The following is a 56,398-nucleotide window of genomic DNA, read 5'->3' on the forward strand; positions in this document are numbered from 1 at the left end:
CTCCGGTGCCGCCGCCCGCCGCCGTCCCGGCAGCGGTCCCGGCGCCCGCCCCGGCCGCCGCTCCGGCCGCATCGGGCTCCGCCGCCAGCGCGTCGGTCCCGCAGCCGAACCAGGACGCCGCCGCATCCGGCTACGTCACCCCGCTCGTGCGCAAGCTCGCGAACGAGCAGGGTGTCGACCTGTCGACCGTGACCGGTTCGGGTGTGGGGGGACGCATCCGCAAGGAGGACGTCCTCGCCGCCGCCGAGCAGGCCAAGTCCGCAGCCGGGTCGTCCTCGACCGCGGCAGCTGCCCCGGCCGGACCGTTCGTCGCCGAGACCTCGCCGCTCCGCGGCACCCGCGAGAAGATGTCGCGCCTCCGCAAGGTCGTCGCCGAGCGTGCCGTGCAGTCGATGACCTCGACCGCGCAGCTCACCAGCGTCGTCGAGGTGGACGTCACCAAGGTCGCGCAGTTCCGCGACGCGAACAAGGCGCAGTTCCTCGAGAAGACCGGCTCGAAGCTCAGCTTCATGCCGTTCTTCGCGCTGGCCGCCTCGGAGGCGCTCAAGGCGCACCCGAAGATCAACTCGACGGTCGAGGGCGACGAGATCGTCTACCCCGAGCACGAGAACGTGTCGATCGCGGTCGACACCGAGCGCGGTCTGCTCACCCCGGTCATCAAGGACGCGTCGTCGCTCGACCTGGCGCAGTTCGCGAAGGCCATCGCGGACCTCGCCGAGCGCACCCGGAACAACCAGCTCAAGCCCGACGAGCTGGCCGGCGGAACGTTCACGCTGACGAACACCGGGTCGCGCGGCGCGCTGTTCGACACCCCCGTCGTGTTCCTGCCGCAGTCGGCGATCCTCGGTACGGGCATCGTCACGAAGCGTCCGGCGGTCGTCAAGGTCGACGGGCAGGAGGCGATCGCGATCCGCTCGTTCGTCTACCTCGCGCTGTCGTACGACCACCGGATCATCGACGGTGCCGACGCATCGCGCTACCTCGTCGCGGTGAAGAACCGCCTCGAGGAGGGCAACTTCGGCCCGAACCTCGGGTACTGATCCCGGCGCTCGAGCCCTGCCACCGGAACGGCCCCGGTCCCCTCGTGGGACCGGGGCCGTTCCCGTGCGACCCGGGGGTGCCGGTCATGCGGGTGCGGGGGTCGGCCGTCACGGGGTCGCCGAGGGCTCCACGGCGTCACGGCTCGGGGGTGCGTCGCGGCGTCAGGCGGCCGACGCGAGCACGAGGACGCCGACCACGACGACGAGTCCCACGAGCACCATCCGGAGCGGCACCCGGCGAGAGGCCCCGATCGGCACACCCTGTTCGACCACCTCGCGGAGCACGACCAGGGCACGGTCGAGTCCCCCCGACGGGCTGGTCCCACCGGTCGGCTCGGCCGAGGGATCGACCGGCGTGCCCAACGACTCCCAGGCCGGCCGGACCCAGCGCACGGGTCTCGGCGGTGCCGCGGCCAGCACGGCGTCGAGCGCCGTGCGGACGGCGTCGGCGTCGCCGGCACGCGCGGCGTCGAGCAGGGGGTCCAGGGCCGCACGAGCCGGTTCCCGAGGGTCCGTGCGATCCCAGACCGTTCGTGCGGCGGTGAGGAGGCCCCGGGCCCCGTCGCGGTCCTCGAACGTCGTCCGCGCGCCCGGTGACGGTGACGGTGACGGGTCGGTCCTCGCGTCGTGCGGGTCCGGACAGCACGGCGCTCCGCCCGGCGGCCGGTCGGCCACCACGACCGCGCCGGCCTCGTCGACGCCGATGCCCTCGGCAGCGACGGCGCCGAGTTCGAGCGCACCCGCACGGCCTCGGTGGGCGAGTTCGAGCAGGGGGACCGAGAGCGTGACGGCGACGCCGCTCGTCGGGACACCGAGGACGTCGAGTGCCGCGTCGAGCGATCGCACGGCCGGTCGGAGCACCTCGGCGGCGAGGTGACCCCGGGGGCACCGGCCGACGCGGGTGATCGGGACGAGGTGCGGTCCGCAGCCGGCGGCGCGGTCTGCCACCCAGCGCGTGAAGGCGGCCGCGTCCTCGGCGCCGCACCACAGCTCGGTCCGCTCCCCCGTCGTCATGGTGACCAGCGTGGCGGAGGGCGGGCGGGCCTCCCGTCCGGTGGCGACCACCTGTGGACAGCGACGTTCGCCCACAGCCTGACCGCGAGCGGTCCTCGTGACACGGCGCAGGCCGTATCCTGTTGGCATGGCACGCAGCACTCCAGAAGGTACGACGGCGAAGGAGCCGGGTCGTCTCAAGCAGATGTACCAGGTCTTCACCATGACCCGCCGGGCAGACCCGAAGTCGGTGTGGTGGTTCCTCCTCGCCTTCCTCGGACCGGTCGTCGCGGGCGTGCTGCTCGCGTTCCTCCTCCCGGGTCAGAACTGGCTCGCGATCACGCTCTGGATCGTCGCCGGCGTGCTGCTCGGAGTCCTGCTGTTCCTGATCGTCCTCGGTCGTCTCGCCGAGCGTGCGGCCTACTCGCAGATCGCCGGCCAGCCCGGTGCCGTCGGTGCCGTGCTGTCGAACTCCCTGCGTCGGCAGTGGCGTTCCAGCGAGATGCCCGTCGCGGTGCACGGTCGCTCCCAGGCCGCCGTCTACCGTGCGGTGGGCGCTCCGGGCGTCGTCCTCATCACCGAGGGTCAGCGTGGCACCCTCAAGCGCCAGCTCGACGAGGAGCGCCGCAAGGTCCAGCGCATCGTGCCGAACGTCCCGGTGCACGTCGTCCACGTCGACGACGAGCAGGACGGTGTGACGCTGCACAAGCTGCCGCGTGCGATGAACAAGTACAAGAAGTCGCTGAACCGCAACGAGGTCCTCGCGGTCGCGAACCGGCTCGAATCCCTGACGCACAGCCCGGCGTCGGCGATCCCGAAGGGCATGGACCCGATGCGGGTGCGTGCCGGGCGTCCACGCTGAGCCAGCGCCGTTCCCGGCGCAGCCTCCCCGACGGCTGACCGAACGGAGGCCCCCGACCGTGCCAGGTCGGGGGCCTCCGTCGTGTGCGGGGTACGGGTGCGGCAGGCCTGGGGCGCACCGGCGTCACCCGTCTCGGGGCCCGGGGCCCGGGCTGCCGCTCGCACAACCGRAGGCACGTCGCGCCACGGWWCGCCGTGGCGCGACGTGCTTTCGSTTGTTCGGGAGCACGTCACACCAGGCCGCGTCGCGCTAGGACGCCCGGCCACGCCCACGCCCGCGCCCGCGCGCCCGCGCGCCCGCCGGTCAGCGTCGGACGAGCACCGTCCCGGCGATCCGGTCGTGGGCGCCGCGGCTGTCGCGGTCGATGATGAGCGCCGGCACGACGATGCACAGCAGCAGGGTCCGGACCACCGGCCGCCACACCCCGACGTAGCCGCCGCGCATCGGCACGACGCGCAGCCCGACGCACAGGTGGCCGAACGACCCCGAGAACGTGCAGATGAACAGGACCTGCAGCACGGCGAAGATCGCCAGCTGGATCCACGTGTGCGCGATGTCGCCGGAGCCGTTCACGGGCGACCAGACGCCGAGCAGGAAGGCCACGAGGTCGGCCAGGACCCCGTCGATCAGGAGCGCGACGACCCGCCGTCTGATGCGCCCGACGCTGCGGGGGCCCTCCTCGGGAAGACCGAGCTCCTTGCCCGGCCAGCCGTCCGGGTGTCCGCCAGCGGCGTGTGCGGATGCGTCGGAGGGCGGGGTGGTGCTGCGGGCCATGCCTCCAGCGTAGGCGACCACCTCGACGTAACACGCGCGAAACAACGCAGTCATGTCCGGGAAACTCTTGGTCAATAGCCTCGTCGGAGGGTGCACCCGCGGCACCTCCGACATCACCTACCCCCCAGGAGATCGACACACATGTTCAGCGATTCCTCCGAGGTGCTCGCCTTCATCAAGGACACGGACGTCAAGTTCCTCGACATCCGGTTCACGGACCTCCCCGGGGTCCAGCAGCACTTCAACATCCCGGCGTCGACGGTCGACGAGGACTTCTTCTCGGTCGGTCAGCTCTTCGACGGTTCGTCGATCCGCGGCTTCGCGTCGATCCACGAGTCGGACATGCAGCTCATCCCCGACGTGACGACGGCCTACATCGACCAGTTCCGTGCCGAGCGCACGCTGATCATGATCTTCGACATCTACAACCCGCGGAACGGCGAGATCTACGGTCGCGACCCGCGCCAGGTCGCCAAGAAGGCGGAGAAGTACCTCGCCTCGACCGGCATCGCGGACACCGCGTTCTTCGCCCCCGAGGCCGAGTTCTACATCTTCGACGACGTCCGCTACTCGGTGACCCAGAACCAGTCGTTCTACGCGGTCGACTCCGAGGAGGGCGCGTGGAACACGGGCCGCGAGGAAGAGGGCGGCAACCTCGCGAACAAGACCCCCTACAAGGGCGGCTACTTCCCCGTCTCCCCCGTCGACAAGACGGCTGACCTCCGCGACGACATCACCCTCAAGCTGATCGAGGCGGGCTTCGTGCTCGAGCGCTCGCACCACGAGGTGGGCACGGGCGGCCAGCAGGAGATCAACTACCGCTTCGACACGATGGTCCACGCCGCGGACGACATCCTGAAGTTCAAGTACATCGTCAAGAACACGGCCGACCAGTGGGGCAAGGTCGCCACGTTCATGCCGAAGCCGCTCTTCGGTGACAACGGTTCGGGCATGCACACCCACCAGTCGCTCTGGAACGACGGCAAGCCGCTGTTCTACGACGAGAACGGCTACGGCGGCCTGTCCGACGTCGCCCGCTGGTACATCGGCGGCCTGCTGAAGCACGCCCCGGCGCTCCTCGCGTTCACGAACCCGTCGATCAACTCGTACCACCGCCTGGTCAAGGGCTTCGAGGCACCGGTCAACCTGGTCTACTCGGCCGGCAACCGCTCGGCAGCGATCCGCATTCCGATCACGGGCACGAACCCGAAGGCGAAGCGCATCGAGTTCCGCGCGCCGGACGCCTCGGGCAACCCGTACCTCGCCTTCGCCGCGCAGCTGATGGCGGGCCTGGACGGCATCCAGAACCGCATCGAGCCGCACGAGCCGGTCGACAAGGACCTCTACGAGCTCCCCCCGGAGGAGGCCAAGGGCATCCCGCAGGTGCCGGGCTCCCTCGACGAGGCACTCGAGGCGCTCGAGGCGGACCACGAGTTCCTCACGAAGGGCAACGTCTTCACCGAGGACCTCATCCAGACGTGGATCGACTACAAGCGTGAGAACGAGATCCTCCCGCTCGCGCAGCGTCCGCACCCGTTCGAGTACGAGCTGTACTTCGGCGTCTGACCTTCGCTGAACGCAGGAGAGCCCCGCACTGTCCCGGTGCGGGGCTCTCCTGCGTTCGCGGCACCGGTCAGGACGGCGTCCCGAGTGGGATCGGGCGTACCTGGGCGGATCAACGGACCTGGTACACCCGGAAGGACCAGCTACGCCCGGGAGCAACAGGTCTGCCCGGCAGGTGGTGCGGTGGTGACCAGCCTGGAGGCGCGGGGCGGCCTGGCGGACGGGCGCCGCGCCTCCAGGCTGGTCGCGACGCACGCTCGTGGTCGCCGCACCGCGTCACCGTGCCGCGCCACCTCGCTGCCGGAGCAGACGGCGGCACGCAGTGCCGCGCCGTGACCCGCCCCCGGGGCCCACGGACGACGCAGCACCCGGGTGCCGGACACGCGCACACGCACGGACGGGGCCCACACCGCCCCGGCGCGGGCCCCGTCCTCGAGGTGACGAGTGCCTACCGCGCCGTCGCCAGCACGTCGGCGGCACCCGCCGCCACGCTCACGGGTGCACCCGTGACCGGCGTGGGACGTCCCAGGGAACGGACGGACCACCCCGCCTCGACCCAGTTCGCGACCGGGAGGCAGTTGCGCGCGTCGATCACCGAACGGCGTCCGACGAGCGCTCCGAGGGCGGCCGGGTCGGCACCGACGACCTCGTCCCACTCGGTGAGCACGAGCACCAGGTCGGCGCCCTCGACCGCGTCGGTCATCGACGTGGCGTACGTCAGCGTCGGGAAGGACCGACGGGCGGTGTCGTTCGCCTCCGGGTCCCACAGCGAGACCTGCGCGCCGCGCAGGTGCAGGGCGGCGGCGACGTTGAGCGCCGGCGAGTCCCGCACGTCGTCGGTGAGCGGCTTGAAGGCCGCCCCGATGACCGCGATGCGACGGTTGAGCACCGAGCCACCCAGGGACTCGATGGACATGTCGATGACGCGTTCCCGCTGCCCCATGTTGATCTCGTCGACCTGCTGCATGAGTCCGACGACCCGCCCGGCGCCGAGCTCCCCCGCACGGTGCATGAGGGCACGGATGTCCTTCGGCAGGCAGCCGCCGCCGAAGCCGAGGCCGGCGTTGAGGAACTTCCGGCCGATTCGCTCGTCGTGCCCGAGGGCGTCGGCGAGGGTGGTGACGTCGGCACCGGTGATGGCGCACATCTCCGAGATCGCGTTGATGAAGGAGATCTTCGTCGCGAGGAACGCGTTCGCGCTGACCTTGACGAGCTCGGCGGTCGCGAGGTCCGTCGAGACCACCGGGGTGCCCTCGGCGATCGGGGCGGCGTAGACCTCGCGGATGACGGCGTCCGCAGCGGCCGAGGCACCGCCCCACACCAGGCGGTCCGGGTGCAGCGTGTCCGCGACGGCCTTGCCCTCGCGCAGGAACTCGGGGTTCCAGATGAGCTCGGCGTCGATCCCGCTCGGGGTGAACTCCCGGACGATGCCGCGCAGCCGCTCGGCGGTGCCGACCGGCACGGTCGACTTCCCGACGATGAGGCCCGGGTGGGTGAGGTGCTCGGCGACCCCGCGGGTTGCGCTCTCGACGTACGCGAGGTTCGCCGCGTGCGACCCGGCCTTCTGCGGGGTCCCGACGCAGATGAAGTGCACGTCGGCCGCGGCGACCGCGTCGGCCATCGAGTCGGTGAAGCGGAGCTTGCCGGTCGCGACGTGCTTCGTGATGAGCTCCGGCAGCCCGGGCTCGTAGAACGGGACCTCGCCGGCGGAGAGCGCCGCGAGCTTCGCCGGGTCGACGTCGACGCCGATGGTGTCGAAGCCCATCTCGGCCATGGCGGCCGCGTGGGTCGCACCGAGGTAGCCGGTGCCGATGACGCTGATCACCGGCGCGGGGCGGGTGTCGGGGGACGTGGATGCCTTCTTCGGAGCGGTCACTTCGAGACCTCCTGCAGGTCGTAGTCGATGTCGGTGCGGGCGATGCCCTTCGCGAAGGTCGCGAGGCTGTCGGCGCGGGAGTCGATGCGCCAGTCGTTCGTGGTGCGCGTGCCGTCGACGATGGTGGTCGCCACCTGGCTGAAGTACGCGAAGCCGATGACGTCACGGTTCGCCGGGTCGGCCAGGGCGTCGAACAGCGAGTCGAGCCACTGCGACTTCTGGCTGTCGGAGACCGTGCCCCCGGTCTCGGTCGCGCCGATCTCGTTGAGGACGATGTTCTTGCCCGGGGCGACCTTGCGGATCTGGGCGAGGGTCGCGCCGAACGTGTTCTGGAAGGTCGGCTGCTCGGTCGGCGTGCGGTAGTAGCCGGACATGCCCACCCAGTCGACGTACTGCGCGCCCGGGTAGTACTGCTGCATGTACGCGAGCGTCTGGTAGTCCGGGTTGCCGAGCTTGTCGATGCGCGACGGCGACCAGTTCCAGATGACGTAGTCGTTCGCGCCGTTCGCCTGGAAGACGTTCCACACGTGCTGCCACATGGCCGTGTAGGAACCCTTCGCGTTCTGCTGCTTGGCGCCCTCGGACCAGTTGTACCAGGAGCCGTTCATCTCGTGGTCGAGGCGGATGACGAGGGGCATGCCGTTCGCCTTCAGCGCCTGCGCGTACCGCGTCAGGTAGTCGTCGAACCTGCCGGAGACGATGTCCTGGTTCGTGTAGCCGGCGACGTAGGCCTCGTCGTTCCCGGTCTTCGCGGGCACGGTCTCCCACGTCATCATCGGCAGTCGTCCGTTCGCCCAGGACCGCTGGACGGCGGTCTGGTTGAAGTCCTGGTCGAAGCCCTGGAAGAAGCCGACCATGTTCGTGGCCTTGCCGACCTCCTGCGAGACGCTGTCGTACTCAGCCCAGTTGAACGGTGCCTGCGCCGTGTAGAGCCCGAACCAGCGGGACTGCTGCCCGAGGATCTCGGCCTTCGACGGCGTGCTGATCGGTTCGGTCGCTGGGTCCTTCGAGGGGCCGGCGTTCGGCGAGCCAGCGCTGCCGCCGTGCGCCCCGGAACCACCCTTCGCCGCACCGCCGGCACCGGCGGCCTTGGCCGCGCCGGCCGCGCTCGCGGCCCCGGCCGCGGCGCTCTTCGCGGCGCCGAGGTCGGACTGCAGCGACGCGATCTGCGCCTTGAGCTTCGTGATCTCCTCGGCCCGCGAGCCGGCCTGGGCCCCGGAGGCGTCGAGCTTGCCCTCGAGCGCCCAGATCTGCTTCTGCGCGGCGGTGAGCTTCGTCTGGAGCTCGGCGGCGGACACCTTCTTCGACGCGGACGCCGGTGGGCGGACCCCGAGGGCCTCACCGACCGCCGTCGACACCGGACCGCCGGGCGACACCCAGACCATCCAGGTGATGAGTCCGAGGACGAGGACGATCGCGGTGGTCCCGATCGCGGTGCGACGGGCGTGCTTGCTGGACTGTGCCCACCAGGTACCGGTGGAGCGGATGAGGTCAGACAATGAGGAACGCCTCCAGAGCGAAGATCGCGATCCCGATGCAGTACGGGATCGCCGCGTACGGGTTGAGCCGGCGACCGCGGCGCGGCGCGGGGCGCCCGGCCGGGGCCGCGGCGGTGGCCGTCGAGCGGCGGGTCGCGAGGACCGTCGTGGTCGAGGTGGTGGTCGCGTCCGCGCCGAACAGCTCGTCGAAGGCGCGGTCGGCGGCGGCCTGTTCGGCCGGCAGCGCGCGGTCCGCGGCACCGGTCGCGGGGCCGTCGCCGGTCCCTGCGGCGTCGACCGGGCTCACCGGCGCGAGACCGGTCGTCGGCTGCACCGGCTCCTGCTCCATCGGTCCACCGGCGTACGCCCCGGCCCGGGTCCCCCACCCCGACGCGTGCGCCAGGCGGAAGAAGCCGATGAGCCGGATCGGCATGAGGAAGAAGGTCGACACGATGATGAAGAGCGGGAGCCGGAAGAAGTCGCTCGGCTTCTCGGACAGGTGTCGGATCTGCCGGATCGCCATGCTCAGCACGCTCGAAACGACCATGAGTGCGGCGACGTAGACGAAGCCGGTCGAGAAGCCGTACTGCTGCAGGATGCCCTGGTACAGGTTCTCGCCCTGCCCGGTGAGCGCCCGGTAGATCCACCCGGCGATGACGCCGAACAGCATGAACGGCAGCAGGATGTCGGTGACGAAGAAGACCGCGAGCAGCGGGGCGTGCCCGAGCATCCACGGCAGCATCCGCAGCGTGTTGTACTGCGACCCGCGTGCCCAGCGCAGCTGCTGCTTGAACAGCTTCTTCACCTGGAGCGGTGCGTCCGTGTAGACGAGCGACGTGTACTGGTAGACGGTCCGGTACCCCTCCTTGAGCGTCAGGTTCGTGAGCGTCCGGTCGTCGGACACCTCGAGGAAGACGCCCATGAACTCCTCGTGCATGAACTTGTCCATCACGCGGGTGAGGATGCTGCGGCGGAACGCGATGGTCCGCCCGGGCAGGCAGCCGATCTGGCCGAGCACGCTCTGCGCGGGCATCGAGTACAGCGCCCGGGAGTTCTCGAGCCAGTCCGCCCAGCGGGTGATCCAGGACCGGGTCGGCTCGAGGATCCGCTGGCGGGTGGTGACGCCGCCGACGGACTCGTCCGCGAACGGCTTCAGCAGCTCCTCGAGCGTGCCGGGCGTCCAGACGGTGTCGGAGTCGACGAGCACGGTGATGTCACCGTTCGAGAGCTCGGTGCCGACCTTGACGGCGTTGCGCTTGCCGGGGATCGGGGTGTGGGTCCAGCGGACGAGCGGGGCGAACTCGTCGCAGACCTCCTCGAGTGCCTCGTTGCGGGCGCCGTTGATGACGACGATGATCTCGCCCGGTCGCTGCTCGACCATGCGGCCGATGACGTCCCGGAAGAGGTCGAGCGGCTCGTCCACCACGGGGACGACGACACTCGTCGTCCCGGTGTACGTGCCGGTGAAGGGGCGGTACCGGGCGGACAGCACGACCTTGAGGATCCAGAGCAACCAGATCACCGCGGAGTACACGGCGAACAGGTAGAACTCGGGATGCCCTTCGACCATCTGCCGGATCTGGAGGATGAAGGTGAACATCGATCCCTGCTTCAACGTTCGAGGTGGGGATTCCGCTCCATCGAGGAACCTGTGGGGGTTCGGGTGTCCTCATTGAGACAGAACCTGAACGTCGGCGCAACGCGTCCCCCGTCCGGGGGCGGTCGGGTCACCTCGCGGGGTACGTCGGTGTCCCCCACGGACTCGAGGAACGCTGTCCGCACTGCTGCTGACAGCACTGATGCGGACCGGTCAGTGTCGCGTCACCGTTCCGTCGGGGCGCATCGACGGCCGGGAGGCGCGACCCGCTTCCGCCAGGAACCCCAGGTCAGCAGGTGGTCCCGACCGATCCGCGGGGTCGCCCGGCCCGGCTCGGTTGCGGGTCGCCGACGAGCGGAGCCGTCCGATGGTGCGCGTCGGCGCGGGGGTGACGGCGGGGTACGCCGGGAACGCGATCGGGGGACAGCGTTCGATGCACAGGAATCGACCCGGAGACCTTCTCAAGTTCGGGTCTCGGAGGTCGTCCCGGGCGTGTCGCGGCCGGGGTCAGCGCCGGGTCAAGCGCCGTAGAACTCCCGCTCGAACACCTGCCGCGCCCGTCGGGTGACGCCGAGGTAGTCGTCCTCGAGGCGCGACGCGGACCCCGGCGGGTACTCCAGCAGCCGCGCGATGCCCTCGAGCTGCACCCGGTCGACGGGCAGCACGTCCGTGGTCCTCCCCGACCAGAGCACGAGCGCACTGCGGGTGCGGGACGCGAAGCGCCAGGCGGCGCCGAGCTTCTCGGCGTCCTCGGCGGCGACGAACCCGGCCGCGGTCGCCGCGTCCAGTGCCTCGAGCGTCGACGTGGTCCGGAGGCCGTGCACCGCGGTCGCGTGCTGGAGCTGGAGCAGCTGCACGAACCACTCGACGTCGCTCAGCGACCCTCGTCCGAGCTTGAGGTGCCGTGCGGGGTCGGCGCCGCGCGGGAGTCGTTCGGACTCCACGCGTGCCTTGATCCGGCGGACCTCGCGGACCTCGCGCTCGTCGATGTGCTCGGGGTAGCGCGTGCGGTCGGCGAGGTGCTCGAAGTCGCGGAGCAGCTGCTGGTCGCCGACCGAGCCCCGGGCGCGCAGGAGCGCCTGGGCCTCCCACGTGAGGGACCAGCGGGCGTAGTACGCGCCGTACGAGTCGAGCGTGCGGACGACCGGGCCGTTCTTCCCCTCGGGGCGCAGGTCGATGTCGAGCTCGAACGGGTGGATCGCGTCCTCGGTGAGCCGGGACAGCTCGCGCACGATGCGCTGCGCGGCCCGGGACGCCTGCTCGGACGGCAGGTCCTCGGCCGCGCGGTACACGTACAGGACGTCGGCGTCCGACCCGAAGCCGAGCTCGCGTCCGCCGAACCGGCCCATCGCCACCACACCGAACTCCAGCCCCTCCGGGGCGTCCCGTCGGGCGAGGGCGAGGACGCCCGCGAGCGTCGCCTCGGTGACGTCGGTGAGCGCGGGGCCGAGCTGGTCGACGTCGAGGTGGCCGAGCACCGCCGCCATCCCGAGCCGCAGGGTCTCCCGACGCCGGGCCGACCGGACGAGCGCGGCCGCACCCTCGACGTCGTCGCCGTGCCGGGCCGTCGTCGCGCTGTGCTCGGCGAGCAACGACTCCGCCGGACGCGGACGCAGCAGGGCCTCGGGCTCGTCGAGCCACGCCACGGCCTCGGGGAACCGTTCGAGCAGGCCGGCGAGGAAGGCCGACTCGGACAGCACCGTCGTCAGCGAGTGCGCGGCACCGGACGAGTCGCGGAGCATGCGGAGGAACCAGCTCGACTCGCCGAGGGTGTCGCTCAGGCGACGGAAGGCCAGGAGCGCACGGTCCGGTGCCGGCCCCTCCGCCATCCACCGCAGGAGCACCGGGAGCAGGTTCCGCTGGATCGCCGCGCGCCGGCTCGTGCCCTGCGTGAGCGCACGGATGTGGCCGAGGGCACCGGACGGGTCCGCGAAGCCGATCGCGCCGAGGCGGTCGGCCGCCTGGTCGTTCGTCAGGACGATGTCGCCGTCGGTCGCCGCGACCGCGGAGAGCAGCGGACGGTAGAACAGGCGCTCGTGGAGTCCGCGGACCTCGAGCTTCACGCCGCGCCACCGCTGTTCGAGCGCGGAGGCGGAGGTCGCGAGGCCGGTCGACCGGGCGAGCACCCGGAGCTCGTCCTCGTCAGAGGGCATGAGGTGCGTGCGCTGCAGCCGTCGGAGCTGGATGCGGTGCTCGAGCAGCCGCAGCAGGGCGTAGTCCGGCCCGAAGCGCGCGGCCTCGGGGCGTCCGACGTACCCGGCGCTGGCGAGGGCGTCCATCGACTCGAGCGTCGAGCGCACCCGCACCGACTCGTCGTCCCGACCGTGCACGAGCTGCAGGAGCTGCACGGTGAACTCGACGTCACGCAGCCCACCCGGACCGAGCTTCAGCTGCCGGTCGACCTCGGCGTCCGGGATGTGCTCCGTGACCCGCTCGCGCATCCGCTGCACCGACTCGACGAAGCCCGGCCGCTGCGCCGAGCTCCAGACGAACGGGGCGACCGCCGCCGCGTACCGCGCCCCGAGGTCGGCGGACCCCGCGATCGGACGGGCCTTGAGGAGCGCCTGGAACTCCCACCCCTTCGCCCAGCGCTCGTAGTACGCGACGTGGGAATCGAGGGTCCGGACGAGCGCCCCGTCCTTGCCCTCCGGTCGGAGGTTCGCGTCGACCTCCCACAGCGCGGGTTCGGCGGCGAGGTCGGTGATCGCGTGGGTCGCCGCGATCGCCAGGCGCGTCGCGATGAGCACGGCCCGGTCGGTCCCGACCCCGGTGTCGGCGTCGTCGTCGCGGGTCGGCTCGGTCACGAAGATGACGTCGACGTCGCTGACGTAGTTGAGCTCGCGCGCGCCGGCCTTGCCCATGCCGATGACCGCGAGCGGGGTGGCCGCGACGTCGGCGGCCGGGAACGGGACCTCGCGCCGGGCGACGTCGACCGCCGCCTCGAGCGCGGCGCCCGCGAGGTCGGCGAGTCCGGCCGCCACCGACGGGAACACCTCGGTCGGGGCGGGGTGGAGCACGTCGTACAGGGCGATCTGCGCGAGGTGCCGGCGGTACCGGACCCGCAGGCGCAGGCGGGCGTCCTCACCCGTCGCTCCGTCGACGGCTTCGAGGAGCGACGCCGTGTAGGCGTCCTGGTCCCAGGGCGCGGTCACCGGGTCGAGCAGCAGCGCGATCTCGGCCGGGCGCCGGTGCAGGAACTCCCCCAGCCCGACCGACGCCCCGAGCAGGCGTACGAGCCGCTCGGTCGCCTGCCGGTCCGCCAGGACCGGCCGGAGCTCGTCCGGGGCGCGCTCGAGCAGGCGCTCCACGAGGCGGAGCGCACCGTCGGGATCGGCCGTGGCCTCCCACAGGGCCGGGGCGTCGCTGACCGGCACCCGCAGGTCCGGGCCGAACTGCGCCTCCAGGCCGGCGATCCGTTCCAGGCTCTCCGACAGCTCCGCGAAGCCCAACCGGGCCATCTCGGAACGGGACGTCCTCGTCCGACCGGTCACGTGGTGCTCCGGGCGGGCTGCTAGAGCGCGCCGAGGTTCGTGTCGAGCTCGAACGGCGTGACCTGGTCGCGGTAGGCCTTCCACTCCTGCCGCTTGTTGAGCAGCACGTAGTTGAAGACCTGCTCGCCGAGGGTCTCGGCGACGAGCTCGGAGTCCTCCATGAGGCCGAGCGCGTGGTCGAGGCTCGCCGGGAGCTGCTTGTAGCCCAGTGCACGGCGCTCGGCGTCGGACAGGCTCCAGACGTTGTCCTCGGCCTCGGGCGGGAGCTCGTAGCCCTCGTCGATGCCCTTCAGACCGGCCGCGAGGAGCAACGAGTACGCCAGGTACGGGTTCGCCGCGGAGTCGATTCCACGGTACTCGACCCGGGCGGACTGGCCCTTGTTCGGCTTGTACAGCGGGACCCGGAGCAGCGCCGAGCGGTTGTTGTGCCCCCAGGTGACGAACGAGGGTGCCTCGTCGCCGCCCCAGAGCCGCTTGTAGGAGTTGACGAACTGGTTCGTCACGGCGGTGATCTCGGGTGCGTGGCGGAGCACGCCCGCGATGAAGTGCCGCGCGGTCTGCGAGAGCTGGTACTCGCCGCCGGCCTCGTAGAACGCGTTCTGGTCGCCCTCGAAGAGCGACACGTGCGTGTGCATGCCCGAGCCCGGCTGCCCGGAGATCGGCTTCGGCATGAACGTCGCGTAGACGCCCTGCTCGATCGCGACCTCCTTGACCACCGTGCGGAAGGTCATGATGTTGTCCGCCATCGTCAGCGCGTCGGCGTAGCGGAGGTCGATCTCGTTCTGCCCGGGACCGGCCTCGTGGTGGCTGAACTCGACCGAGATGCCGAGGTCCTCGAGCATCCGGACCGAGCGGCGTCGGAAGTCGTGGGCGCTGCCGCCCGGGACGTTGTCGAAGTAGCCGGCCTGGTCGACGGGCTGCGGGCCGCCGTCCTTCCAGTCGCGGCTCTTCAGCAGGTAGAACTCGATCTCGGGGTGCGTGTAGAACGTGAAGCCCCGGTCGCTCGCCTTGGCGAGGGTGCGCTTGAGCACGTTGCGCGGGTCGGCCACGGCGGGCTGGCCGTCGGGCGTCGTGATGTCGCAGAACATCCGCGCGGTGGGGTCGACCTCACCGCGCCACGGCAGGATCTGGAAGGTCGAGGGGTCCGGGTGCGCGAGCACGTCGGCCTCGTAGCTGCGGGTCAGGCCCTCGATGGCGGAGCCGTCGAAGCCGATGCCCTCGGCGAAGGCACCCTCGACCTCGGCCGGCGCGATCGCCACCGACTTCAGGGTGCCGATGACGTCCGTGAACCAGAGGCGGATGAACTTGATGCCCCGCTCCTCGATGGTGCGGAGCACGAAGTCCGTCTGCTTGTCCATTCGAGGCCCTTTCCGTGGTGCTGCAGGACCCCCAGCCTATTGGTCTTCGTCGTCCCAACGCTCGTTGTTGGCCTTGATGCGGTCCAGGGCGTGTTGCGCTTCCTCGCGCGTCTCGAACGGGCCGATGCGGTCGCGCTGCGGGGACTGCGGGCCCTGCTCGACCGTCTTGGTCTTGTCGTTGAACCACCACTGGGACTCGATGCGTTCGTCGCTCATGCCGCCACCGTACCCACGCGGACGCGGGCGCGGCCGGGCGCGGTCGGGCTCGGCGGGCGGGTCGTTGTCGCCGAACTGTCGCTTTCGTGAAAGCGACAGATCTGCGCGGAACATCGACGGCGATCTGTCGCTCTCGCGTGGTGGAGGGGTCGACGGAGACGTGATCTGTCGCTTTCGCGACACGGGCGTGGGTGCGTGGGAGGGTCGGGCGGAGCGGGTGGGTCTGCGTCGCAGATCTGTCGCTTCCGTGAAAGCGACAGATCTGCGCGGAACATCGGCCGCGATCTGTCGCTCTCGCGTGGTGGACGGGGCGACGGAGACGTGATCTGTCGCTCTCGCAACAGGGCCCGGGGCCGTGGCGGCGGGGCGCCGGCGTGCGGTCCCTGTCGTCCGCGCTCCGCGCAAGGGCGACCGACCGCGCAACGCGGCCGCGCGACGGCGCAGCGCGACGCCCGGTTAGAGTGGTCCGCATGCCCCGGGACGCACACGGACACCTGACCGCCGGCCGGATCTCCCCGCAGCGACCCGTCCCCCGGGACATCGAGCGCCCCGAGTACGTCGGGAAGGCCGAGCCGCACGAGCACGGCCTCGGCGACACCTACACGCCCGACGAGGTCGAGCGGATCCGCGCGGCGGGGCGCATCGCCTCGCAGGCCATCGACGCCGTCGGTGCCGCGATCCGGCCCGGGGTCACGACCGACGAGCTCGACCGGATCGGGCACGAGTACGTCGTGTCGCACGGCGCCTACCCCTCGACGCTCGGCTACCGCGGCTACCCGAAGTCGCTCTGCTCCAGCCTGAACGAGGTGATCTGCCACGGCATCCCGGACGACACCGTGCTGCAGGAAGGCGACCTCGTCAACATCGACGTGACCGCGTACAAGGACGGCATGCACGGCGACACGAACCGCACGTTCGTCGTCGGCGAGGCCGCCCCCGAGGTCACCGACCTGGTCACCCGCACGGAAGAGGCACTGCGTCGCGGGATCAAGGCCGTCGCGCCCGGACGCCAGGTCAACGTCATCGGACGGGCCATCGAGGCCTACGCGAAGCGCTTCGGCTACGGGGTCGTCCGCGACTACACCGGCCACGGCGTCGGGCGCGCGTTCCACTCCGGGCTGATCATCCCGCACTACGACGCACCCCAGTACGACACCGTCATCGAGCCCGGCATGGTGTTCACGATCGAGCCGATGCTCACCCTCGGCGGCATCGAGGCCGACATCTGGTCCGACGACTGGACCGTCTCGACGCGCGACAAGTCCTGGACCGCACAGTTCGAACACACCCTCGTCGTCACCGAGCGCGGCGCGGAACTCCTCACCGTCTCCTGAAAGGGCCCCAGTTCCCATGACCTCACTCGCAGTCGGCGTCGACATCGGCGGTACGGGCATCAAGGGCGCGATCGTCGACGTGACCACCGGCGAGCTCCAGACCGACCGGATCAAGAAGGCCACCCCCGAGGGCGGGAAGCCGCACGACATCGTCGCCGTGGCGAAGTCGATCCTCGACGAGCTCGCCCCCGGCGCGGACGTGCCGGTCGGGGTCTGCTTCCCCGCGATCGTCCGTGACGGCAAGACCATGTCAGCCGCGAACGTGTCGAAGAAGTGGATCGGCTTCGAGGCCGAGGCGCTGTTCGAGAAGGAACTCGGGCGCTCCATCCACTTCGTCAACGACGCCGACGCCGCCGGGTTCGCCGAGCAGCAGTTCGGCGCCGCGAAGGGCAAGGATGGCCTCGTCGTCGTGACGACCCTCGGCACCGGGATCGGCACCGCGCTCATCAACGACGGTGTCCTCATCGTCAACTCGGAGCTCGGACACCTGGAGATCGACGGCCACGACGCCGAGTCGCGGGCCTCGTTCGCGGCGAAGGAGCGGGACGAGCTCAGCTGGAAGCACTGGGCGAAGCGCCTGCAGACGTACTACTCGACGCTCGAGGCGCTCCTCTCCCCCGAGCTCTTCGTCGTCGGCGGCGGCGTGTCGAAGCACCACGAGGAGTTCCTGCCGCTGCTCGACCTGCAGGCCGGGATCATCCCCGCGACGCTCCGCAACAACGCCGGCATCATCGGTGCGGCGACGCTGGCCGCACGGTCGCACGCGCCCCGGTAGACTCAGCGGTGCGAACGGGTCGGTGAGACGGTCGCGTCACTCCCCCGGGAGTGCCGAGGAACGTCCGGGCTCCACAGAGCAGGGCGGTGGGTAACACCCACCCGGAGCAATCCGCGAGACAGTGCCACAGAGAACAGACCGCCGGCGGCGACGTCGGTAAGGGTGAAACGGTGGTGTAAGAGACCACCAGGGGTCCGGGTGACCGGATCCGCTCGGTAAACCTCGCCCGGAGCAAGGTCAGACAGAGGACGTCGAGGCTGCTCGCCGAGTCCTCGGGTAGACCGCTGGAGGCCGACGGCAACGTCGGTCCGAGAGAGATGGCCGTCACCGCCGCGTCAGCGGCGGGACAGAACCCGGCGTACGGCCGGCCCGTTCGCGCACCGACCACGAGACGGACGGGAGGCGCGGTGCCAGCTGGCACCGCGCCTCCCGTCCGTCTGCTGGTCGCGTCCGCTACAGGCCCGACTCGGCCGTCCGCACCAGGATCGCGTCGCTGTCCGGGCAGAGCACCACGTCGTCCGGTGCGGCGCGACGGATGGTCTGCAGGTCCGAGTTGGTGAGCGTCACCCCGGACGCCGTGGAGACGCCGCCCTGCAGGAGCGACGCGCCGAAGCCGTACCGCGCCCGCTGCCGGTCGTACAGCGCCAGGAGGTCGGCGGGCACCTTCGCGGCGACCGCTGCCCGGCTCTGCACCGCGGCGTCGCGGTCGGCCTCGACGCGGGCGATCTCGGCGTCGCGTTCGGCGACGAGCGAGGACCGGGAGGCCTCGACGTCGGCGAGCTGCGCCTCGATGTCCCCGACCCGGGCACGGTGCACGTCGAGCTGCTCCATGACCTCGAGCTCGGCCGTCTCGAGGTCGCCGATGCGCCGCTGGAGCGACTCCATCTCGCTCTGCAGCCCGGCGGCGTCCTTCGCGTTCGAGACGTTCTGCAGCATCGTCGTGTCGCGGGTGATGCGTGCCTGAGCGGTCGCGGTGTCGGACTCCAGGCGTGCGAGGTCCCGCTCGGCGTCCTCGGCACGGCCGGTGGCGGCGACGAGCTCGGCGCGGAGCTTCGCGGCGGTGCTGCCGAGCTCGGTGAGCTTGTCGCCCTTCTGCAGCGACGTGATGCGGTGCGTGAGGCGGGTCACGTCGTTGTCGAGTCGCTGGAGGTCGAGGAGGACGACCTGGTCCTCGGGTGCTGCCTTCACGGTCGGTCTCCTTCGGGGACGGTGGTGGTGTCGGGGTGGGACGCGGCGGTGGCGGGCTGGTCGGCCCGCGTGGCGGGCTGGTCGGCCCGTTCGGCCGACTCGGCGGGCTGGTCGGGCTGCGCGGCGGGCCCGCCGGGCTCGGTCGCCGGCAGGACGGCGAAGTCCCAGGGGTCGGTGCGGAGGTCGCTCACGGTGACGCGGACGCCGGCTGCCCGGCGGAGCTGCTCGGCCGCGACGTCGAGCCAGAGCCACTCGGTGGCCCAGTGCGACGTGTCGACGAGTGCGGGGCCGTCGCCGAGCATCGCCTGCTCCCGGAACTCCGACGCGGGGTGGTGGCGCAGGTCGCTCGTGACGTAGACGTCGGCGGCCCGCACCGCGGGGTTGCCGAGGAGCGAGTCGCCCGCACCCGCGCAGAGCGCCACGGTGCGGACCGGCCGGTCGAAGTCGCCGGACACGCGGACGCCGGTCGCGGTGGGCGGGAGCAGGTCGACGAGGGACCGCGCGAGGGCCCCGAGCGTCGTGGCCGTCGGCAGGGTCCCGACGCGGCCGATGCCGGTCTCGGGGTCCGAGCCGGACTCCAGCGGGCGCTGGTCGGTCAGCCCGAGCCGGTCGGCGAGCACGGCCGAGGTGCCGGTCGTGACGACGTCGGCGTTCGTGTGCGCGGCGAGGAGCCCGGCACCGCCGCGGACGAGGGTCGCGAGGACCGCACCCTTGTAGGTGGACTCGTCGATCGTGGTGACCCCGCGGAGCAGCAGCGGGTGGTGCGTCAGGAGGAGGTCCGCACCGAGCTCGACGGCCTCGCTCGCGGTGGCCGGGACGGCGTCGACGGCGAGGTGCACGTGCTCGACCTGCTGGTCGGGGTGTCCGGCGACGAGCCCGACGGCGTCCCAGGACTCGGCCCCGGCGGCGGGCCACAGGTCCTCGATGACGGCCTGGAGTTCGCGGAGCGTCGGCATCCCGTCAGTCTACCGAGCCGTCCGGTCCCGCCGGGCCGCGGGTCGGACCCGGCCTGGGCGGTTCAGCGTCGGCCGACGAGGCGCAGCAGGCGGGCGACGAGCCGTGCCCACCAGCCCGGCTGGTCCTGGTCGACCGTGACGGGTGCGCTCGAGGTGTCGGCGGACCGTGTCGCGTCGGCACCGTCCGGACCGAGGCCGGAGGCGACCGTCTCGGGCAGGACGACGGGCGTGCTCGCGGTGGCGCCGGTGTGCGCGGTCAGCACGGCCGCGAAGGCGGCACGGTCGATGACCGTGGGGCCGGTGGCCGGCTGCACGAGCGGCGTGGGGCGCGTGTTCGCCGAGACCGGGCTGACGGCCGGGAGGGACAGCACGAGTCGGGCCGGTTCGTCGCGGCCCGGGGCGGTCGCCTCGGCGCCGGGGGCGACCGTGGGGACCACCGGGGACGCCATCGCGGCCCGGCGCGCGGCGGCGCGGCCGACGGTCCGAGCACCGCGGTCCGCGGTGCCGCGGCCGGTGTCCGCGAGCGAACGTGACGCCGTGGCCCGGCGGGCGGCGGCGCGGTCACGGCGGTCCGACTCGGCGGCTGCGTCGGCGAGCAGGTCGGCGAAGACGGCGTGTGCGAACTCGCGGGCGGCGGTGACCTCGGCGTCGTCGTACCCGGCGACCGTGGCCTCCCAGGCGGCGAGGCGGGCGAGGTCCTCGTCACGACGTCGGACCTCGTCCTCGAGCAGGACGATGCGTTCGATGGTGGTGCGTCCGCTGCTCGCGGCGACCTCGACGGCGAGGTCCTCGATGCGCAGGGCGATGCGCTCCGGCGGCTCCGGGAAGGCCGGGGCGCAGGCGGCGACGTGGCGGGCGCGGTCGCGGCGGCGGAAGGCGCTGGGCGCTGCCGCCTCGGATGCTCCGTCCGGTGCGGTGCGCGCGGCGTCCGGGCTGGTGCGCTCGGCGTCGGGTGTGGTGACACTCGGGTCGTGGGAGGTGGTCGCGTCGGCGGCGGCCGCGGTGTCCGCTGCGGTGGTCGGCTCGACCACGGCGGTCTGCGCGCCGTCGACCGCGGCGAGGTCGGCGGCCGCGGGGCGCTGCACCGGTCCGGTGACGGGCGGGACGACGAGGTCGGCCAGGTACGGCGTCCGGGTGGCCGGGGCGTCCCGGAGCCACTCCTCGAGCTCGCGCCCGAACGGGTCGACGAGGGGAGCGCGTGCACCGGACTGCGTTTCCATGTGACGCAGGATAGATATCACGCGCCTCGAGATGCGGCACATCCGCGGTGTGTCGCGGTTCCCGGGGTCCGGCGCGTGGTGTGCCACCCCGGACGTGAGCGGCGTGTCGCACCCCGTCCCACCGTCTCTGGAGCGCGGTCAGCAGCGAGCGGAGAAGGCCTCGAGCAGCCGACGGCCCTCCGGCCAGTCCCCCACGCCGCTGGCCACGTTGACGTGCTGGCGGGGACCCACGCGGAGCACCTCGGCACCGAGGGTCGCCGCGAACCCCAGCGCCCGGTCGACGCCGCAGTACGGGTCGTCGTCGCTCACCACGAGGGCGGTCGGTACCTGCACCGCCCGGTTCGGGGCGCGGAACCCCGCCGCAGCCGGTGGGAACGCCGGGGTCTCGGGGTCGGGCGGTGCGACGAGGAACGCCCCGGCGACCTGTTCCGCGTGGTCGACGAGCCAGTGCGCCGCCGCCAGCACCCCGAGGCTGTGCGCCACGAGGACGGGCCGGCGGGGCGCCGCGGCCACGGCACGCGAGATGGCGTGTGCCCAGTCCTCCGGGTCCGGTTCGGACCACGACCCGGGGGCGATGCGCACGGCGTCGGGACCGCGGTCCCGCTCCCACCGGGACTGCCAGTGCTCGGCGTCGGAGCCCCAGATGCCCGGGATCACGACCCACGGGTGGTCCACAGCGCCGTCGACGGGGAGTTCGGTCACGGTCGGATCGTAGCCGTCGGCTCCGTTCGTGCGTCGTCCCGCGTCACCGGGTGACGCCGGACCGGTCGGCCTCAGTGCCCGAGGGTCTCGCGGGGGTACTCGCCGAAGCGCTTGGCGTACGCCGCCGAGAACCGGCCGAGGTGGGCGAAGCCCCAGCGGACGGCGACCTCGGCCACCGTGGTCTCGCCCGGCGTGCCGCGCTGGAGTTCCTCGCGGACGCGGTCCATGCGGACGCCGCGGAGCATCGCGTTCGGTGCCGTGCCGACCTGCCGCTGGAACGCCTGCTGGAGTCCGCGGACACTGAGGCCGACGTGCTCGGCGACGTCGGTCGTCGTGATCGGCGTGTGCGCGAAGGCGTGCAGGAACTCGATCGCCTCGCGCACACGGCTGCTCGCTCCCTCGGGCACGGGTGCCGTCGGGGCGAGCTGGCGGTGCGGGAACGTGCGGAGCATCGCGAGGGCGGTGTCGCGTGCGGTCTCGGCCATCGCGATCGGCGACACCGGTGCCGACCCGAGCACGGTCTGCGCGGCCCGACGCACCTGGGCGTTCCAGGCGCGGAGGTCCTCGGCCCGCGGGGTCTGCGCGTGGTCGAACACGAGCGGACCCGGGCCGGTCTGTCCGAGCTCGGCCGCGATGCCCTCGAGGTAGCCCCGGTCGAAGTGCACCAGGCTCTCGCGGACGTCCTGGAGCTCGAAGCGGAAGGACCCCTCGGTCGGGAACACGACGGGTGTGCCCGGCGCGTAGCTGACCTCCTCGCCGCCGGCCGTGATCGTGCCACCGCCCTGCGAGGTCCACATCACGACGTACTCGTCGTCGGTGCCGGCCTCTCCGGCGGCACGCGCGTCGAACAGCGTCGAGCGGAACGACATCGTCTGGTCGCCGACCACCCGGAACCGGTACGAGAACGGACGTTCGGTGCGCGACCCGACGAACCCGGAGCCGTCGTACGCCCGTCCGAACGTGTCGAGGGCGTCACCGAGGTCGGTGCCCGCCGTCTCGAAGCGCGTCCGTGGGTCGGCGGGGGTCTGCATGGTCATCAGGGGGAGCGTCCCATCCGGCACGGGCGGTGTCCGGCGTGTCCGTCCAGCGTGCGTGGACCGTCTCCCGCCGTGCGGGAAGTGGATGACCGCCTCCCCCGCTCGGGTGACGAGCGGTACCGGGCAGGGGTCAGTGCCGGCCGCGGTGCGCGGTCCAGCGGTTCCCGTCGCCGACACGCTCGTAGCGGAGGTCCTCGACGACCATCTGCACGAGCGCGAGCCCGCGGCCGCTCTCGGCGAGCCCCTCGGGCAGGTGCGCCTTCGCGGGGTCGACCGGAACCGGCACCCCGTCGTCGGTGAGCAGCACCCGCACGTCGTCCGCCCCGACGTCGAGGCGGAGCGAGCAGGAGACCGGGCGGCCGCCGGCGCCGTGCTCGATCACGTTGGAGGCGAGTTCGACCAGCGCGAGCTCGAGGGCCATCCGGTCCTCGACGGACACGTCGGGCTCGCGGTCCCACACGGACTCGAGGAACGTGTGCACCGCCGTGACGTCGTCCGGCGGGCAGGCGAGGTCGAGCACGTGGCCGCCCATGACGGGGCTCATCCCCAGTTCGTCACCGCGGCGTCCCCGTCCGGGTACGTCCGCAGGATCTTGTCGATGTTCGAGAGCTTGAGCACCATCTGCACCTGCTCGGACGGTGCCGCGATGCGCAGGTCACCGCCGGCCTGCCGCGCGGTCTTCAGGCAGCCGACCAGGGCGCCGAGACCGGACGAGTCCATGAACTCGACACCGGACAGTTCGACGACGAGCCGAGCGCGTCCACCGTCGACCACGGTCGCGACGGTCTCGCGGAACGTCCCCGCGCTCACCATGTTGAGCCGGCCGCTGCACTCCAGCACCGCCGTGTCCGACGAGACCTCGTGTACCTGGATGTCCATGCAGCCGCCCTCCTGATCAGTGTCGGTGCACCCAGCAACCTACCGGGTCGGTGCCGTCAGCCGGTACGGGTCCTCCGCGTGGCGAGGACCTGGACGACGAGCGCGGCCGTGATGAGCACCGCCATCACGCCGCCCATCGCGAGTGCCGTCCCGCCGAGCGCGCCCGCGAGCGGGGTGCCGAGCCCGCCGAGTCCGAACGTCAGCCCGCCCTGGAGCGCCGCCGCGGTCCCGGGGTGCGCCGCCCCGACGTGCTGGGTCCTCGTCATCGCGGCGGGCAGCACGAACCCCCAGGCGCCGGTCACCACGGCGAGACCGCACCACACGGGTACCGGCCCGGCACCGGTCGACGCCGCGACGAGCACGACCGAGCTGCCGACCGCGCCGACGAGCAGGCCGGTGGTGAGCAGCGCGTCCTCGGAGAACCGGCCGACGACGCGGCGGAACACCAGGGTCGTCACCACCATCGCCGTCGCGTTCGTGGCGAACACGAGCGTGTAGCGCTGCTCGCTGAAGCCGAACTGCTGCTGGAACACGAACGAGCTCGTGGCGATGTACGCGAAGAACCCCACGGTGGACAGCACCCCCGTCAGCACGGAGGCGCGGAACCTCCCGATCGCCAGCAGGTCACGGATGCGTCGACCGTTCGCGCGGAACCCCGTCCCGCCCCGGGCCGACCGCGGGAGCGTCTCCCGGAAGCGCAGGACCACCGCCACCGCGAACACGACCCCGAGCGCGGCGAGCACCACGAACATCGCCCGCCAGGTCGACACCGTCAGCACCGCTCCCCCGGCCAGCGGTGCGACGACCGGGCCGAGGGCGTTGATCGCCGCCAGGGTGCCGAACACGCGGGCGGTCCGCGCGCCGGTCGTCGTGTCGGACACCATCGCCCGCCCGGCGACGGCACCCGCGGCCCCTGCCAGGCCCTGGACCACGCGCGCGGCGACCAGCGTCCCGACGTCGGGGGCGACCGCGCACCCGACCGAGGCGATCGCGAACCCGATCGTCCCGACGAGCAGCAGCGGGCGGCGGCCGATGCCGTCGCTGACCGGACCGGCGAGGAGCTGGCCGACGGCGAACGCCACCAGGAACGCGGTCAGCGACAGCTGCACGGCGCCCGGTGTCGTGCCGAGTTCGCGTGCGATCGCCGGCAGCGCCGGGATGTACATGTCGGTCGCGAACGGCGAGACCCCGACGATGAGGGCGAGCGGGACGATCGGGGGCAGGGCGGCCCCGGTGGTGGCCGTCGACCCGGTCCCTGCGCGCTCCGTCGTCACGCGCGCCACGGTACGCGCCATCGAATCGGTTCGACGGGACCAGGGCGGCGGATGCGTGCGCATCGTGCGACACCGCGGCCGTCGGACGAGTCGCACGAGAGCGGCAGGCGGCGCGGGTGGGCGCGCGGGGCGACCCCGGACGGACGGGAGGCACGTGGCGGACCCGCCACGTGCCTCCCGTCCGTCACCGGGTCGCGGGGCGACCCGACCCGGTCACCCGGTGTTCTGCAGGCCGGCGGCGATGCCGTTCACGGTGAGCAGGAGCAGGCGGTGGTCGCCGTCCGTCGGGTCGGTGCTGCCGGACGTCCGGATCGCCCGGAGCGCACGGAGCTGCAGGTGCGACAGGGCGTCGACGTACGGGCTGCGGAGGCGCACGGCGCGGGCGAGGACGGGACGGTCCTCGAGCACGTCGCTGCCGCCCGACACCCGGAGGACCCACTCGCGGGTGCGGAGCATCTCGTCGAGCACCTGCGCCGCGAGGTCGTCGCGGTCGGCGAGCTCGAGGTACCGGCGCGCGATCTGCTCGTCGGTCTTCGCGAGCGACATCTCGACGTTCTTGATCATCGCGCCGAACAGCGGCCACTCGCGGTACGCCGTGCGCAGGAGCTCGACGTCGCCGACCGCCTGCAGCGCGGACCCGAGGCCGTACCAGCCGGCGAGGTTGATGCGCGCCTGCGTCCACGAGAAGACCCACGGGATGGCCCGGAGGTCCTCGAGCGACTCGACGCTCAGGCCGCGACGGGCCGGGCGCGAGCCGAGGGGCAGCAGGCCGATCTCCTCCATCGGCGTGACCCGCGCGAACCAGGGCGCGAAGCCGTCGGCCTTGACGAGGTCGTAGAACGCGGCGCGCGAGACGTCGTCGAGCTGCTGCGCGAGGTCGGCGAACCGGTCTGCTGCGGCCGCGGTGCGGTCCTCGTTCGACGGCGACGACGCGAACAGCGTGGCCGAGGCCATCTGCTCGAGGTGCCGGGCGGCGATGTCCTGGTCGCCGTACTGGGCGAAGATGACCTCGCCCTGCTCGGTGAGCTTCAGGCGACCGTCGATCGACCCCGGCGGCTGCGCGAGGACGGCCTCGTTCGCGGGTCCGCCGCCGCGGCCGAGCGAGCCGCCACGGCCGTGGAACAGGGTCAGCTCGACGTCGTTGTCCCGCGCCCAGTCGGCGATCCGGGCCTGGGCGTCGTACAGCGCCAGGTTGGCCGACACCGGACCGACGTCCTTCGACGAGTCCGAGTACCCGAGCATGACCTCGAGTCGACGCCCGGTCGCGGCCAGGCGGCGCTGGAAGGGTGCGGTGCGCACGGCCTCGTCGAGGATGTCGACGCTGGCGTGCAGGTCGGCGAAGGTCTCGAACAGCGGGATGACGTCGAGCACCGGCGCGGCCTCGGGCGAACCGAGCGCCGCGACGGCCAGCTCGTGCACGTTCGCCAGGTCGGCGGGCGACTGGGTGAAGGAGACGATGTAGCGGTGCGCGGCGCGGACGCCGTACCGCTGCTGGAGCTCGGCGATCGTCCGGAAGACCGCGAGGACCTCCTCCGTGGTCTCGCTCAGCGGGCCACCCGCGCGGATCTCGGCGAGGGCGGTCCGGTGCACCTGCGAGTGCTGGCGGACCTCGAGCTCGGCCAGGTGGAAGCCGAAGGTCTCCACCTGCCAGACGAGGTTCTGCAGGTCGCCGTTCGCGGTCCGTGCCGCACCGGCCGCGACGAGCGAGGCCTGGATGACCCGGAGGTCGGCGAGGAGCGCCTCGGGGCCGTCGTAGACGAGCGGGCCCTGGCCGCGGCGGGTGGCACGGATGCGGGCGGCCACGAACAGCAGCGCGCGGCGGTGGGTCTCGTTCGGGGCGCGGACGCCGATGCGCTCGGCGATGCCCGGGTCGAGGGCCTCCTGCGCGGCGACGAGCGCCTGCAGCCCGGCGTCGGCCGGGGTCTCGGCGGCGTCGAGCGTCAGGGCCGACCCGATCCGGGTCGCGGCACGGGCGAGGCCGAGCAGGATGTGCTCGGAGGCGATCTCGGCCGCCTGCCGTGTGACGTCGGCGGTCACGTGCGGGTTGCCGTCCCGGTCGCCGCCGATCCAGGTGCCGAACCGGACGAACGCCGGGGCGGTCACCGGCACGCGACCGGCGTCGTCGCCGAGCAGCCGGTCGTCGAGCAGGCGGTACACCTGCGGCACGATCTCGAACAGCGTCTGGTCGAACACGCTCATCGCGGTGCGGACCTCGTCGAGCGGGGTCGGCCGGGTCGTGCGGAGCGGCGAGGTGCGGAGGAGGGTCGTGATCTCCTCGAGCAGCCGGCGCTCGTTCTCGGCACGCGCGGTGGCGTTGCGGGCGCGGTCGCGCTCGTCGATGAGGTCCGTGATCCGTCGGACCGCCGTGGTCACCGCGCGACGGCGGGCCTCGGTCGGGTGCGCGGTGAGGACCGGGTGGAACCGGAGGTCGCGGAGCCGCTCGGCAGCGGCGTCGGCGCCGACCTGCTCGACCAGCGATGCGTAGGTCGCGGGGAACGAGTCGCCCGCGACGCCGCCGTCGTCGCCGCGACCGCGGAGGACCCGGACGCGGTGGTGCTCCTCGGCGAGGTTCGTGAGGTGGAAGTACGTCGTGAACGCCTGGGCCACCGCCTCGGCGCGCTCGGCCGACATGCCGGCCACGATCGCCTCGGCCCGCGCGGCACCCTCGGCGTCGGAGCCCTCGTAGGCCCCGATCACCGCGGCCCGCAGGTCCTCGACGTCGTGCAGCAGGTCCTCGCCACCGGTCTCCCGCAGCACCCGCCCGAGCAGGTTGCCGAGGTACCGCACGTCCGCGCGCAGGTCGCTGTCGACCGCTCCGCTGACGTCGTCCCGTGCGCGCCCGTGGCGCGTCGATCCGTCGATCGCCGTCATGGGTTCCTCTCACGTCCGCCGGGCACGCGGCCCGGGTCCCCAGCAGCGTACCGGCGGACGGCGACGCGTGACGACGCGTGACGAGGACCGTCCGGACGGACTCCGAGCGGTGCGACGGCGCCGGTGCTCAGGCCGTCACGGCGGGGGCGCCGTGCCCGATGGACCGCAGCACCGCACGGTCGAGCGACGCGGCCAGGTCGACCTCGGCGAGGACGGCCTCGCGCTCCTCGGCCGACCACGGTGCGGCGTCGAGTTCGGCGCGGTAGGTGTCCTCGAACGCCGCCGGGTCGGCGACCTGGTCGAAGATCGTGAAGAGCACGCCGTTCGTGTCGAAGCCGAACCGCTCCTCGAGCAGCCGGGCGAGCGACGGGCCGCCGCTGAGGTCGCCGAGGTACCGCGTGTAGTGGTGCGCCACGAACCCGCCGGGCGACGTCGCCGCGACCTCGTTCAGGCGTCGGACGTACGCCGTGGTGGCGGGCGTCGGGCAGCACAGCTCCGACCAGTCCGGGCCGACGAGGTACTCGAGGTCGGCGCGGATCGCGGGCAGCCGGGTGAGCTGCGCCGTGACGAACGGCGCCGCGACGGGGTGGTCCGCCATCCGTTCGGCGGCCCGTTCGAGTGCGGCGTAGACGACGGCGTACTGTCCGAGCAGGTCGGCGTAGTCGGCGACCTCGCACTCCCCCGCGAGCAGTCCGTGGGCCCCGGACGTGCCGGCGGCCGCGTCCGATCGGCCCGCCCGCCGCCGCAGCAGCTCGGAGAACGTCGTCACGGTCGCACCCATGAGGTAAGGCTAACCTCAGTGCTCGGAACGTCAAGCAGCCCACTGACAGGAAGTCCCCCGATGACCCCCAGCCCGAAGCGCCAGCAGCACGTCTTCGTCGTCGAGCGGACCGAACGGCTGACGCCGCACATGGTCCGCGTCCACCTCGGCGGGCCGGCCTTCCGGGACTTCGTCGACGGCGCCGACCCGGACCGGCTCGCGGCGACCGACAAGTACGTCAAGCTGCTGCTCGCCCCGCCGTCGTCCGGGCTCACCCCGCCGTACGACCTCGAGGCGCTCCGCACCGCCCTGCCGAAGCACGAGCGGCCCGCGCGCCGCACGTACACCGTGCGCGCGGTCGACCACGCGGCGGGGACGATCGCGATCGACTTCGTCGTGCACGGCGACGACGGCCTCGCCGGGCCCTGGGCGGCCGCCGCCCGTCCCGGGGACCTGCTCGCGCTGAGCGGCCCGGGCGGCGGGTACGCGCCGTCCACCGACCCGGCCGTCACGCACGTGCTGCTCGGCGACGACAGCGCCCTGCCCGCGATCGGCGCCGCCCTGGAGGCGATGCCCGCCACCGCGCAGGGCGTCGCGCTCGTCGAGGTGGCCGGGCCCGAGGACGAGCAGGCGCTCGTGGTGCCCGCCGGGGTCGACCTGCGGTGGCTGCACCGCGACGCCACCGGCGCCGAGCCGGGCACGCTCCTGCTGGCGGCGGCGCGCGCACTGCCCCGCGCCTCCCGACCGGTCCGGGTCTTCGCGCACGGCGAGCGGACCGCGGTCAAGGCGATCCGTCGGCTGCTGCAGGACGACTGGGGACTCGACAAGGCCGACCTGTCGCTGTCGGCGTACTGGGCGCTCGGCCGTGCCGAGGACCGGTTCCAGGAGGAGAAGCGCGAACCCGTCGGCATGGTGTTCCCGGACTGACGCGGGCGCGCGGCGGTCGCCGCGGTCGCGGTGGGCTGCGGCCGCCGCGGTCGCTGTCGTCGCGGCTGCGCGCTCCGGTGCGGCCGGGAGGCGCGGTGCACGTCGGTGGGTGCGGCTAGCGTCCGGCGCGTGGTCACCGCGAAGCGCACCCCTCCCGTCCCCGACGGCCGTGCGGGCGACCGCGCGCGGTGCGCGATCCCCGGGTGCGACGGCGACGCACTGCCCGCCGTCGCGGCCGTGCTGCCGCTGTGCGCGGGGCACGTCGCGCTCGTGGCCGACCTGGCCGCCGAGCACACCGGCGTCGAGGACGTGCTGCCCGGGCCGTGCCCGCTGTGCGGGTCGCGGAGCGGCGTCCGGTTCCCGTCGGGCAGCCTGTGCGCCGTGTGCGAGTGGCCGTGGGGCGACGTGCCGGACGGCGACCTCGCGCCGCCCCGCGTCGACGTCGTCTACTACCTGCGGCAGCGCGACGACTTCGGCGACCGGATCAAGATCGGCACGACGACGAACCCGCGGCAGCGCCTGGCGGCGGTCCCGCACCAGGAGCTCCTGGCGTTCGAACGGGGCGACCGCACGCTCGAACGCCGACGGCACCGCGCGTTCGCGGCCGACCGGTACCCGCGCACCGAGTGGTTCCGGACGACCCCGGCACTGCTCGCGCACGTCGCGGTGGTCGGGGCCGGGGTCACCGACCCGTGGGCGCTGCACGCGCGGTGGACGAGCGAGGCGCTGGCCCTGCGGGGGTGACGCACGACGCCCGCCGACCGGGTGGTCGGCGGGCGTCGGGGCGGTGCCGTGCCCGTGCCGGCACCGGTGCGGTGCCGGCACGCTCGCGCTCGCTCTCGCGCTCGCTCTCGCTCCGGTGCGCGTGCCCGGCCTCAGGCGGCGACGGTCGCCGCTCCCGCCCGGTCCGCCGCGGCGTCGTCACGGAGGAACCGGTCGGCCGTGCGGAGCGACAGCGCCATGATCGTCAGCGCCGGGTTGGCGATGACCGCGCTCGGGAACACCGAGTTGTCGCAGATCCACATGTTCGGCACGTCCCACGACCGGCCTGCCGGGTCGACGACCGAGCTGCCGCCGTCGGCCCCCATGCGCGCGGTGCCGATGGTGTGCGCCGTGCGCTCGAGCACGCGGACGTCGGTGCCGCCCGCCGCCTCGACGATCGCGGTCATGGTGCGGACGGCGTGGGCGCGGATGGCGTCCTCGTTGCTGCCGGGCGAGAACGACACCCGGGCCCGCGGGACACCGTGCTCGTCGAGCTCGTCGGACAGCACGAGCCGGTTGTCGTCGTACGGCAGGCACTCGGCGTTGATCCCGACGCCGGCCGTCCGGGGGTAGTCGCGCATCGCCCGCACCAGCTCGGCGCCGCGCAGCCCGCCGCCGCGCACGAGCGTCGTGGCGAAGGTCAGCGGCTGCACCCCCAGGCTCTGGATGAGGTAGCCGCCCGCGAAGTCGGCGTCGGCTGGGCGGACGAAGTCCTCGGTGATGATCGACGACGGGTACCCGCGGTACGAGCGCATCGACTCGTCGAAGGTCGCCCAGACCTGGGTCGCACCGTGTGCCGTGAAGTTACGGCCCACCTGGCCGCTGCTGTTCGCCAGGCCCGTGTGCAGGAGCAGGCGTGCCGTCTCGACCCCGCCCGCTGCGAGCACGAGGGACCGGCAGCGCTGGCGGCGCTCCTGGCCGTCGCGCGTGTAGAGCACGGCGCTGACGCGTCCGGACCCGTCGAGCTCGATGCCGTGCACGAACGAGCCGGGTCGGATCTCCGCGCCGAACGCCACGGCGGCGGGCAGGTACGTGGTGTCCATCGACACCTTCGCGCCGTTGCGGCAGCCCTGGTGGCAGGACCCGCACGAGACGCAGGCCTGGCGGAGGCCGTGGTGCTCCTGGTGCCGGTCCTCGGTGGTGAGCGCGACCGGGGCGTCGGTGGCGGTGATGCCGAGCGCCGCGGTGCCGCGCATCATCATGTCCGAGGACGCGTTCCGGGCGGGCGGGCCCATCCGGTAGCGGCGTGCGGGGTCCCACGGGTAGTGCGCGGGGCCGGCGACGCCGACCTCGTGCTCCACGCGCTCGATGTACGCGGTCAGCTCGGCGTGGTCGACCGGCCAGTCCTCGCCCTGCCCGGACTCGGTGCGCAGGCGCAGGTCGTGGGTGCTCGGCCGCGGGGTGAACGCGCCCCAGTGCAGGGTCGACCCGCCGACGCCCGTGCCGCTGTTGTTCGGACCGAACGCGGTCGGGGCGGACCCGCCGCTGATCCGCTCGTCCATCCAGTTGATGTCCGCCGGCGCCTCGACCTCGTCGGGCAGGTGGTCCTCGGGTTCGGTGTTGCGGCCGGCCTCGAGGGCGACCGCGGTCAGGCCCTCGCGGGCGAGCCGGGCGAGCAGCGGAGCACCGCCGGCACCCGTGCCCACGACGACCACGTCGACGACCTCGTCGTCCTGGTAGCGGCGCTGTGCGTCGAGTCTCATCGTCGTGCTCCCTCTGGTTCCCATGCTTCGCGTTGCCCGGCTCCGAGCAACTGGAAGCCCTGTTTCCGGACGCCGTCGCCGCCGTTGGCGTAGCCGTCGTAGTCGATCTCGGACATGGTCGCGGGGTGCGCCAACCACTGCTTCACCAGGTCCACGCTGGCGTCCTCGAACCAGGCGCGCAGCGCCCCGGCGTCGAGCGGGCCGTCCGACCGGTGGCGACCGGCGGCGACGGCCTCGAGGACCGCGTCGAGGTCCCCTCCGTCGACCACCGGGGCGAGCACGTCGAGTGCCGCCCGGTACGCCTCGACGTCGGTCGGCAGACCGTCGGGCCGCCAGCCGTCGCCCGCGCCGGCGGCGAGCTGGGCGTCCACGCGCAGGGCCAGGTCGACGTGGTACGGGCCGGGCTGCGGGACGACCGTGCGGGCCACGGCGCGCAGGGTGTCGAGCTGCCGACGGGTGAGCGCGGCGGGCTCGGCGGCGGGGTCGTCCGCGAGGGAGCGCACCGCGAAGACGCCGCGCGTGCGGGCGCTGACCCGGGGCGAGGCGATCACGCGCACCGCGTCGGCGGGGACGGCCGGCGTGTGCGCGACCCGGCGGTTCCAGAAGTCACGCACGACCGCGGCGACCTCGAGCGGACGCTCCCACGGCAGCAGGTGCGCCGCACCGTCGACGACGTGCAGCTCGGCGGCGGGCCAGTGCGGCATCGTCAGGCGTCGCTGGGCGTCGGCGTCGAGGTCGCCGTCCTCGGCCCCGGCGATCACGAGCGTCGGGACGGGGTTCGGCACGGCGTCGGCCGACCAGTCCTCGCGGCTGCCGCGGAGCAGCCAGTCCCGCCAGGCGCGGGGGTCCGTGCGCTCGACGTCGTGCACGGCCATCTCGTGCCGGTCGGGCGGCAGGACCTCGGCGGTGTTCGCGTCGACGAACGCGGCGGCGTGGTCCGGGCGGATGCGACCGTCCTCGGCCCACGAGAGCATCGAAGCGCGACGGTCCTCGGCCATGGGCTCGGGCGACAGCGGCGAGGCCGCGAGCAGCACGACGGCGCGGAGCCCGAACAGGCCGTTCGCACCGGAGACGGTGCGGTCCGCGACCACCGTGGCGACCTTGCCGCCCATCGAGTGGCCGACGAGCACCCACTCGGTGGCGCCGCTCGCCCCGACGGCGCGCTCGACGGCGACGGCCATCTCCTCGACCGTCGTGCCGGCCGACGCCGGGCTGCGACCGAAGCCGGGGAGGTCGATCCCGACCAGGTCGAGGTCGCCGGCGAGCTCGGACCGGAGCAGCACGAACTCCTCCGAACTCGACCCGAGGGCGTGGAGGCAGAACGCGGTCGCAGTCATCGTTCGTTCCTACCGGCGGCTCGGCGTCGGTCTCAGGCTGGCGTACCCCGTTGCCGTACCCCGACCGCGGTCGTCGGCGGCGCGGGCGGCGGGAGCGGTCACCGGGCGTAGGCGTCGACGAACAGCGGTCCGCGCAGGTCGCGCAGCGTGTCGGCGAGCTGGTCGACGGTCCGCCGGGAGATGCCCGACACCTGCAGGTCGTACGGGCCGAGCGCGGGCAGGCGTCCGGTGCGGATGCGGACGACCTCCCAGCCGACACTCCGCACCGCACGGTCCTTCCGCCGGTCGGTCTCCTGCCGCGGACCGACGTGCTCGAGCCCGTGGCGGCCCGTGCTGTCGTACTCGATCGCGACGCGGAGCTCCGGCAGGACGATGTCCGGCCAGGCCTCGACGTGGTCGAAGAACGGTCGGTCGAGGCGGATCGCCGTGTGCGAGAACGTGAACGCGAAGCGCTCCTGCAGGGCCGCGCGGAGGTCCGCCTCGACGGCGGACGCGGTGGCCGGCGCGCACGTGCTCGTGAAGGACTCGCCCGACGGCAGCCGCGGGGTCTTCGGGCAGACGGCCCGCGGGATCGGCTGCCCGGCACGCACCGGCACGCCACCGCCGACCGGTCCGCCACCGCGCACGGGCGCACCGCCACCCCGGACGGGGCCACCACCGCGGACGGGCGCACCGCCACGGACGGGCCGACGACGGGTCGAGGCCACCGCACCGGGCGGGAGGCCGCCGGACGGGACGGCACCGGGCAGCGCCCCGACGGCCGCCGGTCCGCGCGCGGCTGCGGCTCCCCCGCGCGCCGACGGCAGGGTCTGGCGCCCGACGCTCCGGACGGCGCGCTGCGGGACGGGCACCGACGCCGGCCAGTCCTCGGGCAGCACGGGCCACCGCTGCGGCTGTGCCTGGACCTGGCACTCCGGGCACCACACCGAGCGGCGGCGTTCGCGGCCCGGCCGGGAGCGCTGCTCGGCGGGGGTCGCGACGAAGACGTGGCCGACGTCGCACTCCCACGTGAGCAGGACCTCGGCGAGCGGGGGCACCTGGGTCAGGACGACCCCGTGGTTCCACTCCGGGTGGTACTGCCGGACCAGGACCGGGTACGAGGCCCACGCTTCACGGAAGGTCCCGACGGCGTACGGCACGGCTGTGCCGCGCGACCACTGTCGCCGGCGCCACCAGGCGTCCACGGGTTCCACCACGTGGGCCACCGTAGGCACCGCCACCGACAGCGCCGACCGCCGCTGCACGAGCGCGCGACCGGCCGCGCGACCGGTCCCGCCCGCGTCCGGTCGCTCGTGCCCGCGGGTCAGTCCTGCGGCGGCGTCGCGAAGGTGAAGCGCTCCGGCCCGGACTCGGACCCGTCGTCGAGCACCCGGATCCCGGCCTCGCGGCAGGCGGTGACCCCGTCGCGGTGCACCCGCTCGGGTCGCGGACGGCGCGGCACACCGGCCGCCCCGAACACCGCCCAGGCGTTCGCGGCCGCGGCGCTCGTGAAGCGCGTGCTGTACCGCACCCCCGCGAACCCCGCCGCGTCGAACGCGCGCGCCCAGGCCTGCGGCACGCGGTAGTCGCCCATCGTCTGGAGCTCGGCGCCCACCCCGGAGCGCACGGCCGCCGGGTGCGTGACGTCGGCGAACCGTCGCCCGCGGGACGCCCGGGCCGCGACGACGACCATCTCCCGGGCCCGCGACGCGAACACCGTGTTCGTCGAGAGCACGTGGTGCGCCAGGCGCTCCCGGACGGCGACCTCGACCGCGTCCGCCCAGTAGCAGGTGCCCCGCGGCACGGCGAGGTCGAACCGGCCGCCGTCGACACCGTCGGCGTCGGGCTCGGTGCTCGCGAACCACCACGCGCCACGGTCGTGCCGCTTCGCCCGGTAGAACGTCGTGCCCCGCGACTCCTCGGCCGGGAAGTCGGTCAGGTCGAGGTCGGGTCGCGGGCGCCGCTGGGCGACCTCGTTGCGGTCCGGTGTCACGCGTCGGCCGCCCACGCGGTCGCCGCCCGACGGGCCGCCGCGAGCACCTGTTCCTCGCGGCCGTCGCGGAGCGCCTGGGCGGCCGTGGTCCCGCCGAACTCCTCGGCCTCGGTGTTCAGCCAGAGCGCACTCCCCCACGGGTCGATTCGGTCGGGGTCGACGAGCGCGAGGACCTGGCGCAGGTGCGGCAACGGACTGCCGGACACGCCGAACTGGAACGAGGGGAAGACGAGGCTGCCGTCGCCGATCTTCAGGCCGATGAGGTCGCGCTTCGCCGTCGCCTTGCTGAGCGCCTGGCGGGTCACCCCGCGCCACGCCGCGAGGGTCGGCGTGTCGTAGAACGGCCCGATCAGGGCGTCGGCCTCGTGCTTGACCGACGGGAGCGCCGCGACCATCCGGTCGGCGAGCAGCTCGACGTCGACGCCGGAGTCGAGCGCCCCGGCCGCGCGTCCGCTCTCGATGCGGCGTCGGAGCGCGTCGAGCAGTGCGGCACCGTCCGCCCCGACGCCCGGACGCCCGGCCTGCTCGTGTCGTGCCTGTGTGGTCGCAGCCATGGTTCCTCCTGTCAACCCAGTCAACCACGGGGGACCGCGCTTCGACAACCCCGTCAACCTCTCGGGAGCACTCGGCACGCGGACACCACCACGCCGGCGACGGGACGAGTGTGACGCCGTGTTCCGTCGTGTGCCGTCGTGTTGCGCCGGTGCTTGCCGCGCCCGGACCGCCGCTCGTACGGTCCTCGCCATGACCGACACGGCAGACGTGACCACCCGCTCGACGCGGCGTGGCGAGCTGGTGTTCCGCGTCGTCCACCCGGACGACCCCGCCGCCGCACCGCTCCTGGCCGACCTGGAGCGCGAGTACGACGCGCGCTACGGCGACCAGCTCGACGGGGGTGCGGCGGCGGAGCTCGCCCGCTACCCCGCCGAGGACTTCGTGGCCCCGCGCGGGGTGTTCCTCCTGCTCCACGAGGACGACCGACTGGTGGCCGGCGGTGCCTTCATGCCGCACGACGACGAGACCGTCGAGCTGAAGCGGATCTGGACCGCGCCCGGTGCCCGCGGGCAGGGCCTGGCCGGCCGCGTGGTCGCCGAGCTCGAGGCGGAAGCGCGTCGCCGGGGCTCCCGCCGGGTCGTCCTGACCACCGGCCCGCGCCAACCCGAGGCCGTGGCCCTGTACCGGCGCGCCGGCTACACCCCGCTGTACGACGTCAGCAGACCGGCCGAGGAGGTCGGCGTGCACGCGTTCGAGAAGACCCTCGCGCCCCGCCCCGCCGACGGTGACCGCGGCACGCGACCCGGCCACCCTGCCGGGGCGACCCGCGCTGCGGAGGGGGGCCGCGCCTCCCGTCCGGTCGCCCCGACCATCGACGCGGCCGCACGCGCCGCGCTCGACCGCCCCGTCCTGCCGCTGCGCCACCCCGTGCGGTGGATCGCCGCCGCGGTCGTGCTGGTGCTCATGCTGAACGGCGTCGAGACGCTGTTCACGAACCCGGCCTGGGGCTGGCCCGCGGTCGGGAAGTGGCTGTTCAGCCCGGCGATCCTGACCGGGCTGCAGCTCACGCTCGTGGCGACCGGCCTGAGCGCGGTGATCAGCTTCGCCGGCGGGGTCCTGGTCGCGCTCGCGCGGCTGTCGCGGAACCCGGTGCTGTCCGGGCTCGCGTGGGGGTACGTGTGGTTGTTCCGGTCCGTGCCGCTCATCCTCGTGCTCGTCTTCCTGTACAACCTCGGGTCGCTGTACCCGACGATCGGCATCGGCGTCCCGTTCGGCCCGCAGGTCACGGTGCCGACCGCGGACGTCCTCGGCGACCTGGCGATCGGCGTCCTCGCACTGAGCCTGAGCGAGGTCGCCTACGCGTCCGAGATCGTGCGGGCGGGGGTGCTCGCGGTCGACCACGGCCAGCTCGAGGCGGCACGGGCGCTCGGGCTCCCCCCGCGACGGCAGTTCGTCCGGGTCGTCCTGCCGCAGGCACTGCGGTCGATCGTGCCCGCGTTCGTCAACCAGGTGGTGGGGTTGCTCAAGGCCTCGTCGCTGCTGTTCTACGTCTCGCTGCTCGACCTGTTCGGCGTGGTCCAGAACCTGTCGAGCACCTACCCGACGGACATCATCCCGCTGCTCGTGGTCGCGACGCTCTGGTACCTCGCGCTGACCAGCGCGGTGTCGGTCGTGCAGTACCACGTCGAGCGCTGGACGAACCGCGGGTCCGCGCGCTCGCTCCCGCCGACGCCGTGGCAGCGGGTGCGTGGTGCGGTCCGGCGACGGCCGGGAGGCGCGGGTCGCCTGCCGTCGTCGGCGCGCGGTGCCCGGGTGCTCACCGCCGACGCCCGGAGCGCCCGGTGAGCGCGGCGATCGGCGTCCACGGCGCGGTCAAGGCGTTCGGCGACCAGGTCGTGATCGACGGTGTCGACCTGTCGCTGCCCGCCGGGAGCGTCACCGTCGTCCTCGGGCCGTCCGGTTCGGGCAAGTCGACCCTGCTCCGCACGATCAACCACCTCGAACCGCTCGACCGGGGCGTCGTCACGGTCGGCGGCGAGACGATCGGGGTCCGGCTGCGCACCGGGCGGGACGGGCGCGTCCGGTACCAGGAGCTGCCCGAGCGGCACATCCGTCGGCAGCGCTCCCGGATCGGGTTCGTGTTCCAGCACTTCGAGCTGTTCCCGCACCTCACGGCGCTCGAGAACGTCGCCGAGGGGCCGGTCGCCGCCGGGGTCCCGGTCGCAGCGGCGCGCGCTCGCGCCCAGGAGCTGCTCGAGCGCGTCGGGCTCGGCGACCGCGGCGCGTCCCGGCCGCGGCAGTTGTCCGGCGGCCAGCAGCAGCGCGTCGCGATCGCCCGGGCGCTCGCGCTCGACCCGTCGGTCGTGCTCCTCGACGAGCCCACGTCGGCGCTCGACCCGGAGCTCGTCGGCGAGGTGCTCGGCGTCGTCCGGGACCTCGCCGCGTCGGGAACGACCCTCGTGGTCGTCACGCACGAGGTCGCGTTCGCCCGCGAGGTCGCCGACCACGTCGTCTTCCTCGACCACGGGCGCGTCGTCGAGCAGGGGCCGCCCGCCCGGGTCATCGACGCCCCACAGCACGCCCGGACCCGGGACTTCCTGTCCCGCGTCCGGTGAACCCGCACCCACCGAAGGAGTCCGTCTTGCCCACCACCGCCCTCTCCCCCACGTCCGACGCACCGCCCGCCGCACCGCCCACTCGCTGGCGCGCCCGCGCCGGCGCCCTCGTCCTCGCCGCCGGGGTCGTCGTGGCCCTCGCGGGCTGCTCGTCGGGCGCCGCCGCCACCGGCAGCGGTCAGGGGTCCTCGCGCGGTTCCGTGACCATCGGCGCCGCGTCGAACGGTGCAGCCACCGAGACGACGGTCCGGGTCGCCGAGGACACGACGCTGCACGACGAGCTACCGGCCGCCGTCAAGTCCTCGGGGAAGCTCGTGATCGGTGTCGGCGCGCTGCCCGCCGGGTTCCCGCCGCTCGCCTTCACGGGCGACGACCAGCGGACGCTGACCGGTTCGGAACCGGACCTCGGACGACTGGTCGCCGCGAAGCTCGGGCTCGAGGCCGACGTGCGGAACGCCACGTGGGACAACCTGTTCGTCGGCATCGACGGCGGGAAGATCGACGCCGGGTTCTCGAACGTCACCGTGACCGAACAGCGGAAGGAGAAGTACGACTTCGCGTCCTACCGCCAGGACAACCTCGCCCTCCAGGTGCTCGCGACCTCGAAGCTCGCGTTCGACGGCGACCCGTCCGTGCTCGCCGGCAGGACGATCGCGGTGAGCTCCGGGACGAACCAGGAGAAGATCCTGCTCGAGTGGAAGGCCGACCTCGAGCAGCAGGGGAAGACCATCGACGTCAAGTACTACCCGGACGGCAACGCGGTGCAGCTCGCGCTCGGCTCCGGCAAGATCGACGGCTACTTCGGCCCGAACCCGACGATCGCGTACGCGAACACGCAGAGCGCCGGCAGCGCACACCCGACGAAGACCGCGGGGACGTACTCGGGCGCCGGCTCGACGCTGCAGGGGCTCATCGCGGCGACGACGAAGAAGGACAGCGGGCTGGCGGAGCCGATCGCCGACGCGATCGACGCACTCATCGCGGACGGGACCTACGCGAAGTGGCTGCGGGCGTACAACCTGTCGAACGAGGCCGTGCAGACCTCGCAGGTGAACCCGGAGGGGCTGCCGCTCGACAACGGCTGAGCGGGGCTCCGATCGTCGGACACCCCCGTGACCGTCGTGGTCACGGGGGTGTCCTCCGTGTGGCGGTGCGCGGTGCGCGATGCGCGGTGCGCGGTGCGCGTCAGGCGGGCTCGCCGACCGCGGCCCGCCGCGCCCACTCGGCCGCGAGCAGCTCGTACGAGCGGACCCGGGCGTCGTGGTCGTGCGTGATGGTCGTGACGAGCAGCTCGTCCGCCCCGGTGACGCGACGGAGCACCTCGAGCCGGTCGGCGACGTGGCCGGCGTCGCCCACGAACCGCGTCGCGAGACGGTCCCGCACGGCGGCAGCGGCGTCGTCCGGGAACGGCGTCGCACGGGCCGCGTCGGGCGTCGGGTACGGGATCGCACCCGCGCCCGAGCGGATCGAGTGCACCCACGGGCCGTAGCCCTCGGCGAGCTCGTCGGCCTCCTCGGTGGTGCGACCGACGACCACGTCGGCGGACACGATCACGTGCGGCGCCGCGAGCACGCCGGGTCGGAACGCCGCCCGGTACGCCGCGACGGAGGCCAGGACGGTCCCGGGTGACGAGTGGTAGTTCGCGCCGTAGGGCAGGCCCAGGGACCCGGCGACCCGGGCGCTCTCGCCGCCGGTCGACCCGTGGATCCAGAGCTCGACGTCGGCACCGGTCGCCGGGGGTGCCTCGACGACCGCACCGTCGCGGGTCCAGGTGCCGGCGAACAGCTCCCGGACCAGCGCGAGGTCGCCGTCGAACCGCTCGACGTCGCCGGGCACCCGACCGAGCAGCTCGCCCTGCAGCGCGAACTTCGACCCCGGCGCGATCCGGAGGTCGAAGGGCGCCGGGACGAGCAGCCCGTCGACGACCTCGTCGGCCCGCGGTGCGAGCGACGGCGGCTTCGGCGTCCCGGGTGCCGGCGCTCCGGAGCGCCCGAGCCCGAGGTCGAACCGGGGACCGTACAGGCCGGTCAGGGTCCCGAAGGTCTCGGCGATCTGCAGCCCGCGGACGTTCCCGACGAGCGTCGCCGCACTGCCGACGCGGATCCGGGAGGTCACGGCCGCGACGGCCCCGATGACGACGTTCGGCGCGCTGCCGGCGACCCCGGGGTTGAGGTGGTGCTCGGCGAGCCAGTACCGCGCGTACCCGGCGCGTTCGGCGGCCCGGGCGAGGTCGAGGGTGTTGCGCAGGGCCGTCGCCGAGGACGACCCGGACGACACCGGGACGAGGTCGAGGACGGACAGCGGGACGGCGTTCACGCGGAGACCTCCTGGCGGTCGAGGACGTGGCCGGGCAGCCCGAGCGTCGACCGCAGCGTGGCACCGTCGTCGTACGCCTGCCGGTACACGCCGCGTTCCTGCAGCAGCGGGACGACGCGGTCGACGAACTCGTCGAGGCCGTACGGGTTCGTGTGCGGGACGACGACGAAGCCGTCGGACGCGCGCTCCTGCACGTACCGGTCGATCTCCGACGCGATGTGCGACGGCGTCCCGACGAAGCCGCCCCGCGTCGAGACCGCGATGACGAGGTCCCGGGTCGACAGGTGCTCGGCGTCGGCCCGGTCGCGCCACGCCTGCACGGTCGCCCGTGGGTCGCGGACGTGCCGGACCCGACCGCGCGTGATCGTCTCGGCGTCGACGTCGGGCTCGACGTCGGGCAGCGGCCCGTCGACGTCGTGGCCGGACAGGTCGCGGTTCCACACCTGCTCGAGGAAGGCGATCGCCGTGGCCGGGCTGACCTGGGCGCGGCGGATCGCGCGGGACCGCTCCTCGGCGTCCGCCGCGGTGTCGCCGAGGACGAACGTCGCCCCGGGCAGGACGAGCAGCTCGTCCTCCGAGCGGCCGACGCGCGCCAGCCGCTCCGTGAGGTCGGCGCGGAAGGCGCGGGCGTCGTCGAACTCGGTGTGCAGCGAGAAGACCACCTCGGCCTGTCGGGCGGCGAGGTCGCGGCCCTCGTCGGAGTCCCCCGCCTGCACGACGACCGGGTGCCGCTGCGGGCTCCGCGGCACCGGGAAGGTCCCGCGCACGTCGAACTGCGGCCCGTGGTGGTCGACGTCGCGGATGCGGGAGCGGTCGGCGAACACCCCGCCCGCGGCGTCGGCGACGACCGCGTCGGGCGCCCACGAGTCCCACAGCTCGCGCGCCAGGGTGACGAACTCGTCGGCCCGCGTGTACCGGTCGGCGTGGTCGAGGAATCCGCCGCGGCGGAAGTTCGCGCCGTGGAAGGCGTCGGAGCTCGTGACGACGTTCCAGCCGGCGCGCCCGTCGGTCAGGTGGTCGAGCGTGGCGAGCTGCTCCGCGAGCTCCACGGGCTCGTTGAACGTGGTCTGCAGCGTCCCGACCAGGCCGATGTGCGACGTCACGCCGGCGAGCGCCGCGAGGATCGCGAGCGTGTTCGGTCGACCGACCACGTCGAGGTCGTGGATGCGCCCCTTCTGCTCGCGGAGCCGGAGCCCCTCGGCGAGGAACAGGAAGTCGAAGCACCCCCGCTCGGCGTTCCGCGCGAAGTGCTCGAACGACGAGAACGCGATCTGGCTCTCCGCGCGGTCGTCGCTCCACACGGTGGTGTTGTTGACGCCCGGGAAGTGGGCGGCGAGGTGGACCTGACGCTTCGTGCTCATGCCGGGACCTCCTGGTCGGCGGTGGTGCGGGCGTACCGGCTGACCGCGGGCGCGACGCCGAGTCGGGTGCGCAGGTCGGCGGTGGGACGGGAGGCCACGTCGGCGCGCAACCCGGCGGCGACGAGCGCCGGCACGAGTCGGCGGGCGACGGCGGTGCTGTCCTCGGGGATGCGGAGCGGCCGGAGCCGGACGCCGGCGTACCCGAGGGACGCGAGGTCCCCGACCAGGGACACCAGCTCGGGCACGGTGGTGGCGAGCACCGGAGCGTCGGACGCCTCTGCGTACGACGAGCCCGCGGCCGCGTCGAGCGCGGCGAGGGCGTCGGCGGCCTCGGACGCGGACGCCCCGACGAGGACCGCGAGGTCCGCGAGGACCGGACGGCGGACGTCGGACCCGGCCGCCTGCTCGGCGTCACGGACGAGCGCCAGCGCACCCCGCGCCTCCAGGCCGGCTCCGTGCGACGGACCGGGCCCACCCGTCGGACCGGCGCTCCCCGACGGACCGGCCCCACCCGGCGTGACGAGCACGACGTCCGCCGCGTCGGCCGCGAACGCCGCCGCGTCGGCGCGGTGCGCGAGCGCGAACACCGGCGGCCGTCCCTGCGGCGAGCGCGGCACGATCGACGCACCGTGCACCGAGACGTGCTCGCCCACGAACGCGGCCCCGTGGATGCGGTCGCGGTCGATGAAACGACCGGTGGCGACGTCGCGGATGATCGCGTCGTCGTCCCAGCTGTCCCAGAGCCGCGAGACGACCTCGGCGACCTCCCGTGCCTCGGCGAACAGCGTGGCCGCGTCGTCGCCGCCGGGGCGGCGGCCGAAGAGCGCGGCCTCGCGGGCCGTCGGGCTCACCTGGATCCGCCACCCGGCTCGCCCCGCGGAGACGTGGTCCAGGGTCTGGAGGCCCGTGGCCACGTGGAACGGTTCGGTGTGCGTCACCGAGACGGTCGGCACCAGACCGACGGCGCGGGTCGCGGGGGCGACCGCACTGGCGACGAGCAGCGCGTCGAGTCGCCCGACGACCGTGCGGGTCTCGAGGTCCCCGTCCGGGTCGAGGGGTCCGGCGGTGAAGGAGTCCTCGAGGGTGACGGCGTCGGTGCCCGCGCGGTCCTGCTCGACGACGACGTCGCGCCAGTGGCGCAGGCTCGTCAGACGGCGCGCGGCGGGTCCGGCGACGCGCCAGGCGGCCGGGTGCCAGCCGGCGCCCTGCAGTGCGGTCACCAGGACGGGGCGCGTGCTCACGGGTTCGTCCCCTGGTGCGGCTGGCTCGCGCCGTGGTCGTGCGGCTCGGGCTGGCCCTGCGTCTGCGGCTGCGAGGCGTGCTCGGGCGGGGTGGCGTCGGCGCCGAACTTGAAGCCGAGTCGCCCGTGGGCGAAGCCACCGCCGGCGCGGATGGCGGTCGCGACCCAGGCGGCCTCGGCGAGCTCGGCCTCCGTCGCGCCGGCGGCCACCGCGCGCTGGCTGTGCGCGTCGATGCAGTACACGCACTGCGTGGTGATCCCCACCGCGAGCGCGATGAGCTCCCGGTACCGCAGTGGGATCGCGCGCCCCTCGGGCTGGAACACCGCGGCGTCGAACTGCACGAAGGCCTGCAGGATGTCCGGGGTCTGCTGCTTGTAGACCCGGGTGAAGGTCTTGTCCCGCTCGCGGTCGAGGTAGTCGGTCATGCGGTGACGCTACGACGCGCCCCGGCCCGCGTCGGCGGGTGTTGCGGCACGTGACCGTGCGTTGCGTCGTGTGACGTGCGGCGCTGTCCCGGGGTCAGGCGAGCGCGTGCCGCACGTAGGCGACGAGGGCGTTCGCGTGGCCGTGCCCGAGGCCGTGCTCCTCCTTGAGCCAGGTCACGACCTCCATGTGCCGGTGGGTGTCGAGCTGGTCGGCCACGAGGTCGAGCCACTCCTGGACCGGACGGCCGGAGGTCTTCTCGATGCTCGGGAAGTACGACGCCGGCCCCTTCGGCTTCGTGCCGTCCGCCGGCGGCTGCGGTGCGGTCACGCGGTGCGCTGTCATGGCGTCACCGTAGCGAGCACACCGGTGCGGGGCCAGGGGCGCGGTCCGGGGTCGGCGCTCGGACGAGCGCCGCTACCGGGTGGTTCCGTGCGCTGGGGCTCGTCTCACCACTCGATCCGGGCGAACAGCGCCCGGAGCTTCGCCGCCCGCTCCGGGTGCACCTGACCGACCCAGCCGATCCGTCCGAGCAGGTGCGCCCGGAAGTCCGCGTGCCCCGCACGGTCCTGCGACGCCGGACCGTGCACGACGCAGTTGTGCAGCACGGCCTTGAGACGGTCGACCTCGCGGCGGCCGGGTGCGGTGCGCTCGTTCACGACCACACCGGTGACCGACTGCCGCACCCCGGCGGGCCGGACCCGGGTCTTCCGGGGGTTCAGCGTGTGGCCCTGGTCGGCGACGATCCGCTCGACACCGCGGAGGAACGCGTCGGCGCGGGCAGCGAGACGGTCGTCACCGCTGAAGGTCAGGTCGTCGGCGTACCGCGTGTACGTCGCCCCCGCTGCGGCCGCCCACCCGGCCAGTCGGGCGTCGAGGTGTCGGAGGGCCAGGTTGGCGAGCGCCGGCGACGTCGGGGCTCCCTGGGGCAGGTGCGCCTCGACGAGGGCGTCCCGGAGCGCCCGACGCTCGTCGACGCTCCCGCCCGGCGGCATCGCCGTGAGGACGTGGACCGGGACCCGGTGCGTGCAGAGCCCGGTGAGGACGTGCGCCAGCGGCTCGGCGTACCCCGCGGCGCGGAACACGCCGTACACGGTCGGCGCACGGACCGTGACGAAGAACGACGTGAGGTCGGCGGTCAGGACGACCCGGCGTCCGACGTGCCCGGCGGCACCGGTGACGACGCTGCGCCCGGGCACGAAGCCGTGCGCTGCGTCGTGGACCGGCAGCGCCGCGAGCAGGTCGTCGAGGACGGTCCGCTGGGTGCGCCGGAGCATCGCCATCGGCTTCTCGAGGAGCCTCGGGGTCCGCCCGGGCCGCGCGACCCACTCGTGCCGGACGTGGTGGAGCGGGCTCGACGCACCCGGACGGCGGTTCCACCCGCGGGTGTCGGCGAGCCAGAGCAACCGCCCCACCGTCAGGTCGAGCGCTCGGGCGAGCTCGGGCAGCGTGTCGACGAGCAGCGGGCTGTCCGTCACCGGGCGCGCCCGCACGGCGGTGGCCTGCCGGGCCAGGACCCGGACGGGCCGTCGTGGTCCGCGGCTGTCGTGGAGGCGGACGAGGCGCGGGGCGGTCGCGAGCACCGCGGCGAGCTGCCGGGGCGCGTCGACGGGCGGCCGTGGGTACGCGTCGAGCGCCGTCCCGACCGCGACACCGACGTACGTCCGCTCCACCCCGAGCACGTCGTACCCGGCGGCGGTCAGCGCGTCGCGGCTCCAGTCGTCGGCGGCGAGGAAGGCGTCGGCGAGCGCCTGCGCCACGACCGGGAGCGGTGCGTGCGTGGGGTTCCCGGGGGACCTGTCGGTGCCTCCGTGAGGGCTGGTGCGCGGAGCGCGCCGCGCCTCTCGGGGCGTGTGGTCCTGCTGGTCCTGCGTGCCCCGGGGTGACCCCGGAGAGGTCGACGCGTCACGCGCGCCGTCCGCCTCCCCCGGGAACTCCACGAGCACACCATACGACCGACCCCTGCCGTGGTGGCGGGACGGGTCTGCCAGGCTGTGCCGGTGCCGTCGTTCTTCCTGACCCACGCCGAGGTCGTCGTCGACCCCGCGGTCCCGATCGAGTCCTGGGGACTGTCGGACTCCGGCCGCGCCCGGGCGTCCGGCGCGCACCGCGTCGCGTGGGCACCCGGGGTGCGCCGGATCGTCTCGAGCACCGAGCGCAAGGCCGTCGAGACCGCGGCCGTCCTCGGCGCGGCGGTCGGTGTGGTGCCGGAGCAGGACGCGCGGCTCGGCGAGATCGACCGGAGCGCGACCGGCTACCTGCCTCCCGAGGCGTTCGAACCGGTGGTCGACGCGTTCTTCGCGCGGCCCGAGGAGTCGGTGCGAGGGTGGGAGCGGGCGGTCGACGCGCAGCGCCGGATCGTCGGGGCGGTCCGCGACCTCACCGCCGCCGCCGGTCGGGGCACGGACGTCACCGTGGTGGCCCACGGCGCTGTCGGGGCGCTGCTCCTCGCCGACCTGCGGGGCGAGCCCGTCTCGCGGCGCCTGGACCAGCCGGGCATGGGCAGCGTGTTCACGTTCGACCCGCGCACCTGGCGGGCGCTGAGCGGCTGGACCCGCCTCGACCCCTGACCCGAGCCGGAGGTGCCGGCCTCGGGGAGGATGGCGTCATGGTCAGCGCTGTGCAGCTCATCCGGTCCTCGTCCCTCAGCTCGGTCGCCGAGTACGCCTACGCCGCGACCGCACCGGCCGATGCGCGGCTCGTCTTCCTGGCGGGGGCCTGCCCACTCGACGCGGACGGCCGCACGGTCGCCGTCGGCGACCACGCCGGGCAGGCCGCCGCCTGCGTCGCGAACCTGCGCCAGGCGCTCGCGGACGCCGGCGCCGCCCTCGAGGACGTCGTCTCGACCCGGGTGCTCGTGGCCTCGACGCGGCAGGCCGACCTCGTCGCCGCGTGGCAGGTCGTCCGCGACGCCTTCGGGGAGCACGACGTGCCGAGCACGCTGCTCGGCGTCACCGTCCTCGGCTACGACGACCAACTGGTCGAGATCGAGGCGGTGGCCGCGGTGCTCGACGGCCCGCGCGTCGAGCGCGCGGCCTGACGGGACGGCCGGTCGCGACGGCCGGGCACGCGTCGACCTGGTCCGGTGGCCCGCGCCCGTGACGCGACCGTGTGACGGACGGGAGGCGCGGCACCGACCGGTACCGCGCCTCCCTTCCGTCCGGTGGTGCGTCAGCGACGCGAGCGGCCGAGCACGACCGTGCCCACCACCGCGGCGATGCCCGCCCACAGGAGCGGGCGGGTGACGCGGCGGCGCTTCGCGACCCAGCCACCGTCGGTCGCGTTCGCGTGGTCGGCGGGCGCGTAGAGGTTGCCGTCGGTGGGCGCCTGGCGACCGCGGAGCGCGAACACCTCGACAGCGGGACGGGTGATCCGGTGGAAGATCCCGGGGACGATGAACTCGGCGGGGACGAGCGCCGCCTGCAGGCGTCCGACGTAGCGGTTGCGCTTCGGGTGCAGCGCCTGGCGGACGACGGCCTTCGCGGCGCGCTCGACCGACACGGTCGGCGGCAGCGGGTGCGACGCCTTGTCGGTGTAGTTGGCGCCGTTCTGGTAGATCGGGGTGTCGATCGTCGACGGCAGCACCGCGCCGAAGCGGATCCGGGTGCCCTGGTGCTCGTCGGCGAGCACGTCCATCAGGCCGAGGGCTGCGTGCTTGCTCGTCACGTACGCCGACTGGTACGGCGCGGACAGCAGCGACTGGATGGAGCCGACGAGCACGTAGGTGCCCTCGCCGCGCTGCTTCCAGTGCGGCAGGAGCGCCTTCACGGCGTGCACGTGCCCGTGCAGGTTCGTGTCGACGACCCGCTTGAAGGCCTCGACGGGGGTCTGCTCGAACAGGCCGTACACGAACAGGGCGGCGTTGCCGACGAAGACGTCGATGCGGCCGAAGCGCGTGGTCGTCGTGGCGACGAGGTCGCGGACCTGGTGTTCGTCGGCGACGTCGGTCGGGATCGCCACCGCCTCGGCACCGAGGTCGCGGCACTCCTGCGCCGCCGCCTCGAGGCTCTCCCTGCCGCGAGCGGCGAGGACGAGGGTCGCGCCCTGCCGCGCGAACTCGTGCGCGGCGGCCCTCCCGATGCCGCTCGATGCTCCGGTGACGACGACGATCTTCCCGCGGAACCGATGTGCCATGTCCCCATCGGTACCCGGTGCGGCCTGCGGTGCCGTCCAGCGGGTCGTCCACCGGACACCCGACGTCGACGGGCGACGGGCGACGGCCGCGGCGAGCGCACGAGCCGGGCGGGGTCGTCACGACCGCGCCCCGGCAGCGTGCGCGGTCGTCGGGTGTCGCGACGACCGGGCACCGTCAGCGTGCGCGCTTCGGCCACACCGTGGAGCTGACGGCCCACAGGAGTTCGACGCCGAGCACGACCCCGAGGACCGGGAGCCACGCGACGAGGGCTGCCGTGCGCTCCCCGGTACCGAACGCGAGCACGAACGCTCCGATGACGCCGGCCGCGACGACGACGCCGAGGCCGGTCCGGAGCACGTCGGCCCAGCACGCACGGGTGTACGCCCACCCGGTCCTGCGCTCCGGGAGCGGACGCCCCGTCCGCCAGTGGGCGAAGCGCGCGTCGGCCCAGGCGACCATGCGGCGCCCGTGCGCGAGGGAGACGCCGACGTACAGCGCGGCGAGACCGTGCATCCAGTCGGCCGTCCCGCCGCGGGCGAGGTCGAGTGCGGTCACCGTGAGCAGGACGACGTCGAGGACGGGCCCGAGGGCGAGCAGGACCGCACCGGTCCGGCGGAGTCCGACGACGTACCGGAGGACCAGGCCGCCGAGCACCGCCACCCAGAAACCCGCTTCGCAGGCGACGATGACGGCGATCAGCACGGGAACCCCTGGGTACCGGAGGAACGATTGAGTACGACTGTGTTCACAACGGCGATGCTAGTACGACTGTGTACGATCGGCACGTGCCCCGCCTGATCGACCACGACGAACGCGACCGGCAGATCGGCGACGCCGCCTGGCGGGTCCTCACGCGCGACGGGCTCGTGGCGTTCTCGGTCCGGAACGTCGCCGAGGAGGCGGGCATCGCGACCGCCTCGCTGCGCCGCGCCTACCCGACCCAGGACGCCCTGCGCGTGGCCTGCCTGCGGCGCGTGGCCGCACGGGTCCAGGAGCGCATGGACGCGGTGTTCGCAGACCCCTCCCTGCGCGCGCCCGAGGTCGACCCGGTCCCCCTCGTCTCCCGGTGCCTCGAGCAGCTGCTGCCGCTCGACGACGAGCGCCGAACCGAGACCGAGGTGTTCCTCACCCTCGGGTCCGTCGCCCTGACCGATCCCGGGGTGCGTGCGGCGTGGGACGAGGCCGACCGCGCGGTGCGGTCCGCGTGCGCGTCGCTCCTCGCACTGCTGAACCCGTCCGGGACCGGGAGCGGAGCACCGGCCCCGACCGAGCGCCGGGTCGCGCGGCTCCACGCCCTCCTCGACGGGCTCGCCCTGCACCTGGCGCACCGTCCCCGGCAGGACGACGTCGGGTGGGCACGCGAGCTCCTGGCCGAGGAACTCGCTCGCCTGCGGACCGAGGGCGGCCCGACCCGCTGAACCCGTCACGGCTCCTGGCCGCCGCACGGCACGGGGTGGGACGATGGCCCCATGCCGAAGGACGAGCTGACCGTCGCCGAAGCGACGGCGATCGCGGAACACGCCCGGTCCGGGGCGCTCCCGCTCGACGACCCCGAGGTGCGCAAGGTCGTCGAGCAGGCGAACCGCACGCTCGTGCGGGCGCAGATGTGGGGTGACGACGACCGCAGTCCGCGCCTGCGTCGGCGCCGTCGGTTCATCGTCGGCGGGGCGCTCGTGATGGTGCTCGTGTGGGTCGTCGGCCTCCTCGGGCCCCTGCTGCTCCGCCTCGGCGTCTGACCCGGCGACGCCCCTGGGCGATGCCGCGACGCCCCGCGTGCGGACCCGCCACGTCCTTGGTGCGAACGCGCGACGCCCCGCGCACGACCGGGCGACGCCCGTCGTCCAACGTCGCCGATACCAGTCCAACCTGCGCGACACCCCTGGACGCGGACTTGCCGAGTGATGCTCGACCCGATTGACTCGGGCGCGTGACGAGCACCACCGGCAGCCACGCCTCCCCCACGTGGACGGCGTCCGTCCGGGACGACACGGGGCCGATCGTCCTGAGCGCTCTGCGCGCGTCGTGGCACCCGCTCGCGAAGCAGACCGTGGTCGCGGTCCTCATCGTCGCCGCCGCGGTGACGAGCACGGTCGTGCAGGGACTCGACGTCACCGACGCGCGTGCCATGTGGTCCGGCGTCGGCCTCGCGCTCGTCGGGCTGGTCGCCGCGGGGGCGATGGCACGGTGGCCCGCGGTCACCCGTCTCGAACTGCTCGTCCCCGCACTCGACTTCCTGGCGATCGGACTCCTCCGCTACGGCACGGGCGACGCTCGGTCGGTGTTCCTGGCGATCGTCGTGCTCCCGGTGATCTGGATGGCGACGAACCCGGGCCGGCAGCACGTGGTGTACCCCCTGGTCGGGACGGCCGCGACGCTCATGCTGTCCTACGCGATCGCGCCGCGGACCCCGCAGCCGAGCGAACTCGTCCGACTCGTGCTCGCCCTGCTCGTCTACGCCGCCGCGGCAGCGGTCACGAACGAGCTCGCACGCCTGTCCGGGCTGCAGCTCGACACCGCGCAGCGCCGCCGCCGGATCGCCGAGGGCGAGATCGGTCGCGCGGCGCTCGTGCAGCAGTCCCTGCTCCCGACGACCGCCGCCGGGCTGCCCGACGAGTTCCGCGCCGTCGGGGTCTGCATCCCGGCCCGGACCGTCGGCGGCGACTTCTACGACTGGTTCCCCACCGCCGACGGTGCAGCGTTCACCCTCGGCGACGTGATGGGCAAGGGCGTCGGCGCGGGCATGATCGCCGCCGCGGTGCGCTCCCTCATCCGCAGCACCGTCGACGAGTCCGACCCGGCCGTCGCGGTCCGTCGCGCTGCCACGGGGCTGGCGACCGGCGTCTCCGACCTGACGAGCGGGCAGTTCACCACCTGCTTCCACTTCCGCGTCGCCCGGGACGGCCGGGCGCGGTGGGTCGACGCCGGACACGGGCTCGCCGTGCTCCGCCGGGCCGACGGCACCGTCCACCCCCTGCGCGCGGCGCACCTGCCGATCGGCGTCGGCACCGAGTGGACCGCTGACCAGACCGACCTGGAGCCCGGCGACGTCGTCGTGGCGGTGAGCGACGGCGTGCTCGACCTGTTCGGCGGCGACCTCGACGCGGTCGAGCGCTTCGAGGCCTGGGTCGCGGAACGGCAGCACCCGCAGCAGATCGTCGACGGCATCGCCGAGCTCGCCCACGCCGGTGACCACCCGGACGACGTGACCGTCCTGTGCGTCGGCTACCGCCCCTGACACCGCCCGACGCAGGCCGACACAGCCTGACACAGCCCGACGCAGGCCGACACAGCCCGACGCAGGCCGACACAGCCCGACGCAGCCTGACACAGCCCGACGCAGCGTGACGCGAGACGTCGCTCGGCCTCCGCGCGGGGCCGGAAAGCGCAGACGCACCGGACCCGCGACACGCCGGACGGCGCAGCCCCGGCACCACGCATCCCCGGCCGGCCGCGTGGCGCAGCGGCACGCCGACCTCCCTCGTCCGGGTGCCCCCCGAACACGGACTGGCGCACCGGGCTCGGAGGGGACAAGATCCTCCAGCCCCCCACCCACACCCGCCGGAGCACCCGTCCGGTCCAGCACAGGGACCACCTCATGCCCCAGCACCACGACGCGCTCGACCGCCGTCGCTTCCTGACCCTCGGCCTCGCCGGCGGTGCCACCGCGGCCGTGGCCGGCTCCGCGTTCTTCGCGACCGACAGCGCGTCCGCCGCGACCCGTCGGACCACGAGCACGACGCCGACGGCCGGCACCACCACCGCGCTCCTCGCCGCCGACGAGTTCAACGGCCCCGCCGGGACCGCCCCGAACCCCGGCATCTGGCGCTTCGACACCGGCGCCGGCGGCTGGGGCAACGCGGAGCTCGAGACCTACACGGACTCCCGCCGGAACGCCGCCCTCGACGGCAACGGCAACCTCGTCATCACGGCGATCCGGGAGGCCGACGGGTCGTACACCTCCGCCCGGCTGAAGACCGAGAGCACCTTCACCGCCCAGTACGGCCGGGTCGAGGCCCGCATCCGCATCCCGCGCGGGCAGGGCATCTGGCCGGCGTTCTGGATGCTCGGCGCCGACATCGGCCAGGTCGGCTGGCCGGCCTGCGGTGAGATCGACGTGATGGAGAACGTCGGGTACGAGCCGACGGTCGTCCACGCGACCGTGCACGGCCCGGGCTACTCCGGCGCCTCCGGCCTGTCGGCCGCGTACACGAACCCGACCGGCACGGCCTTCGCCGACGACTTCCACGTCTTCGGTGTCGACTGGCGCCCGGGTTCGATCACGTGGCTCGTGGACGGGGTCGCGCAGCGGACGGTCACCCGTGCCGACGTGGGCGCGAACCCGTGGGTGTTCGACAAGCCGTTCTTCGTGCTCCTCAACGTCGCCGTCGGCGGCACGTGGCCGGGGTCGCCCGACGCGACGACCCGGTTCCCGCAGCAGATGCTCGTCGACTGGGTGCGCGTCTCGCAGCTCGCCTAGCAGGACGGTCCGTCCCGCGGTCGCGTGGACCACACGACCGGACCCGCCCACAGGACGGCCGACGGCGGCTGACCGCCGCCGCAGCGGCGGGATCCGCGCGGCCGCCTCCGCGGCGGGACCCGGACGGCCACCTCAGCGGCGCGACCGCGCCAGCAGCCAGAGGTACGTCGCGTGCCCGACCAGGGCCAGGCCGAAGAACACCGCGGCGACGGCGTACACGCGGTCGAGCTTGCCCTGGCCGATCACGAGCATCACGACGCAGAAGACGACGGCCGCGGCGAGCACGCCGACCTGGATCGTCGACCAGACGCGACGGAAACGGGGCATGCCGGAGTCGTCCACGAGTCCATCCTGCCCGATCGCGGCCCGGGCACGGTGCCCGGCCCGGTCGGTCGTGCTCACTTCTCGGGGTCGTGGCCCCAGTTCATGAGCGAGTAGCGCCACTTCGAGTCGTGCGCGTCGCCCTTCGGCTCCTGCTTGCTGTGCCGGGCCACGTACCCGACGACCTTGCGCATGTGCGCGTAGTCGTCGTCGGTGTAGTCACCCTGCTGCTTCTCGAGGATCCGGACGATGTGGCGCCCGCTCTCGTGCCCGGTGGACTCGCCGCCGCTCGACGGCTTCTGCCCGACCTCCTTCGACTCGTCGGAGTCCAGCCACCGCTGCAGCTCCGACGCGGTCATGTTGACGGCGTCGGCGAAGTCGTCGCGGGTCTGCTGCTCGTCGTGCTGGTCGTCGCTCATGGCGGTCACGCTGCCCGTGCAGCCTGGGCGGCCGCGCAGGAGCCCGTGTCCCCCGGAACGGTGCGCACAACGGACGCCACTGCAGGTGCTTCCAGGGGTGGACGGGTTGTGTGTCCCCCGGAACACCCACCGTCGAAGGAGCCACACGAGCATGACCGAGCAGGACGGGCACGCGCCCGACGACCAGGCAGCACCCGTCGACCAGTTCGTGTTCGGCGACCCGCGGACCCGCTACCCGAACGTCTCCCCCGAGCCGCAGACCCAGGACGAGCCGGGCCTGCAGTCGCAGATGACCCCGGTCCCCGACCTGGGCGAGGGCTCCTACCGCGGCACCGGACGGCTGCAGGGGCGACGTGCGGTCATCACCGGGGCTGACTCGGGCATCGGCGCGGCCGTCGCGATCGCCTTCGCCCGCGAGGGTGCCGACGTCGTCCTCGCCTACCTGCCCGAGGAGCAGTCCGACGCCGACCACGTGGTCGAGCAGGTCGAGGCCGCCGGTCGCCGCGCCGTGACGGTGCCGGGTGACCTGCGCGACAAGGCGTACGCGGGCGAGTTGATCGAGCGCGCCGTGGCGGACCTCGGCGGGATCGACACGGTCGTGAGCGTCGCCGGCAAGCAGCGCTGGCAGCCCGACCTGCTCGACATCACCGACGACCAGTTCGAGGCGACGTTCGACGTCAACGTGTTCGGGCTGTTCCGGCTCGTGAAGGCCGCGCTCCCCCACCTCGAGTCCGGGTCGACCATCACGACGACCGCGTCGATGGAGGCGTACCAGCCGGCACCCGACCGGCTCGACTACGCCGCGTCGAAGGGCGCGATCAACAACTTCTCGAAGGGGCTGTCGCAGCTCCTCGTGGAGCGCGGGATCCGGGTGAACGTCGTCGCTCCGGGGCCCACCTGGACCGTCCTGCAGCCGAGCGGCGGTGTCGACCCCGAGTCGCTTCCCGAGTTCGGCAGCAGCGAGTCGCCGATGGGCCGCGCCGCGCAGCCCGCCGAGCTCGCGCCGGCCTACGTGTTCCTCGCCTCGCAGGAGTCGAGCTTCGTCGTCGGCGAGACCCTGAACGTCAACGGCGGCATGGTCACGCCGTGATCGGGAATGCCGGAGCCGCCCCCGGCGTCGAACCATCCACAGACCTGCGAAGGAGCACATCATGAGCCTGGACCTCCACGAGGGGCACGGCGCCGACACCGAGCGACGCTGGAACCCCACCACCAAGACGCTGCGCGTGCTGCACGACGAGCACGAGGCGACCTTCGGTCGCTGGCTCGGCCAGATCAACGGTCAGCACTGATCAACGGTCAGCACTGATCAACGGTCAGCACTGATCGACGGACGGCATTGATCGCGGATCGGTGCTGACCGTCGGTCAGCTCCGGTCGGTGGTCAGCACCGATCGACGGACGGGAGGCGCGGTGCCGGCTGGCACCGCGCCTCCCGTCCGCCCGTGGTCCCGCGGACCGCGACCCGGCCCGCTCAGGCCGGGACGCCGCTGACGTTCACGAGCCAGGTGACCCCGAAGCGGTCGGTGAGCATGCCGAACGTGTCGCCCCACGGCGCCTTCGTCAGCGGCTCGATGACGGTCGCGCCGTCGGCGAGGCCCTCCCAGTAGCCGGTGAGCCGTGCCTCGTCGTCGCCGCTGAGGGACACCGAGATGTTGCTCTCGGTCGGCGTCGGCATGCTCGCGGGCGCGTCCGAGGCCATCAGGGTCAGGTCCTCGGCGACGATCTGGCCGTGCATGACCTTGTCGGCGTCGGCCGGGTCCTGGACCATGCCGCCCTCGGCGAAGGTCATCGTCTTGAGCTCCCCGCCGAAGACGCGGTGGTAGAAGTCGAGGGCCTCGCGGGCCTGGTCGCGGAAGCCGATGTACGGGTTGAGCGTGACGGACACGGCGGGGTCCCTTCGGGTCTGACGGACGTCGTCGTCCGGTGGGGACCATGCTGGCAGGTCGTCGCCGCCGGCGGAAGTCCGGCGGGTGCGCGGCCGGTGCCCGACGGACGCCCGGCGGGTGCCCGGCGGGGCCCTGTGGACGCCCGGCGGGTGCTCGCTCGTGGCCGGATCCACAGCGCCGAGCGGCCGGCCTCACGTGCTCCTCCCAGTCACGGAGCGAAGCGCGCCCTGGCCCCGCAGAAGGACTGGGCCGTCAACCGCCGGACCGTCCCCGTCGTCGAGGCCCTGCGTGGCGTGCAGGCGGACTTCGCCCGCACCTCCGGCGGTCGGCAGGTCTCGCTCGCCGACCTCGTCGTGCTCGCCGGGTGCGTCGGCGTCGAGCAGGCGGCACGGGCCACCGGCACCGAGACGACCGTACCGTTCACGCCGGGTCGGGTCGACACCACGCAGGACCGCACCGACGTCGAGATGTTCGAGTGGCTCCGCCCGGTCGCCGACGGCTTCCGGAACTTCGTCTCCCCGCGGTACGACGACTTCGCGGCGGGCGTCGCGCCCGAGGCGGTCTTCCTCGACCGGGCGAACCTGCTCACGCTGACGGCACCCGAGTGGACCGTCCTGACCGGCGGACTGCGCGTGCTCGGCGCGAACTGGGACGGCTCGGACACGGGCGTGCTCACCGACCGGGTGGGCGTGCTCACGACGGACTTCTTCGTCGACCTGACCGACACGGCGCTGGTGTGGACGAAGGACGACGACGCGGCCACGCCCTTCACCGGCCGGGACCAGGCGTCCGGCGAGGCACGGTGGACGGCCTCGCGCGCCGACCTGGTGTTCGGGTCGAACGCGCAGCTGCGGGCCGTCGCCGACGTCGACGCCGGCAGCGACGGCCAGGAGCGGTTCGTCCGCGCCTTCGTCGCGGTCTGGCACAAGGTGATGATGCTCGACCGCTTCGACGTCCGCGCGGGCACCGCCGCTCCGGTCCGATGGCGGCCTGAGCGGGCGACCGTCGGTCTGACCGTGGTCGACTGACGGACGGGAGGCGCGGTGCCGGTCCGGTGCCACGCCTCCCGTCCGCGACCGCTCGCGGTCGGCTCACCGGTCCAGGTCCTCGTCCGCGCCCGCGCCCGCGGCCGCGGACGCGGAGGCGGAGGCGGCCGCGGCTCAGTCGTCGTAGCGGTAGAACCCCCGACCGGTCTTCACGCCGAGGTGCCCGGCGTCGACGTACTCGTGCAGCAGCCGACGCGGCCCCTCCGGCAGGTGCGGGTCCTCGGCGGCGTAGTGGTCCTCGATGTCGAGCACGACGTCGAGACCGACCTGGTCCATCATCCGGAACGGCCCGGCCGGGGCACCCGAGTTGATCCGGAACATGGCGTCGACGTCCTCGGGTGTCGAGACGCCGTCGGCCACGACCGCCAGCGACTCGCGCTTGATGGCCGCCCAGATCCGGTTGAAGATGAACCCGGTCGACTCCCGGCGCGCGACGAACGGGAAGACGCCGTAGCGGGGCAGGTGCTCCTGCAGGAACGTCATGATCCCCGGGTTGGTCTCACCGTCGCTCATCAGGTCGACGGCGTTCTGCTGGGGCGGCATGGAGAAGTGCACGTTGAGGACCCGCTCGCGGTGCTCGACCTCGTCGACCACGAGCCGCGACGGGTACGACGACGAGTTCGTGGCGAGGATCGTGTCGGCGGCGACGAGCCGGTCGAGCTGTCCGAACAGCGGCGTCTTCAGGTCGAGGCGCTCGGGGATCGCCTCGACGACG

51 protein-coding genes, 1 other RNA gene and 3 pseudogenes (1 of these 55 cut by a window edge) are annotated in these 56,398 nt (G+C 73.5%); 20 read left to right on the forward strand and 35 right to left on the reverse strand.

Features of this window, described 5'->3' with window-relative positions; genetic code table 11:
* On the forward strand, nucleotides 1-1,040 hold a 1,040-nt coding region (sucB, locus tag BEP24_RS00945), incomplete at its 5' end, for a 2-oxoglutarate dehydrogenase, E2 component, dihydrolipoamide succinyltransferase (RefSeq protein ID WP_065959347.1).
* A 162-nt stretch (nucleotides 1,041-1,202) separates the two neighbouring features.
* Here sucB and BEP24_RS00950 read toward each other — a convergent pair.
* A complete protein-coding gene (locus BEP24_RS00950) occupies nucleotides 1,203-2,054 on the reverse strand; it encodes a hypothetical protein (protein WP_141693307.1) in 852 nt (283 codons plus the stop codon).
* A gap of 127 nt (nucleotides 2,055-2,181) precedes the next feature.
* On the opposite strand from BEP24_RS00950, the gene BEP24_RS00955 reads away from it, so the two are divergent.
* Nucleotides 2,182-2,895 carry a DUF4191 family protein gene (locus BEP24_RS00955; RefSeq protein ID WP_065959351.1) on the forward strand — a complete coding sequence of 238 codons (714 nt, stop codon included), beginning with the start codon at nucleotides 2,182-2,184 and terminating at the stop codon, nucleotides 2,893-2,895.
* 303 nt (nucleotides 2,896-3,198) lie between these two features.
* Here the strand turns inward: BEP24_RS00955 and BEP24_RS00960 are convergent, their stop codons facing one another.
* Nucleotides 3,199-3,669 carry an RDD family protein gene (locus BEP24_RS00960; RefSeq protein WP_065959353.1) on the reverse strand — a complete coding sequence of 157 codons (471 nt, stop codon included), beginning with the start codon at nucleotides 3,667-3,669 and terminating at the stop codon, nucleotides 3,199-3,201.
* Between the two features lie 141 nt (nucleotides 3,670-3,810).
* Here BEP24_RS00960 and glnA (BEP24_RS00965) point away from each other — a divergent pair, with 141 nt between their 5' ends.
* Entirely contained in the window at nucleotides 3,811-5,235 is a 1,425-nt protein-coding gene (glnA, locus tag BEP24_RS00965; RefSeq protein WP_065959355.1) for a type I glutamate--ammonia ligase, read from the forward strand.
* Nucleotides 5,236-5,680: 445 nt separating this feature from the next.
* Here glnA (BEP24_RS00965) and BEP24_RS00970 read toward each other — a convergent pair.
* The 6 genes and pseudogenes from BEP24_RS00970 to BEP24_RS00995 form a co-directional block, all read right to left on the reverse strand.
* A pseudogene (locus BEP24_RS00970) lies at nucleotides 5,681-7,108 on the reverse strand (UDP-glucose/GDP-mannose dehydrogenase family protein); the annotation flags it as partial.
* A gap of 329 nt (nucleotides 7,109-7,437) precedes the next feature.
* Nucleotides 7,438-8,493, reverse strand: a pseudogene (locus tag BEP24_RS00975) (glycosyl hydrolase); the annotation flags it as partial.
* Nucleotides 8,494-8,599: 106 nt separating this feature from the next.
* Nucleotides 8,600-10,186: a glycosyltransferase family 2 protein gene (locus BEP24_RS00980; protein WP_065959359.1), complete on the reverse strand. Its 1,587-nt coding sequence runs from the start codon at nucleotides 10,184-10,186 to the stop codon at nucleotides 8,600-8,602.
* A gap of 515 nt (nucleotides 10,187-10,701) precedes the next feature.
* Nucleotides 10,702-13,674 carry a bifunctional [glutamine synthetase] adenylyltransferase/[glutamine synthetase]-adenylyl-L-tyrosine phosphorylase gene (locus BEP24_RS00985; RefSeq protein WP_065959361.1) on the reverse strand — a complete coding sequence of 991 codons (2,973 nt, stop codon included), beginning with the start codon at nucleotides 13,672-13,674 and terminating at the stop codon, nucleotides 10,702-10,704.
* A 20-nt stretch (nucleotides 13,675-13,694) separates the two neighbouring features.
* The gene (glnA, locus tag BEP24_RS00990; protein WP_065959363.1) at nucleotides 13,695-15,032 is read right to left on the reverse strand and encodes a type I glutamate--ammonia ligase; all 1,338 of its coding nucleotides are present in this window, start codon (nucleotides 15,030-15,032) and stop codon (nucleotides 13,695-13,697) included.
* A gap of 36 nt (nucleotides 15,033-15,068) precedes the next feature.
* On the reverse strand, nucleotides 15,069-15,248 hold the full coding sequence (locus BEP24_RS00995) for an SPOR domain-containing protein (RefSeq protein WP_065959365.1): 180 nt from the start codon (nucleotides 15,246-15,248) through the stop codon (nucleotides 15,069-15,071).
* A 470-nt stretch (nucleotides 15,249-15,718) separates the two neighbouring features.
* Here BEP24_RS00995 and map point away from each other — a divergent pair, with 470 nt between their 5' ends.
* The 3 genes from map to rnpB all read left to right on the forward strand — a co-directional run bounded on the left by map (nucleotide 15,719) and on the right by rnpB (nucleotide 17,733).
* Entirely contained in the window at nucleotides 15,719-16,582 is an 864-nt protein-coding gene (map, locus tag BEP24_RS01000; protein ID WP_065959575.1) for a type I methionyl aminopeptidase, read from the forward strand.
* A gap of 16 nt (nucleotides 16,583-16,598) precedes the next feature.
* The gene (gene ppgK / locus BEP24_RS01005) at nucleotides 16,599-17,357 is read left to right on the forward strand and encodes a polyphosphate--glucose phosphotransferase (RefSeq protein ID WP_065959368.1); all 759 of its coding nucleotides are present in this window, start codon (nucleotides 16,599-16,601) and stop codon (nucleotides 17,355-17,357) included.
* 15 nt (nucleotides 17,358-17,372) lie between these two features.
* Nucleotides 17,373-17,733, forward strand: an RNA gene (gene rnpB, locus BEP24_RS01010) — RNase P RNA component class A.
* 77 nt (nucleotides 17,734-17,810) lie between these two features.
* On the opposite strand, the gene BEP24_RS01015 is transcribed toward rnpB, so the two are convergent.
* The 10 genes and pseudogenes from BEP24_RS01015 to BEP24_RS01060 all read right to left on the reverse strand — a co-directional run bounded on the left by BEP24_RS01015 (nucleotide 17,811) and on the right by BEP24_RS01060 (nucleotide 28,265).
* Nucleotides 17,811-18,545 (reverse strand): zinc ribbon domain-containing protein, encoded by a 735-nt coding sequence (locus BEP24_RS01015; protein ID WP_065959369.1) that lies wholly within the window; start codon nucleotides 18,543-18,545, stop codon nucleotides 17,811-17,813.
* 149 nt (nucleotides 18,546-18,694) lie between these two features.
* Nucleotides 18,695-19,501 (reverse strand): annotated as a pseudogene (locus tag BEP24_RS01020) (Nif3-like dinuclear metal center hexameric protein); the annotation flags it as partial.
* A 62-nt stretch (nucleotides 19,502-19,563) separates the two neighbouring features.
* Nucleotides 19,564-20,721 carry a hypothetical protein gene (locus BEP24_RS01025; RefSeq protein ID WP_065959373.1) on the reverse strand — a complete coding sequence of 386 codons (1,158 nt, stop codon included), beginning with the start codon at nucleotides 20,719-20,721 and terminating at the stop codon, nucleotides 19,564-19,566.
* Between the two features lie 138 nt (nucleotides 20,722-20,859).
* A complete protein-coding gene (locus tag BEP24_RS01030) occupies nucleotides 20,860-21,423 on the reverse strand; it encodes an alpha/beta fold hydrolase (protein ID WP_253181522.1) in 564 nt (187 codons plus the stop codon).
* A 71-nt stretch (nucleotides 21,424-21,494) separates the two neighbouring features.
* Nucleotides 21,495-22,460, reverse strand: a complete 966-nt coding sequence (locus BEP24_RS01035) for an AraC family transcriptional regulator (protein WP_065959376.1) — start codon at nucleotides 22,458-22,460, stop codon at nucleotides 21,495-21,497.
* Between the two features lie 130 nt (nucleotides 22,461-22,590).
* Nucleotides 22,591-23,004, reverse strand: a complete 414-nt coding sequence (locus BEP24_RS01040; protein ID WP_253181523.1) for an ATP-binding protein — start codon at nucleotides 23,002-23,004, stop codon at nucleotides 22,591-22,593.
* Entirely contained in the window at nucleotides 23,001-23,339 is a 339-nt protein-coding gene (locus BEP24_RS01045; protein WP_065959378.1) for an STAS domain-containing protein, read from the reverse strand. The genes BEP24_RS01040 and BEP24_RS01045 overlap by 4 nt, the downstream gene beginning before the upstream one ends.
* Before the next feature lie 56 nt (nucleotides 23,340-23,395).
* Nucleotides 23,396-24,613, reverse strand: coding sequence for a multidrug effflux MFS transporter (locus tag BEP24_RS01050; RefSeq protein WP_253181524.1), 1,218 nt, complete (start codon nucleotides 24,611-24,613; stop codon nucleotides 23,396-23,398).
* 213 nt (nucleotides 24,614-24,826) lie between these two features.
* On the reverse strand, nucleotides 24,827-27,484 hold the full coding sequence (locus tag BEP24_RS01055) for a phosphoenolpyruvate carboxylase (RefSeq protein ID WP_065959383.1): 2,658 nt from the start codon (nucleotides 27,482-27,484) through the stop codon (nucleotides 24,827-24,829).
* Between the two features lie 127 nt (nucleotides 27,485-27,611).
* Nucleotides 27,612-28,265 carry a heme oxygenase (biliverdin-producing) gene (locus BEP24_RS01060; RefSeq protein WP_065959385.1) on the reverse strand — a complete coding sequence of 218 codons (654 nt, stop codon included), beginning with the start codon at nucleotides 28,263-28,265 and terminating at the stop codon, nucleotides 27,612-27,614.
* 60 nt (nucleotides 28,266-28,325) lie between these two features.
* On the opposite strand from BEP24_RS01060, the gene BEP24_RS01065 reads away from it, so the two are divergent.
* A complete protein-coding gene (locus BEP24_RS01065) occupies nucleotides 28,326-29,171 on the forward strand; it encodes a siderophore-interacting protein (protein ID WP_065959386.1) in 846 nt (281 codons plus the stop codon).
* A gap of 237 nt (nucleotides 29,172-29,408) precedes the next feature.
* Nucleotides 29,409-29,915, forward strand: coding sequence for a GIY-YIG nuclease family protein (locus BEP24_RS01070; RefSeq protein WP_253181526.1), 507 nt, complete (start codon nucleotides 29,409-29,411; stop codon nucleotides 29,913-29,915).
* 131 nt (nucleotides 29,916-30,046) lie between these two features.
* Here BEP24_RS01070 and BEP24_RS01075 read toward each other — a convergent pair whose 3' ends face one another.
* The 5 genes from BEP24_RS01075 to BEP24_RS01095 form a co-directional block, all read right to left on the reverse strand.
* A complete protein-coding gene (locus BEP24_RS01075; RefSeq protein WP_065959389.1) occupies nucleotides 30,047-31,636 on the reverse strand; it encodes a GMC family oxidoreductase in 1,590 nt (529 codons plus the stop codon).
* Entirely contained in the window at nucleotides 31,633-32,973 is a 1,341-nt protein-coding gene (locus BEP24_RS01080; protein WP_065959391.1) for an alpha/beta fold hydrolase, read from the reverse strand. Before BEP24_RS01080 ends, BEP24_RS01075 begins: the two co-directional genes overlap by 4 nt.
* 98 nt (nucleotides 32,974-33,071) lie before the next feature.
* Nucleotides 33,072-34,169 (reverse strand): hypothetical protein, encoded by a 1,098-nt coding sequence (locus BEP24_RS01085; protein WP_065959392.1) that lies wholly within the window; start codon nucleotides 34,167-34,169, stop codon nucleotides 33,072-33,074.
* Nucleotides 34,170-34,276: 107 nt separating this feature from the next.
* Nucleotides 34,277-34,945, reverse strand: a complete 669-nt coding sequence (locus BEP24_RS01090) for an RES family NAD+ phosphorylase (protein WP_139197433.1) — start codon at nucleotides 34,943-34,945, stop codon at nucleotides 34,277-34,279.
* Complete coding sequence (locus BEP24_RS01095; protein ID WP_083229962.1) at nucleotides 34,942-35,499, reverse strand: hypothetical protein; 558 nt, start codon at nucleotides 35,497-35,499, stop codon at nucleotides 34,942-34,944. Before BEP24_RS01095 ends, BEP24_RS01090 begins: the two co-directional genes overlap by 4 nt.
* Nucleotides 35,500-35,689: 190 nt before the next feature.
* Here BEP24_RS01095 and BEP24_RS17325 point away from each other — a divergent pair, with 190 nt between their 5' ends.
* The 3 genes from BEP24_RS17325 to BEP24_RS01110 are packed head-to-tail and all read left to right on the forward strand — an operon-like array spanning nucleotide 35,690 to nucleotide 39,140.
* Complete coding sequence (locus tag BEP24_RS17325) at nucleotides 35,690-37,285, forward strand: GNAT family N-acetyltransferase (RefSeq protein ID WP_083229963.1); 1,596 nt, start codon at nucleotides 35,690-35,692, stop codon at nucleotides 37,283-37,285.
* Nucleotides 37,282-38,055, forward strand: coding sequence for an amino acid ABC transporter ATP-binding protein (locus BEP24_RS01105; protein WP_065959396.1), 774 nt, complete (start codon nucleotides 37,282-37,284; stop codon nucleotides 38,053-38,055). Before BEP24_RS17325 ends, BEP24_RS01105 begins: the two co-directional genes overlap by 4 nt.
* Before the next feature lie 26 nt (nucleotides 38,056-38,081).
* Nucleotides 38,082-39,140: a transporter substrate-binding domain-containing protein gene (locus tag BEP24_RS01110; RefSeq protein WP_065959586.1), complete on the forward strand. Its 1,059-nt coding sequence runs from the start codon at nucleotides 38,082-38,084 to the stop codon at nucleotides 39,138-39,140.
* A 100-nt stretch (nucleotides 39,141-39,240) separates the two neighbouring features.
* Here the strand turns inward: BEP24_RS01110 and BEP24_RS01115 are convergent, their stop codons facing one another.
* From BEP24_RS01115 to BEP24_RS01140, 6 genes are all read right to left on the reverse strand, one after another.
* Entirely contained in the window at nucleotides 39,241-40,371 is a 1,131-nt protein-coding gene (locus tag BEP24_RS01115; RefSeq protein WP_065959398.1) for an LLM class flavin-dependent oxidoreductase, read from the reverse strand.
* Complete coding sequence (locus BEP24_RS01120; protein WP_065959400.1) at nucleotides 40,368-41,732, reverse strand: NtaA/DmoA family FMN-dependent monooxygenase; 1,365 nt, start codon at nucleotides 41,730-41,732, stop codon at nucleotides 40,368-40,370. Before BEP24_RS01120 ends, BEP24_RS01115 begins: the two co-directional genes overlap by 4 nt.
* Complete coding sequence (locus BEP24_RS01125) at nucleotides 41,729-42,973, reverse strand: LLM class flavin-dependent oxidoreductase (RefSeq protein WP_065959402.1); 1,245 nt, start codon at nucleotides 42,971-42,973, stop codon at nucleotides 41,729-41,731. Before BEP24_RS01125 ends, BEP24_RS01120 begins: the two co-directional genes overlap by 4 nt.
* Nucleotides 42,970-43,398, reverse strand: a complete 429-nt coding sequence (locus BEP24_RS01130) for a carboxymuconolactone decarboxylase family protein (protein WP_083229964.1) — start codon at nucleotides 43,396-43,398, stop codon at nucleotides 42,970-42,972. The genes BEP24_RS01125 and BEP24_RS01130 overlap by 4 nt, the downstream gene beginning before the upstream one ends.
* Before the next feature lie 94 nt (nucleotides 43,399-43,492).
* A complete protein-coding gene (locus BEP24_RS01135; protein ID WP_065959404.1) occupies nucleotides 43,493-43,741 on the reverse strand; it encodes a DUF4287 domain-containing protein in 249 nt (82 codons plus the stop codon).
* A 104-nt stretch (nucleotides 43,742-43,845) separates the two neighbouring features.
* Nucleotides 43,846-45,156, reverse strand: a complete 1,311-nt coding sequence (locus tag BEP24_RS01140) for a reverse transcriptase family protein (RefSeq protein ID WP_065959407.1) — start codon at nucleotides 45,154-45,156, stop codon at nucleotides 43,846-43,848.
* 240 nt (nucleotides 45,157-45,396) lie between these two features.
* Here BEP24_RS01140 and BEP24_RS01145 point away from each other — a divergent pair, with 240 nt between their 5' ends.
* Together BEP24_RS01145 and BEP24_RS01150 are read left to right on the forward strand one after the other, a co-directional pair.
* A complete protein-coding gene (locus tag BEP24_RS01145; RefSeq protein WP_083229978.1) occupies nucleotides 45,397-45,966 on the forward strand; it encodes a histidine phosphatase family protein in 570 nt (189 codons plus the stop codon).
* A 38-nt stretch (nucleotides 45,967-46,004) separates the two neighbouring features.
* Nucleotides 46,005-46,436 carry a Rid family hydrolase gene (locus tag BEP24_RS01150; protein ID WP_065959411.1) on the forward strand — a complete coding sequence of 144 codons (432 nt, stop codon included), beginning with the start codon at nucleotides 46,005-46,007 and terminating at the stop codon, nucleotides 46,434-46,436.
* Nucleotides 46,437-46,567: 131 nt separating this feature from the next.
* Here the strand turns inward: BEP24_RS01150 and BEP24_RS01155 are convergent, their stop codons facing one another.
* Together BEP24_RS01155 and BEP24_RS01160 are read right to left on the reverse strand one after the other, a co-directional pair.
* Nucleotides 46,568-47,530, reverse strand: coding sequence for an SDR family NAD(P)-dependent oxidoreductase (locus BEP24_RS01155; protein ID WP_065959412.1), 963 nt, complete (start codon nucleotides 47,528-47,530; stop codon nucleotides 46,568-46,570).
* Between the two features lie 175 nt (nucleotides 47,531-47,705).
* Nucleotides 47,706-48,233: a hypothetical protein gene (locus tag BEP24_RS01160; RefSeq protein WP_065959415.1), complete on the reverse strand. Its 528-nt coding sequence runs from the start codon at nucleotides 48,231-48,233 to the stop codon at nucleotides 47,706-47,708.
* An 83-nt stretch (nucleotides 48,234-48,316) separates the two neighbouring features.
* Here BEP24_RS01160 and BEP24_RS01165 point away from each other — a divergent pair, with 83 nt between their 5' ends.
* The 4 genes from BEP24_RS01165 to BEP24_RS01180 all read left to right on the forward strand — a co-directional run bounded on the left by BEP24_RS01165 (nucleotide 48,317) and on the right by BEP24_RS01180 (nucleotide 52,008).
* Nucleotides 48,317-48,949 (forward strand): TetR/AcrR family transcriptional regulator, encoded by a 633-nt coding sequence (locus BEP24_RS01165; protein WP_065959417.1) that lies wholly within the window; start codon nucleotides 48,317-48,319, stop codon nucleotides 48,947-48,949.
* Between the two features lie 51 nt (nucleotides 48,950-49,000).
* Nucleotides 49,001-49,267 carry a hypothetical protein gene (locus BEP24_RS01170; RefSeq protein WP_065959418.1) on the forward strand — a complete coding sequence of 89 codons (267 nt, stop codon included), beginning with the start codon at nucleotides 49,001-49,003 and terminating at the stop codon, nucleotides 49,265-49,267.
* A 191-nt stretch (nucleotides 49,268-49,458) separates the two neighbouring features.
* Complete coding sequence (locus BEP24_RS01175) at nucleotides 49,459-50,766, forward strand: SpoIIE family protein phosphatase (protein ID WP_065959420.1); 1,308 nt, start codon at nucleotides 49,459-49,461, stop codon at nucleotides 50,764-50,766.
* A gap of 360 nt (nucleotides 50,767-51,126) precedes the next feature.
* Complete coding sequence (locus tag BEP24_RS01180; RefSeq protein WP_083229965.1) at nucleotides 51,127-52,008, forward strand: glycoside hydrolase family 16 protein; 882 nt, start codon at nucleotides 51,127-51,129, stop codon at nucleotides 52,006-52,008.
* 132 nt (nucleotides 52,009-52,140) lie between these two features.
* On the opposite strand, the gene BEP24_RS01185 is transcribed toward BEP24_RS01180, so the two are convergent.
* Together BEP24_RS01185 and BEP24_RS01190 are read right to left on the reverse strand one after the other, a co-directional pair.
* Complete coding sequence (locus BEP24_RS01185) at nucleotides 52,141-52,410, reverse strand: hypothetical protein (RefSeq protein WP_065959422.1); 270 nt, start codon at nucleotides 52,408-52,410, stop codon at nucleotides 52,141-52,143.
* A complete protein-coding gene (locus tag BEP24_RS01190) occupies nucleotides 52,407-52,748 on the reverse strand; it encodes a DUF3140 domain-containing protein (RefSeq protein WP_065959424.1) in 342 nt (113 codons plus the stop codon). The genes BEP24_RS01185 and BEP24_RS01190 overlap by 4 nt, the downstream gene beginning before the upstream one ends.
* Before the next feature lie 151 nt (nucleotides 52,749-52,899).
* Between BEP24_RS01190 and BEP24_RS01195 the strand changes: the two genes are divergently transcribed.
* Together BEP24_RS01195 and BEP24_RS17330 are read left to right on the forward strand one after the other, a co-directional pair.
* The gene (locus BEP24_RS01195) at nucleotides 52,900-53,838 is read left to right on the forward strand and encodes an SDR family oxidoreductase (protein WP_065959427.1); all 939 of its coding nucleotides are present in this window, start codon (nucleotides 52,900-52,902) and stop codon (nucleotides 53,836-53,838) included.
* Nucleotides 53,839-53,899: 61 nt separating this feature from the next.
* Nucleotides 53,900-54,040, forward strand: coding sequence for a hypothetical protein (locus BEP24_RS17330; protein ID WP_171898688.1), 141 nt, complete (start codon nucleotides 53,900-53,902; stop codon nucleotides 54,038-54,040).
* Nucleotides 54,041-54,222: 182 nt separating this feature from the next.
* Here the strand turns inward: BEP24_RS17330 and BEP24_RS01200 are convergent, their stop codons facing one another.
* Nucleotides 54,223-54,636, reverse strand: a complete 414-nt coding sequence (locus BEP24_RS01200; RefSeq protein ID WP_065959429.1) for a VOC family protein — start codon at nucleotides 54,634-54,636, stop codon at nucleotides 54,223-54,225.
* 150 nt (nucleotides 54,637-54,786) lie between these two features.
* Here BEP24_RS01200 and BEP24_RS01205 point away from each other — a divergent pair, with 150 nt between their 5' ends.
* Nucleotides 54,787-55,665 (forward strand): peroxidase family protein, encoded by an 879-nt coding sequence (locus tag BEP24_RS01205; RefSeq protein ID WP_216093095.1) that lies wholly within the window; start codon nucleotides 54,787-54,789, stop codon nucleotides 55,663-55,665.
* A 132-nt stretch (nucleotides 55,666-55,797) separates the two neighbouring features.
* Here BEP24_RS01205 and BEP24_RS01210 read toward each other — a convergent pair whose 3' ends face one another.
* Nucleotides 55,798-56,398, reverse strand: partial view of a 3-hydroxyacyl-CoA dehydrogenase family protein gene (locus BEP24_RS01210; protein ID WP_065959432.1) — the 3' portion only. Its footprint extends 263 nt past the window's final position; the window shows 601 of its 864 coding nt (coding positions 264-864); the start codon falls outside the window, past its right edge; the stop codon is at nucleotides 55,798-55,800.

This window comes from Curtobacterium sp. UCD-KPL2560, assembly GCF_001705035.1.
GTDB lineage: Bacteria > Actinomycetota > Actinomycetes > Actinomycetales > Microbacteriaceae > Curtobacterium.

Bases quoted from the DNA above. Each gene is read 5' to 3' on its own strand.
- BEP24_RS00950 (WP_141693307.1), bottom strand. From the start codon at position 2,054: ATGACGACGGGGGAGCGGACCGAGCTGTGGTGCGGCGCCGAGGACGCG.
- BEP24_RS00955 (WP_065959351.1), top strand. From the start codon at position 2,182: ATGGCACGCAGCACTCCAGAAGGTACGACGGCGAAGGAGCCGGGTCGT.
- BEP24_RS00960 (WP_065959353.1), bottom strand. From the start codon at position 3,669: ATGGCCCGCAGCACCACCCCGCCCTCCGACGCATCCGCACACGCCGCT.
- glnA (WP_065959355.1), top strand. From the start codon at position 3,811: ATGTTCAGCGATTCCTCCGAGGTGCTCGCCTTCATCAAGGACACGGAC.
- BEP24_RS00980 (WP_065959359.1), bottom strand. From the start codon at position 10,186: ATGTTCACCTTCATCCTCCAGATCCGGCAGATGGTCGAAGGGCATCCC.
- glnA (WP_065959363.1), bottom strand. From the start codon at position 15,032: ATGGACAAGCAGACGGACTTCGTGCTCCGCACCATCGAGGAGCGGGGC.
- BEP24_RS00995 (WP_065959365.1), bottom strand. From the start codon at position 15,248: ATGAGCGACGAACGCATCGAGTCCCAGTGGTGGTTCAACGACAAGACC.
- map (WP_065959575.1), top strand. From the start codon at position 15,719: ATGCCCCGGGACGCACACGGACACCTGACCGCCGGCCGGATCTCCCCG.
- ppgK (WP_065959368.1), top strand. From the start codon at position 16,599: ATGACCTCACTCGCAGTCGGCGTCGACATCGGCGGTACGGGCATCAAG.
- BEP24_RS01025 (WP_065959373.1), bottom strand. From the start codon at position 20,721: ATGGAAACGCAGTCCGGTGCACGCGCTCCCCTCGTCGACCCGTTCGGG.
- BEP24_RS01035 (WP_065959376.1), bottom strand. From the start codon at position 22,460: ATGACCATGCAGACCCCCGCCGACCCACGGACGCGCTTCGAGACGGCG.
- BEP24_RS01040 (WP_253181523.1), bottom strand. From the start codon at position 23,004: ATGAGCCCCGTCATGGGCGGCCACGTGCTCGACCTCGCCTGCCCGCCG.
- BEP24_RS01045 (WP_065959378.1), bottom strand. From the start codon at position 23,339: ATGGACATCCAGGTACACGAGGTCTCGTCGGACACGGCGGTGCTGGAG.
- BEP24_RS01055 (WP_065959383.1), bottom strand. From the start codon at position 27,484: ATGACGGCGATCGACGGATCGACGCGCCACGGGCGCGCACGGGACGAC.
- BEP24_RS01060 (WP_065959385.1), bottom strand. From the start codon at position 28,265: ATGGGTGCGACCGTGACGACGTTCTCCGAGCTGCTGCGGCGGCGGGCG.
- BEP24_RS01065 (WP_065959386.1), top strand. From the start codon at position 28,326: ATGACCCCCAGCCCGAAGCGCCAGCAGCACGTCTTCGTCGTCGAGCGG.
- BEP24_RS01075 (WP_065959389.1), bottom strand. From the start codon at position 31,636: ATGAGACTCGACGCACAGCGCCGCTACCAGGACGACGAGGTCGTCGAC.
- BEP24_RS01080 (WP_065959391.1), bottom strand. From the start codon at position 32,973: ATGACTGCGACCGCGTTCTGCCTCCACGCCCTCGGGTCGAGTTCGGAG.
- BEP24_RS01095 (WP_083229962.1), bottom strand. From the start codon at position 35,499: ATGGCTGCGACCACACAGGCACGACACGAGCAGGCCGGGCGTCCGGGC.
- BEP24_RS17325 (WP_083229963.1), top strand. From the start codon at position 35,690: ATGACCGACACGGCAGACGTGACCACCCGCTCGACGCGGCGTGGCGAG.
- BEP24_RS01120 (WP_065959400.1), bottom strand. From the start codon at position 41,732: ATGAGCACGAAGCGTCAGGTCCACCTCGCCGCCCACTTCCCGGGCGTC.
- BEP24_RS01130 (WP_083229964.1), bottom strand. From the start codon at position 43,398: ATGACCGACTACCTCGACCGCGAGCGGGACAAGACCTTCACCCGGGTC.
- BEP24_RS01135 (WP_065959404.1), bottom strand. From the start codon at position 43,741: ATGACAGCGCACCGCGTGACCGCACCGCAGCCGCCGGCGGACGGCACG.
- BEP24_RS01150 (WP_065959411.1), top strand. From the start codon at position 46,005: ATGGTCAGCGCTGTGCAGCTCATCCGGTCCTCGTCCCTCAGCTCGGTC.
- BEP24_RS01155 (WP_065959412.1), bottom strand. From the start codon at position 47,530: ATGGCACATCGGTTCCGCGGGAAGATCGTCGTCGTCACCGGAGCATCG.
- BEP24_RS01170 (WP_065959418.1), top strand. From the start codon at position 49,001: ATGCCGAAGGACGAGCTGACCGTCGCCGAAGCGACGGCGATCGCGGAA.
- BEP24_RS01180 (WP_083229965.1), top strand. From the start codon at position 51,127: ATGCCCCAGCACCACGACGCGCTCGACCGCCGTCGCTTCCTGACCCTC.
- BEP24_RS01190 (WP_065959424.1), bottom strand. From the start codon at position 52,748: ATGAGCGACGACCAGCACGACGAGCAGCAGACCCGCGACGACTTCGCC.
- BEP24_RS01195 (WP_065959427.1), top strand. From the start codon at position 52,900: ATGACCGAGCAGGACGGGCACGCGCCCGACGACCAGGCAGCACCCGTC.
- BEP24_RS17330 (WP_171898688.1), top strand. From the start codon at position 53,900: ATGAGCCTGGACCTCCACGAGGGGCACGGCGCCGACACCGAGCGACGC.